This window comes from Acidobacteriota bacterium (assembly GCA_016208495.1).
Taxonomy (GTDB): domain Bacteria; phylum Acidobacteriota; class Blastocatellia; order Chloracidobacteriales; family Chloracidobacteriaceae; genus JACQXX01.
The window spans coordinates 57,672-107,828 of the sequence record JACQXX010000118.1 but is presented as its reverse complement, the minus strand read 5'-3'; the positions used below and the strand labels follow the sequence as shown (position 1 = coordinate 107,828).

The following is a 50,157-nucleotide window of genomic DNA, read 5'->3' as shown; positions in this document are numbered from 1 at the left end:
TTGTATCCTCGGATGGCTTCCAATGCCACCTTCGCTTTGAATTCCGCACTATGAATTTTTCGCGTCGTACTCATCTGTTCCTCCTTTTCCCCTCAGCGGAATTAACTTATTTCCCTGTCCGATTTTCGGGGAGCATTATACGTTGCACTCGCATTTGGTTATGCCACCTCGGACAGAATTTACCTGTCCATCATTACCTGAGGAAAAAATGAGACTACACGTTATTCTGTTGAACCTGATGTTTCTGGTGCCACTTTCCTGTTCTATCAGCGCCCAACAAATCCCAAAGGGCATCAACTACAAACCCGCACATGACTCCGTAAATGCGGAAGCAAAAGCCGAGCTTGAAAAAGCCTTGAAATCCCCTCAAGCAGTTCTAAAAACTTTTATTGGCCCGGCATTCTGCTGTGGCCCGATGCTTTGGAAATCATTTACATCTCAGGCCAATCAAACGTTGCAAGACGCCAAACCGATTGTAGTGATGATTCCAGCAGAAAAACCCCTGATTGCACAAGCCAAAGCTATCCGCACTGAGCAAGAACAGGCATCATTTTGGAAAACCCTCTGGGCAACTTATCCTGAACTCAAAGATGGGATTGTGCGCAAGGCCAAAGCTGATGAACTTAGTTATTATTGGGCCACCATTTCATTTGATATCGAAGAGCCTTTCTTTGTGGTTGAAACCGCGAAAAACCAGTTTGTAGTTCATTTCCAACTAGAGAACGGCAAACCCCGTTTGTTTTGGATTGATGTCGTGGGGGATTTTCGAGACCTCAAGCGCTAACTGTCTGGTCAAGGTTCTCTGGAAAATGAACCCACGCCTTGTGAGGAAATATGATTATTTTTGGAGCCGGGAAAAAATCCATTGATTGTAACATTTCTCATACCCTTTATTGCCCAACATGTCTTGCCTTTAAAGACTTTGATTTGCTGGCAGACTATGAATATTTTCACCTCTATTTTATTTTCAGGATTGCACTTACCAAGAAGTATTCTTTGGTATGCCGAAGGTGCAATAATGGTTGGGTACACGATGCTCAAAGTGTTGAATCTAAATTGGGCAGATCCCCTATTCCATTTATGGATCAATATGGTTTATTGATCTTAATTGGGGGAGCGTTTGGGGCTATTACAATTTCAATGCTTATCATTTCGATTCTGTGACTTTAGCCGTTAACACCAACCAGGAAAGCTATGCCCAAACTTGAAGTAGTTGTTGAAGGTACCTACGAACTCGATGAATTTCCTAATCCCCCCGGATTTTGTGGGGTATGCTCAAAATGAAGCAAAAAGTCCGAAAAATAGCCTGTTTTGAGCTGTATTATTTGTCACCCACAAAAATGTAGGTTAGCTAAGTCCTTTGTTTTCGATATAGGGTTTGCCAACCCACAAAATCCGGGGGGATTAGTGAATTTCCCTGGCCTCAAACCAAATGCCTGTGGCCAGATAATATGCGGGTTCATCCGGCAATGTCGGATGAGGATATTGGATTTGTCATAGCCTGCTTGCTCCGAAGCCGAGAACCATATCAGAAAACTGATGCCAAACAGGCTTTTCAAGAAATCATTGATGCAGACGGGTTGATACTGTGTGGAGGACTCCGGGCGGTTGATGATGAAAATGGCCGGGTGATCAATCCGGGTTGTTGTTGTGGGCTTGAAGGCTGGTGGGAATGGCTGAGATTTGTCACGGAGGGCGGCGATGGGCCGTGGCTTGGTCACGACCCTAACCCTGGCGTCGAGCAAACCCCCTCGGGATATCGTGTCTGGTCAGGGTTACCAGAAGGGCTCCGCGAACTTGAAGTGCTGCCGGATGATGTCAAGCAGTATTTTATTGATTTTCAGGGCGATGAACTCAACCTTCAAGTTGGGCAGATTCATCGCGATTTGATCGGTTTTTTGGAGGCTGTCAGAGCCTGGGCTTTCAAAATTGATCCGGAACTGACGGAAGCACTGGTTCAAAAGATTGATGAACAATTCTCGATTACCAATCCTTACCGTAACCTTCCCTACGATTATTGGTCTGTTCCAAACTGGTCGCGCGAAGGTCAGTAGAAACAAGGTACGGGGACTCCCAAACCACAAATGCAGGATCAGGCAAGAATCAGGCAGGTTCTGGTTACCCCAGTTGGATTCAATTCCTTTAGATTATTGGCGTGCCAGGGACAAATCGCCCAGGCAATTTACACGAATTGGACCATTCCAACAGGAGAAAACCGATGACCACGACCGCAAATCAAAATGAACAACCCCAAATCAAACCCACCAGCAAAATTGCCCTTGTGACGGGTGGGAGCCGGGGATTGGGCCGCAATATCGCCCTCCACCTTGCCCGAAAAGGCAATGATGTGATTCTGACTTATCGCAGCCAGCAAGAAGAGGCCGCCGCCGTTGTTGCGGAAATCGAAGCCCTTGGACAAAAAGCAGTGGCGCTTCGGCTGGAAGTTGGTGATGTGAGCCAGTTTGAAGCATTCCACCAGGCGCTCGTTCAGGCATTAGAAACCAACTGGCAGCGCACGAGCTTTGACTTTCTGATCAACAATGCCGGGATTGATCGAAAATCCGCGATTGATCAAACCACTGAAGCCGCGTTCGATGAACTGATGAACGTTCACTTCAAAGGCGTCTACTTCCTGACTCAAACGTTGCTGCCAGTTCTGGCTAATGGAGGACGCATCATCTGCACTTCGACTGGACTGACCCGGTTTGCAATTCCCGGTTATGCCGCCTATGCCTCAATGAAAGGTGCGATTGAGGTGTTTATCAAGTATCTGGCCAAAGAATTAGGCCCGCGCGGCATTGCCGTGAATGTGGTCGCACCCGGCGCCATTGAAACTGATTTTACCCGGAGCGCCTTTGAACACGCGGGAGTCAAGGATTTTCTGGCTTCGCAGACTGCCCTGGGCCGGGTGGGTGTCCCAGACGACATTGGCGGCGTCGTTGCCTTCCTCTGTTCAGAAGAAGGCCGCTGGGTGAATGCACAGCGACTGGAAGCTTCCGGCGGGATGTTTCTGTAATCATTCTGGTCGGAACCCCAAAGTTTGACCGGAAAGTGATGAGATGAAACGTCAAACAATTTGTGCGAACGGTGGAATCATCCGGGTAAAGATGGAATAATACGAGTTCAAAGTCAGTATTTCATCGGAGGCAGGAACTTAAAAGTCAATTTTTTCAACAATTTAAGTATCTGCACCACACAGATTCAATGGCAACTGAAGCCTTAAAACTTCCAGTGCCTTTGAAAGAGTACACTGAGGAACTCATGACACAACAATCAACGGAGCTTGTCGCACTCGTTGGCGCGACTGGAGCAATTGGAAAAAGTGTGGCTGCGGCCCTGGATCAGCAAGGCCGCCCATACCGGGTGATTGGCCGGTCGCAACGGGGAATAGAAGAAGTCTTCCGGGATCATCCCCTGGCCGAAGTTGCGACCTGGGATCCTGAAAATGAAGCCTCAATCCGCGAAGCGTTCAAAGGTGTGACCGCACTTGTCTACGCGGTTGGAGTTCCTTACACGGATTTTCACCTCCACCCGATCTTGATGCGCCGCGTGATGGAAGCAGCCATTGCAGAAAAAGTTGATCGCCTGCTGCTCATCGGTACGCTCTATGTTTTTGGTGAACCCCAAATGGAGCGCATCGCCGAAGATCACCCCCGAGAACCGCATACATTCAAAGGCCATAAGCGCAAAGAACAGGAAGACATTGTCCTGCAGGCGCATACCACCGGCCAGATAAAAACCTCGGTTTTGCGCCTTCCGGATTTTTACGGCCCCGGCGTTGAACGAAGCTTGCTCACCGATTTGTTTATGGCAGTAAAACAAAACCGAAAAGCCAAACTGATTGGTCCAGTTGATCTTCCGCACGAGTTCGTTTTTGTCCCGGATGTCGGCCCGGTCGTCGTTAAACTCCTGGATACACCCGCCGCCTTTGGTCGAGCGTGGAATCTAGGCGGCGCAGGTGTCACAACTCAACTTGAACTGGCGCAAATGGCATATGGAGGACGCCCCCGGTATATCGTTGCTGGTAAAACGATGCTCAAGTTGATGGGACTCTTTGATCCTTTTATGCGTGAACTGGTGGAGATGAACTACCTGATGACCCACCCGTTGATCGTGAATGATTCCGCGCTCCAGCAACTGCTGGGTGGAATTACCAAAACCCCGTATAACGAAGGAGTGCAGAAATCACTGGCAGCCGTACGTTGAAGTTTTTTGGGAACTGCCCTGGAAACAGGCCCAAATTCTTCAACCCTCAGCCCGTTGGACACAATTACGCCTGGGCAGCCAGCGGTGAACCCAGAAGATCGTCAAGTCGGTCATATCCGGCAGTCAGGCCGTCTTCCATTCCTGACTTGAGCGCGCCATCGCGGGCGATTTGAGATGAATAGAGCACCGTATTCATGGTGATTGTTTTGCCGTTTTGTTCGGTAAGTACCAGCGTCCCCAGGGTTTCGCCACCAGTCCAGTCCTGGTCAAACTGTTCGGTGTTGACAATGCGTTCCGGCACCACAATTTCCCGGAATTCACCACCCATCCCCATTTCGGTTCCGTCAGTTTGACGCCAGACATAGCGAAATTTGCCACCAACCTTGAGGTCAATTTCACAAACGGCAAAGGTCCAGCCATCGGGCCCGGTCATCCAGCGTTTGAGCAATTCGGGTTTGGTAAAACAATCGAAAACCAGGTGCCGTGGAGCGTCAAACGCGCGGGTTATCACAATTTCACGGTCACTGGGTGTTGTAATTTGAAGTGTATTTTTCACGGGTCGTCTCCTTGTTTCTGTTTGTTTGTCACGGTTGAATTTTTTTCAATTCATCGAGCAGGGCGTCAAGCCGCTCATAATTGGCTTCCCATATCTGGCGGTACTCTTCGAGCCAGGTCATGGCTTCACTGAGTGCTTCAGGTTCGATCCGACAGGGACGCCGTTGGGCATCCCGGCCTCGGGAAATCAGGCCAGCTTTTTCCAACACCTTGAGATGCTTGGAGATAGCCGGCTGGGTCATGGCAAACGGCTCCGCCAGTTCCATCACAGTTGCCTCCCCTTGCGCCAGACGAGCCAGGATTGCCCGCCGCGTCGGATCAGCCAGTGCCGCAAATGTGGTGTCAAGCGAATGTGTCATCATAAGCATAGCCAGATGGTTAAATAACCTACAGGTAATATACGCTAGTAATATTCAATTCGTCAAGGGTATTTTTTTTAGGGTTCGGAGTTCGGGGTTTTTGCAAGAATGTCTCTTTGTTCCCCATGTCTCCGCATAAGCGCCAGGATAAGGATTTCAGGCCCGCAGGGTCGTTGTGTAATAGCCGTGGTGCGAAGCCCACGGTGTCTGGCCAGGACGGGATCCAGCCCTACCAGAACGGCGTTTAATGCCAACGGAAAGGACACGGCTATTCTTATCCTGGCGCTTATGCCATGTCTCCGTGCCCCATTAATCCACACCAGCCTGTCCTTTCCATTCGGGAGTGGTCGCGCTCACGAATTCAACCAGGTTTGTGCCTCTTCTTGGGTCGGAACAAATCGAATCATGGTGTGGGACCGGTGTTCGTAGGCCAGTTCGCTGAATCGCTCGCCATAGACTTCCGGTTCTGGGACAACCAGCGCCAGCCGCAACCGGTAGTTGGTAAACTTCTGAAACAACTCGCCTGCCAGCCCGCTTCGGAGGTCGAAAAATTCAGGGGCTAAATCAGCCTCGGTGAGAATAAGCCCAGCGGAACCAAAACTGGCACTCAGCGCGTCGGAAATATCACCGAACGTTCGGATGGCAATACCTGAGTCGGATGCGACTATGATTTTGTGATTTTCATTCATTGTTTTTACCATCAACCATAATCCGAGCGTAAATTTCACGAACCACGAGGGTTATCGGCACCAGACGTAATGTAACCTGACCCTTGACATCATTGGTTTCGGTCATTCGCCAGGCGCCATCGGCTTCTCGAACGTGGTGTTCGATATGAATTCGATCCTGAGCTACCAGCAAATATTCGACGAAGCTGGAAATCGCTCGATACTGTTCAAATTTCCCGCCCCGATCATAGTCCTGAGTTATTGGAGATAAGACTTCGATCAGGAGTTGTGGGTTTTCAAGCGTGTCGCCGTACGGCCCTACAAATCGAGGTTCTTCGCACACGACGACCACATCTGGATAAAAATAGGGGCCTTCAGAACGCACCCGGACTTTTAAATCTGTCGAGAAGACCAGACACGGTCCTTCTCTGAGGGCAACGCCCAGTTCGCGAACCAGATTGGAGACAATCAAAACATGTTGGGGGCTGGCGCCAGCCATGGCAAAAATCTCGCCGTTCACAAACTCACTTTTGTAAGCGGCAGCCCGCTCCAGGTTGAGATATTCTTCAGGGGTGTATGTGGGTTGGCGTTGGGTTGACATAAGAAAATGAGCCTGATTTGCCCATCCAAAATCCATAGAAGATTATGTAAACAGATCATCAACCGCCATGCTCCATCCAGGTACAGCGGGTTCGGCTTCAGCGAGTTCACCATGCCGATAAACAGTTGGTGTTTCTGGCTCGCTTGCCCGATAGACTTTGACAACGTCTTCACTGAGCAAATCCACATCCCATACCACGAGTGTTCCAGCGGCAAAATAGTCGGCACGTTTCTCAGCCATCAGTTTCTCCGCAGTTGGGCCATAGTCATTTTCACTTCTGACTTCAGCCGCAAAAACCGGAGCGCCTTCAAGAAACCGCATGCTCTCGATATTTCCAACATACCACGCTGCATCTGGACTGAAGGATTCCCGATTGGGGAGACTGACGACAAATCCCACGTTATCACCAAAGGCATATCCTGGGCTGCCGGGTCGTTCGTTCCGGCGCAAACTCGAAGCAATGTTAAAGCTGGCGCGGCCTGGTCTTGCTCCAGTTGGACTCATCAGAATAATTTCTCCATTCACAATTTCGGCTTTCGCGTTTTCAGCGACTTTATAGAGATCATCAATCGTAGCTCTTGCTTTTGTAGTCATACCATTACCTCACAAGCTGTCATTCCTGATGGCTGAAGCCTCATCAGGTTCAAGCCGGACTACGGATCCGCTAAAATTCTGACGCCCTGGACCAGGCTTTCGGACCCGCAAGCTCCGCACGTCATATTCCGGCTTTAGTTCATCATTCATTTCTGTGTCAACCTTGTTCATATTCTTTTCTCTCCGTTGGAGTCAGGTCCCTTGAATTGATGATTCGGATGATAACACCTCCAAGAAAAAAATGGGTATCCTTCCTCAACCAACCGGTTGAAAAGGACACCCAATCAAGGATGCGGACTCCGTGGTAAAAGTCAATTTATTTCATTAGACAACAATACTTTACCATCGTTACTGCTTTTCATTCTTCATTCTCAATTCTCAATTCTTCATTCTGCATTTTCTCTCACTGTTGCCAGCCGCCGCCGAGGGCTTTGTAGAGCTGAACCAGGGCCAGTAATTCGTCTCGTCGAGTTTGTGCCAGGCTGAGTTCCGCGTTGAACAGGTCACGGTCAGCGTCTAAAGCGTTGAGTTGGGTATCCACGCCGCCTCGATACCGTAAATAGGCCAGCCGGGAACGGTCGCGGAGCGTCGTGACCAGCAATTCCCGTTGTTCACGGATTTCCCGTACTTTGCGTTGCTGGACCAGGGCATCCGATACTTCCCGAAACGCGGTTTGGATGGTTCGTTCATATTCGATGACCGCCCGTTGACGTTGCGCTTCTGAAAGTTTGACATTTGATTTGATGCGGCCTCCGGCAAACAATGGCTGGGTCAACTGCGGAATAAAGTTCCAGGTTCGGCTTGGACCGCTCAACAAGGTATCAAGCTGGTTGCTTTGGCCTCCGATGCTGCCGGTTAAACTGATTCGCGGGAAATAGGCGGCTTTGGCAACGCCGATGATGGCGTTGGCGGCAATCAAATTCTGTTCAGCGGCGCGGATGTCCGGACGCCGTTCAAGCAGCGAAGACGGCAATCCCGACGGCACAACTGGTGGCGCTTCCTGTGCGATCAGGCTGCGGCCTCGTTTGACTTCGGCGGGCGGTTTGCCAATCAGAAGACTGATTCGGTTTTCGGTTTGTTCGATTTGCCGCTCCAGATCCGCAATCGCCTGGGTCGTCGTGTAGACCAGTTGCTCGGCCTGACGCACATCAAGCATGGTCGCCACGCCGCCCTGTTCACGCAACTTGATCAAACGCAATGAATCTTGCCGTGAAAGCAGCGTCCGTCTGGCAATTTCGAGTTCGGTATCCAGTTCCAGAAGCACAAAATACGAGGAACTGACGTCTCCGACCAAAGTTGTAATGACAGCTTTTCGATTCTCTTCCGCCGCAAGCAGACTGGCCCGGGCGGCTTCGGTCGAACGTCGCAACCGTCCCCAAATATCCAGTTCAAATGACAGCAGGTTGACGGCGACGCTGCCGAACGTTCGTTCCCGGCTCACTCCGCTGGGAAATGGAATACCGCCGTTTCGGGAATTGTTCTGGGTCGTCAGATTGGCGCCAACCGCAAGGTTCGGAATCTGATCGGCCCGTGTGATCCCAAGATTGGCCCGTGCGGCATCCACCCGCGCCACGGCATCCCGAAGGTCGTAATTTTCAACCAGCGCCGTCCGAATCAGCCCTTGCAACTGATCGTCTTTAAACACTTCGAACCATTTGAGATCGGCCAGCGAAGTCGCATCATTGGCCGTCGCCGGCATGGTGTCTCCTCGAAAAACTGGAGGCGAAACCACTTCAGGTCGAATGTATTTTGGGCCCAGCGTACATCCAGACAGCAGGCTGGTCACAAGCAAGGCGAGCACGAATCGGTTTTTCACAACGTTGATCCTTTCCTGGTGTCTCATACCATTGAGGGTTCAGGGTTCAGGGTTCAGGGTTCAGTGAAATGCAATATTCTCAATAGGTTAGCCTTATCACAATCCAGGGGCTTCGTTGCAAAACGGTCTCAATCTCCAGTTTCAGGAGCAGGTTCCAGCGGAAGGCTTTCCACTTCGGGTTCTTTATGGTTTCCAGTCAATCGCTCCACAACATAAAAAGCCACTGGAATGAAAAAGATGGCAATGATAGTGGCGGCGAGCATTCCGACGATAACCACCGTGCCGAGGATTCTCCGGCCAGCCGCACCCGAACCAGTCGCCGCCCACAACGGGAAACATCCTAAAATGAAGGCAAACGACGTCATCAAAATGGGTCGCAGTCGGAGGCGAGCGCCTTCGAGGGCGGCATCAACCAAATCACGGCCTTTTTCCAGTTCAAGTTTGGCGAATTCCACAATCAGAATGGCGTTTTTGGCAGCCAGCCCGATGAGCACAATCAGCCCGATTTGGGCATACACACCCAGATCATAGCCGCGTAGCAGCAACCCTCCGAAGGCGCCCAAAACCGCAATCGGCACGGTCAGCAGCACCGAAAACGGCAGCGACCAGCTTTCATACAGCGCCGCCAGAATCAGGAACACAAAGACAAGTGACAGTCCAAAGGCAACACCCGCGGCTCCCGAAGCCTTCTTTTCCTGGTATGAAAGGTCGGCCCATTCATAGCCCATTTCCGGTGGCAGGGTTTCTTTGGCGACTTCTTCAAGCGCCGCCAGTGCCTGACCAGAACTGTATCCCGGTGCGGCTCCGCCCAGGATTTGCGCCGAACGGTAGAGATTGAACCGGTTGGTAAATTCCGGGCCACTCATTCGACGGATGGTGACCAGCGCCGAAAGCGGGACCATCTGCCCCTCTTTATTGCGGACATAATAATTGCGGATGTCCTTGTCCGTTTGGCGTTCTTCGCCTTCGGCCTGAAGAAATACCCGCCATTGACGACCAAACCGGTTAAACTGGTTCAGGTACAGGCCGCCCAAATAGGCTTGCAGGGTTTGATAGACCTCCGCCACGGCGACGCCCTGTTTTAAGGCTTTGTCACGGTCCACATCGGCGTACATTTGCGGCACCGATGCCGTAAATAATGAAACAACTCCGACCAGTTCCGGACGTTTGCGACAGGCGGCAATAAATTTTTGCACGTTTTGATCCAGAGATTCGACCGAACCACTGCTCCGATCCTGAAGCCATAATGAAAACCCGCCGCCGTTCCCAAGTCCCGGAATCGAAGGTGGCATAAAGGCAAAGGCCACGGCTTCGGGCACCTGGGTGGCAAGCGCGACATTTGTTTGATTGACCAGCGACCGGGCATCGAGTCCTTTTTCAGTTCGCTCGTGCCAGGGGGTAAACCCAACGAAAAAGAATCCCTGGTAACTGGCCGAAGTTCGGGTCAACAGGCTAAACCCGCCAATGGTGCTGTAATACTGGACGCCCTTTGTTTTGCTTAAAATTCCTTCGATTTTTTTCAACACGGCGTCGGTGCGTTCCAGCGAAGCCGCCGGAGGAAGCTGGACGTTGAGCAAGGCGTATCCGTAATCTTCCTCGGGCAAAAATCCGGTTGGCAGTCGCCGTCCAATCAGACCATCCGCCACGGCAAACGCCCCAAGCACCAGCATGGCAATCACGGCTTTGCGAATCAGTGCCTGACTCCAGCCAACATAGCGGTTGGTGGCCCTGGTAAACCAGTGGTTAAACCCCCTGAAAAATCGTGCCAGAACGCTGTTCGATTCGGTTCTCGGCCTGAGCAGCATCGCCGCCAGAGCTGGAGAAAGCGTCAGGGCGTTAAAGGCTGAAATCAGCACTGAAATGGCAATGGTCACGGCAAATTGATTGTTCAGCCGGCCCTGGATTCCACCCATAAATGCCACCGGCAGAAACACCGACGACAAAATCAGTGCAATCCCAATCACCGGGCCCGAGACTTCTTTCATCGCCTGGATGGTGGCCTCGCGGGGCGAAAGTCCATGTTCGATGTGGTGTTCGACGGCTTCAACCACCACAATGGCGTCATCCACCACCAGGCCAATGGCCAGCACAAACGCAAAGAGCGACAGTGTGTTGATTGAAAACCCGAGCAACGGAAAAAAGGCAAATGTCCCGATCAGCGACACCGGTACGGCTATCATCGGAATGACCGTGGCCCGCCAGTTTTGCAGGAACAAAAAGACCACGATAATAACCAGAACCATGGCTTCGAAAAGTGTTTTGATAATCTCGCGGATACCTTCGGTGACCGGCAGCGTGGTATCGAGCGCCACTGCGTAATCGAGCCCGGCGGGAAAGCGGGTTTTCAAGTCTTCTATCGTCTTTTTGACGCCGTCCGCCACCTCCAGCGCGTTGGAACCGGGCGACTGAAAGACCGCAATGATGGCGCTTGGCTGGCCGTTGGTTCGGGTGCGCTGTTGATAGTTGAGCGCCCCAAGTTCAATCCTGGCTACATCTTTCAAGCGCACGACCGAGCCGTCCGGATTGGCGCGAACGACAATCTGGCCGAATTCCTCGGGGGTTTGGAGGCGTCCCTGGGCGCGCACGGTGTAGGTTTTTTCCACACCTTCAGGTGCCGGTTGGCCGCCAAGCTGACCCGAAGGATTGACATTACTTTGTTGCCGAACGGCATTGGTCAAATCGGGAACTGACAATCCAAGATTGGAAAGCACGTCGGGTTTGACCCAGATTCGCATGGCGTAATCGCTGGCGCCGAACAGCCTCACCTCCCCAACACCCGGTATCCGATACAAGACGTCATTGATGTTGATGTTGGCGTAGTTGGCCAGAAAGAGCGAATCGTAGGACCCGTTCGGTGAAAAGAGCGAAATAATGAGCATCGGCAATCCCGTTGACTTACGGGTGGTAATGCCGTACTGGACAACGTCAGACGGAAGATTCGGCTGAGCCTGGGCAATCCGATTCTGAACATTGACCTGGTCAATGTTCACGTCGGTCTCGACGTCGAACGTGACGGTTAATTGCTCCGTGCCGTCGTTGGCGTTGGTGGACTGCATATAGAGCATGTTGTCCACACCATTCATTTGCTGTTCCAGCGGCGTTGAGATTGATTGCTCAATGGTCAGAGCGTCAGCCCCCGTGTAATTCGTCGAAACAATGATCTGCGGCGGTACAATCTCGGGCAATTGCGCCAGCGGAAGTCGCTGCATGGCAATCAGACCGCCAATTACAATCAGAATGGAAATCACCATTGCCACGATTGGGCGGCGAATAAAAAAGTCGGAAATCATGCGGAACTCCTCTCTTGTACCATTTTGCAATGCAACCCTTGTGTTACGGAGAAGCTAAACCACTGAAAAAATTGTATTTCCCTGAACCCTGAACCCTAAACCCTGAACCCTAAATGGTATTAAGTACCTTGTCATAAGTTTCCTGAGATATTGGATTGGGTAAGTGTTTGATTCTTTTCGTGTAGTTCGTGTGTTTCGTGGTTAAAATATCTGGAAATTTTCGGTAAGGTACTTATTGCCCTGTGGTTGATGTGGATGATGCGACGACAAACGGCCTGGGATTGACGACCACGTCGGGACGGATTTTCTGGGTACCTTCAACCACAACCAGTTCACCGGGTTGCAGACCATCTTCAACAATCCATTGAGAGCCGATTCGTTCCCCAACTTTGACTGGGCGGATGCTCACCCGATTGTCCTTGCCGACGACCGCAACCTGGTACTTGCCTTGTAATTCAGTCACGGCGCGCTGAGGTACCAGCAAAGCCCCTGGTTTCATTTCCGTCATGGCGCGAACGCGTCCATATTGACCGGGGCGCAGCACATTGTCTGCATTCGGAAATAATCCGGCCAGTCGAATCGTCCCGGTTTGGGTGTTGACCTGACGGTCAGCCACATAAAACTTGCCGGGTTTTGGATACACGCTGCCATCAGCCAAAATCAGTTCCAGTTTGAGTTCCTGCTCCTTGGCCTGACGTTCGGTCTGGTTTGGCGTGTTTCGAACGTGGTTCAGGTACTCCTGCTCAGTGACCGTAAAATAGACTTTAATCGGATCCAGGGTGGAAACCGTCGTCAAGTTGCTGGCACCGGCATTGACCAGATTCCCAACCTGCGCCTGGGCAATTCCGGCCACGCCATCAACCGGCGAAGTGATTTTGGTGAAGCTCAAATTGAGTTCGGCTGAAGCCACCGCGGCTTTGGCGGCTTCAATCATGGCCTGAGTGGCGACGATGGTGGCTTTGGCCGTTTCCACCCCTGATTCGGCGGCGGCAACCTGTGCTTTGGCAGCCAGGTTGGCCTGAACCGCGTGGTCAAGTTCCTGGTCGGTAACGGCTTTCTCCTTTGCCAGCGGGGTAAACCGGTCTACGTCGAGCTGGGCTCGCACCTGGTTGGCCTCGGCTGACGCCAGTTGGGCTTTTGACTGCAACAGCGCGCCGTTGGCCTGCGCAAATTGGGCCTCAGCTTCGGCCTGCCGGGCTTTGGCCTGGTCGAGCGCCACCTGGAACGGTCGGGGGTCAATCTCAAACAAACACTGACCTTTTTTGACAAAGGATCCTTCGGCATAGTGCTGGATAAGAAGATACCCGCTCACCTGGGCCCTGATTTCGGCATTGACCATTCCGTCGAGCGTGCCGATCCATTCGTTATAAATCGGAATATCTTCTTGCACCACCGTTACCACTTCAACTTCGGGAACAGGCATCGCCATCGTGGGGGACTTCTGGTTTGAATACCGCGAGGCCACCAGCACCACCAGGCATACAATTCCGATGGAGGTGCCAACGACAAGTTTATGTTTCAATTGTAGTTTCATTACATTCTCCATTCTTGTTTTCGGCGTGCCTGAGATTGGGTGGTGAGAGTTCAGGAACATGCCCGTTCGCGGGCAATCCATTCGCGGATAAAGGGTGGACAATTCCGCAACCGGACCCCGTTTGCTTCCCAACTGGCCAGAACTTTGATGGCGTCACGATCCACGAGTTTGACCTCAATCAAATCAAGGATAAATCCGGCGGTAACTTCGAGGTCAAAAAGGGATTGTAATGCTTCAATGTATTCGGGGCTGATTCGCCCGCTCAAGGTGAAAACGACCCAATCGGCCTCGGTTGATCTTTGGATTCTCAGTGTCATGGTCGTTCTCACCTATTCTCTGTTCCTGGTTTTCCTTGTTCCCAGGTCTCCGTGTCTCCTTGTCATTCTGTCTTCGGGTCCAGAGTCACCACCTCAGCGAAGACCGCCGGTGATGTAGATGGTTTCGCCAGTCATCCAGGATGAATCCGACGAAGCCAGGAAAACAGCCGCCGGAGCAATATCTTGTGGCTGGCCGATACGACCGAGCGGGGTAATTGAGACAAACTGTTTCAGGTGTTCGAGCGCGCCTGCGGTTTGTACACCTTCGGTTTCAACCAGCGCGGGATTGATCGAATTGACCCGAATGTTTCGTGGCGCCAATTCCTTGCTCAGCGACCGGGTAATGGCATCCACCGCGGCTTTGGTGGCGCTATACACCGCGGCATTGGCCGGAGACCACGTGCTTACGATGGAACTGATATTGACGATGCTGCCACCGGCTGGTGAAAAATGTTTGACGGCTTCCTGGGTTGTCAGCAACAGTCCGAGGACATTCAAATCAAACTGGCGGTGAAAGTGGTCTTCGGTAATGGCTTCAAGTGGCCACATCTCATAGATTCCAGCGTTGTTGATCAAAATATCGAGTGTTCCAAAGGTTTCATTCGTTTCAGCAAATAAATGTTCAATATCGCTCTTTTTCGCAACATTCGCCTGCACGGCAATGGCTTTTCCGCCACGCGAAACGATCTCATTGACAACGCGTTCGGCGCCTTCCTTACTGGAAGCATAATTGACCACAACCGCCGTGCCTTCGTCGGCCAGATGAATGGCGATAGCGGCGCCGATTCCTTTTGAAGCGCCCGTGACAACCGCAACTTTACCGGCCAGTTTTTTACTATTCGTACTCATGATGTTCTCCTGAAGAAAATTTGGTTTCAATTGGCATTTCGTGAATTTCAAACTACGCCATACCTGTGGGCAATTTGGGTGCCAATCGTAAACCATTGAAAACAGGAAAATTCACGAACTCAAAAATTACGAACCCTCGATAATTCGCGAAATCTCGTGAAAAATGTTCGTGATTTTTGATTTGCCGGAACGGTTGCAATGAAAACCAAAACTCACCACAGAGGACACAGAGGAACACAGAGGCAAAGTGATCTTGGTGTTCCTCTGTGTCCTCTGTGGTAAAAAATGTTAAAAATTACTCCACTTTGAACCGATGCTTGTTGATTTTTAAGGTTTTGATCTTTGATTCCAGCGTTGAGGCGGGGAGGCCCAGCTTTGCCGCGGCACCGGTCGGTCCAGAAACCCGACCTTTGCTTTCCGCCAGCGCGGCTTCGATCAGTTCCTTCTCTTGTGTCACCAGCGTTTTGGCCAGTACCTGACTGGCGGGCTGAACTGGAACCGATGCTCGCGACAGCCAGCTTTCATCAACGGAAAACATGTCGGTTTCACAGAGGATAATTGACCGTTCGATCACGTTTTGAAGTTCCCGAATATTCCCCGGCCAGGGATAGGATTGAAATAATTCCAGGGTTTTTCGGTTGACGCCACGGATCTTTTTCGCGGCTTTGCTGGCATACCGATCAATAAAATACTCAACCAGCAGGGGGATGTCTTCTGTGCGGTGGCGAAGCGACGGCATCTCAATCGGAAAGACATTGAGCCGGTACAGCAGGTCGCTTCGAAACGAGCCGGCACCGATGGCCGCCTGTAAATCACGATTTGTGGCGGCAATGATCCGAACATCCACCCGAATTGGACGACTTCCTCCAACCCGCTCGACTTCGCGTTCCTGCAATACCCGCAGGAGGGAAATTTGGGTTTCCAGTGGAATTTCACCAATTTCATCGAGGAAAATGGTCCCGCCGTCAGCCAGCTCAAACCGACCCAGTCGTCGCTGGATGGCACCGGTGAAGGCGCCTTTTTCATGACCGAACAATTCCGAAGCAATCAGTGATGGCGGAATGGCCGCGCAGTTGACACTGACAAACGCCCGCGACGACCGGGCTGACCGTTTATGGATGGCACGGGCAACCAGTTCCTTTCCAGTTCCGGTTTCACCGTTGATGAGTACCGTGGAATCAGTCGGGGCAACCTTGGAAATGCGGGCCAGGACCTCTTGCAGTGCTGGAGACGCACCTACAATTTCTTCATACATCGAGGTTTTATCAATTTCTTCGCGGAGCGCGATATTTTCGTTGCGAATCTGCTCTTCGGCTTTCTTTCGGTCATCAATGTCGGTTCCAGTGGCATACCAACGCACAATGTGTCCGTGCTGATCCAGAAGCGGAATAAACCGGGTCAAAAACCACCGATACTGACCATCTTTGCGCCGCGCCCGCTGTTCGACTTCAAAGGGAATGCCGCGCAAAAATTTCTGAGTGCGCTCTCCGCGCAACCGGTCTTCATCATCAGGATGGAACACACGACTTCGAAAATCAGAAGACTGAATGTCATCCAGTGTCAGCCCCGTGTATTCGAGCACCAGCTTGTTTCCATAGAGCAGGCTCCCATCCGGCGCAAGCACAAAAATGAGTTGGGGAATAACCTCGACGATTTGCCGTTGTTCGCGCTCCCGTTCTCTCAAATCGGCTTCGGCCTGCCGGGCGGCAGTCACATCCATCACCGCGCCGACAAATTCGCGCGTGCCGGTTCCATCCAGTCGCGCATGGACCACAATGTGAACGTGTTTGAGGGTGCCATCAGGCATCAATAAGCGGTGCTCCAGGTCAAAATCCAGTCCATTCTTTGAAGCCTGGGCAAAGGTCTGCCGGACAAGGCTGACGTCTTCCGGGTGAATTCGCTCCAGAACCAGGTTCACCCCTGGCTTGAGCGTCGGATCATATTCAAAAATGCGGTATGTCTCTTCGGACCAGAAAATTTCTCCAGTGCCTGCCTTCCAGCCAAAACTACCCGTCAGGCTAAGGCGTTGGGCTTCGGCCAGATAGACTTTTACCCGTTGCAGATCACAATAGAGGTAGGCGTTTTCCAATGAAATTGCCGCTCGTGACGCCAGCAGTTTTAACATTGAAATTCGATCAGGCGTGAACACGTGCGAAGCACCGTTGTGTTCAAGGTACAGCACCCCGGTGAGTGAGGTATGCTTCACCAACGGCAAACAGAGCACTGAACGCGACCGATGACGGCTTAAATAAGAATCCTCGGAAAATGAATGAACCGTGGTGGCATCATCAAGCAGCACGGAATCCAGTGTCCGGGTCACATAGCGCAGAATTGACTCGGGAAGTGCCGCTGACGTGACCTCCCTTTTGCTCAGATTGACCACAACCTTGCCATCGGTGGTTGTAGCCTCGGCCTCGATATGGAGTTCATTATTTCGCTGCAGGATCAGGATGCCACGTTCCGCACCGGCATGTTCGACCGAAATCACCATGAGCTTTTCGATCAATTTCTCAAGAATGATTTCATCCGAAACCGTCTGGGACACTTTGAAAAGCGTGGCCAGGTCCAGTTGTTCGATTGGTGAAACAATCGTGGTGGCCGCCGGGCGTACCATCAGGTCTTCCCGCAAGTGAGGATATGCCTGATCAAGTTGCTCGACTTTCCCATCAGCCCTCCATCGGAGATAACAATACCGCGCGTTGCGCAAATGAACCCCGGCACTGGTCTCTAAACCACGAGCACTGTAAAAGGCGGCGGCAAGCTCATTGGCCAGTCCTTCAATCTGAACAAAACCCTGGGTCCGTGCTCCGGTGATGGCGGCTTCATAGAGGTGCATGGCGTCGAGGTCGCGGCCTTCGACGCGCGCAATTTCAGCCGCCACGAGGTTAGTCCGGCACTCAAATGTTTCCGGGCAGTTCTTGGCCCACAAGACCAGTTGTTTATGGTGCGTACCCAGAGCCTCCCGGTGACTGGCCTGCTCGTCACCCGTGGTCCGATCATATCCGGCAGCCCTCACCAGTGCGCCAAAGAAATGAAATTCGCTGTTCTCAAAGAAGGTTGGGGTTGTCCCCCGGAGTTTGTGGGCTTTGAGCGCGGCGCTCACGGCTGACTCATAGTCTTTGGCAAAGAACCGGGCCTGCATTTTGCGAAACCAGTACCAGTAGGCTGGAAGTGCCAGTCGCGGATCCTGTTCCAGGTCTTGTTCAAACTCGATTTCATCCGTGAACGAACGAAAATCCGGAGGCAGACCACGGAGCGAACGGATCACTGTGAGCAACCCCATAAAGACCCGAACCGTGCCACCAAAGCGTGTTTTTCGAGCAAATTGAAGACCGGTTTCGGCTTCCTGGTGGACTTCATCAAGCGGGTCGCCCATGGCCAGCCGATTGGCAACCACATGGCTGAAGCAATACCCGGCGAAGGTCACGTCACCCACTTCCAGCGCCGCGTCAAATCCGCGCCGCAACATGGCCCGACTCAGGTGAAGTGGTTGACTCCAGGGGAGAATATGATTCCCGAAAAGAATAAACACTCGCGCCTGATAGCGAACCAGATTTCGGCGTTCCACCAGATCAACCCCAAGCTGACCAAACTGGAGTCCGGCCTGGTAATCACCCACATAGGCGCCAAGAATTGCCCCCAACCAACAATAAGCCAGACAGGAGGCATCGCTGTTGCCATGTTCCAGGCTCAGGTTGGCCATTCGACCAGCAACCAGACCTGGAAGATACCGGTCACTGAAAACGGCTGGCGCCAGAATATCGGTCAAAACATCCATCGTCGCCCGACAGGTTGGGTCACTGAGTGAGGGCAAATCGAGCAGGGCGGCAACCGGTCGGGTGCCAATTTGACGCCACATTCGCTCAAATTCCAGTTTGACCTCTCCCGCCGTTGGGTGCGGATTCCACTCAATTCCAACATGTCGGAGATAGTCCAGCCCTACCTGAACGGCCCGGTTAATATCGCGAGTCGTGTAAAGTGACACACGAAGGCAGGTGACGGTGGCCAAATCCACCAGATTGCTGGTTCGTTGCGATAACTGGAACAGCCGGTCTTCAGCGGCAGTCATGGTACCGGTGAGAAATTCACATTCGGCCCGGTGGAGCGAAAGTCCAAATTTTAAGTCGGCGTACCGTTCCCAATCATCTTCAGTCAGCAATGCCTCCCCAGCCGTGAAATAGCTGAGGGCCGCGGTATAGGCAGTTGCCGACCGGGCACGCTTCCCAGCGAGAAAATTGAGTTCAGCCACCTGCCGCCGCTCTTCCGGCGATACAATGTGCGCGGCCCCACGGTTGAAATGATTCACAATTTCAAAGGAAATATCCGCTCGATTTTCCGGTGGAATCCGGGCGGCCAGCATCCGACCGATTCGTAAATGAATGACCGGCTGCACGCTCTCTGGAATGAGTAAATAGGCGGCTTCCTGAACGCGATCATGGATAAATTTGAACGTGCCATCGAATTGAAAAACCAGCCCGGCCTGGATGGCTTCGGCGAGGTTTTCTTCCACCTCCTGGATTGTCATTCCTAGAATTGACCCCATCAGGGCGGTTTCAGAACTACTCCCCAGGCAGGCCAGGTATATCAGCACTCGCTGGGTTGAATCCGGAAGGCGGCTGAGCTTCCCGGCCATCAATTCGCCCACGTTGTCGGCATATCCTTTGGCCTGAATTCCGGCCAGGTTCCAGGTCCATTCGTGCGTTTCCAGGTGAAATGAAATGAGCTGTTCTTCAGCGAGCGCGGTGACAAACTGAACCACGAAGAACGGATTCCCTCCGGTTTTCTCCTGAATGAGATCGGCCAGAGGTTGAACGCGCTCAGGGTCACAGGTGAAGGTTTCAGCCAGGAGCCGACATACGTCCCGGGCCCCAAGCGGCGCAAGAGTGATGTCCTGGATTCGGCCTCCAATCTTCCGAACGTTCTCCATCGTCCGCATCAGTGGGTGAATCGGGGTCACTTCGTTGTCTCGATAGGCACCAATCACCAGCAGGTACCGTGCTTCATCCTGGGTGACCACGTTTTGGAGAAAATCGAGCGTGGCCAAATCCAGCCAGTGCAAATCGTCCAGGAAAAGCACCAGCGGCTGATCCGGTTGGGCAAACACGCTGACAAACCGGCGGAAGACCATCTGAAAGCGGTTCTGGGAATCCTGGGGCGGCAATTCCGGCATGGGTGGTTGCGGGCCAATGATTCGTTCCAATTCGGGAAAAAGATTGATCATCAACTGACCGTTGAACCCAACAGCTTGAGAGATTCGGTTCCGCCACTTCTCCAGCTCAACCTCACCCTGTCCCAAAATTGCCTGGACCAGATTTCGCAGTGCCTGCGCGAGGGTTGCATAGGGAATACCGCGTTGAAACTGATCGAATTTTCCACAGGCAAACCGGGCCCGAGTGGAAACAAGGGCTTTATGCAATTCAGTCACAACCGAAGTTTTGCCCACACCCGAATAGCCCGAAACCAGTACCAGCTCGGTTTGACCAGTGGTCTTCACGCGATGAAACGCCGCCACCAGCGTTTCAATTTCGCGCTCGCGACCATAGAGTTTCTCGGGAATCAACAACCGGTCAGAAGCATCCTGTTCACCGAGCGGAAAGTGATCAACCCGCCCATTGGATTCCCAGGCGACAAGACACTTTCGGAGATCAGCTTCAACCCCGGCAGCGGTTTGATACCGATCCTCAGCCGCTTTGGCCAGGAGTTTCATCACAATCTGGGCCAGCGGCTCTGGGATTTCCGCTCTCCGGTGGCTGGGGTGGGGCGGCTTTTTGGCGATGTGGCAGTGGATCCATTCCATTGGATCTGAAGCCGTAAAGGGCAACGTCCCGGTGAGCAACTCATACAGCGTGACCCCAAACGCATAGAGGTCGCTCCGGGAATCCAGCGACCGGTTCATCCGCCCGGTTTGTTCCGGCGACATGTAGGCCAGCGTTCCGGCAATCGTTTCTGGGGAATTGGGCGATTGGTGCTCACGCGGCTGGCGCGAAGCGATTCCAAACCCGGTGAGCCGCACCTCTCCGGTTGCATTATTGACCAGAATGTTGGCTGGGTTGACATCCTTATGAATCAGCCCACGCTTATGGACACCCTGGAGCGCCCGTGCTAAACCAATGGCTGTCTGCAAAAAGTGGGTGAACTCCAGTGGTTTTTCCAGCATTCGGGTCAAAACATCGCCACCTGGATCATCAAACCGAAGCACCAGTTGCCCCTGATGGCGAGTCAATGCCCGAGGTCGAACCGCCCAGGCGGGATCAAGCTCCTCCCGCAATCCATATTCATGTTCCAGGTGCTTGAGGCTGTCGAGTGATGGATGTTCCAAAACAGTTGTCAGCACCAGCGTCGAACGTGCAGAAGCACCGGGCTCCACTCGACGTGTTAAAACGAATTCCCGATCTTCACGCAGCGTTGCAACGACCTGTTCTGGCAACTCAGTCATGTTTTTTGTCCCCAGCCGCCTTTTTGACTTTCCAGACGGGTCTGCATGTGTGATTTGGAGAAGGTGAGGTTTTTGAGGTATATGTCGTGGCGCGGCAAATGCACCACAACGCGGCCTATCGTACCTGAAACCAGCAAAGCCCGGCGAGTGATTCATCCGCCAGCCCCTAGCAGACATGAAAAGGAGCGCGTGAAGAAGACAATTTGGAGCGGAGCGTTAGAGAAATAATATCAGTCAGTAGTCAGTAGTCCGCTAAGGGAGCGTTAAAAAATAAGTTCCTGAGGGTGCGGATGTTCTGCCACATCCAGGTTTTGGCTTTGCACCGCGAAGCGTTGCAGTTCGGATAGCCGGTCGGTTGGCCGCTTTGGGCCTACCACCGGATCCACAGGCCATCCCCCTTGGTTCTCCCCGCGTCGCCCGCGCCCCTACGGGGCGCGGGCGACGCGGGGAGAACTGGAGAGAACCAACCTGTTCCCGGTGGTAGCTCACAAAGCCTCGCAACCACCGGCTATCCGAACGGCAGCCTTCCAGGAGGCTCAATCCAAATACCTATCCCCCCAAACGAAAACGGGAAGTTGATTTTTAACGCTCCCTAAGTTTATTTGACTGAGTCATTTGACTATTTTCTAATACGGGAGTTTCATTGCAAAATGAAATAAGTAAACCGCCACGACAACCTGAAGGCCGTTTTTTCAATCTCACCCGGCCAGACAACTCATTTTCCTGACAACTTGCGGATTCTCTGGTTCAACCCTAATATTCAAGTTCTCTTCAACGCCTGAAAAGTGAATCATTCAGAAGGATTTAGCCCCAACTGACTCAATGCTGTCGGATGGAGCTTCCTTTCTTCCTCCATCATTTTCAAACTGTGCGAGCATTTGAGAAGGAGCCACCTATGTTTTGTTCAAGGTGTGGGTATGAAAATAAGGAATCGGTCAGATATTGCACCCGGTGTGGTTCAAATCTTGAAGTTTTGACCCGTCACACCCCCCTGTCTGACGAGCCCACCATGCTGGTTGGAGTTGGGCAAGTGAGCTGGCTCCTGGCCTGTGGCGCCCTGCTTGGGGTTTCGATTTTTTTCCTGGTATTTCTGATCTTTGATTTCATCCGCGACCGGTTTCATCCGGGAAGGCCGGAACAACTCGTCTTGTTACTGTTGACCTGTCTTGGACTGGCAGTCGGGATGGTTGGAACGGCCTGCTATCTGGCGACCAAATTGATTTTGTCTTTCGCCAAAGCGGGGCAGGCTTCGTTATTGAAGTCACCACCCATCAATCCGCCCGAGATCGAAGCTCCCCGCCAGACCACCGGCCTTGACGAACCAGCCTGGTTTACTGGGAAAACGCCTCCGCGAAGTGTGGTCGAGCCAGTCACCAATCGCACTCAGGGGTAAGATAAATCCTCTCTGGTCATATTCTCTTGAAGCTTTCCGCTGCGGAGACCACACCATGCATCTCGTTCGCGTATGGAAGCCCGATCTTTTGATTGTTCTCATCCTTTTCGGGGCGCTCGTTTCCTTTTCTTCTCAAACTCAAGCCGGTCAACAATCATTTGATAGCAAACAAAATCAATCTGTTCAAAAGGTTACATTAAAATTCTTGAGACTTGAAAAAGTTCAGGACTCATACAACGAACAGATTATTGCCTTCTTTAAACTTGCAAACCTGACCAGTCACCCATTCCGGTATGAAACGGAGGCAGCCCAGCCAGTTTTCCCAGTTCATGAAAGGCTCTATCGTTCCTGGTTTGGTTGGAAAAATCACTTGCTTTATATTGACGACTCAGGCTGGGGGCAACATGAACTCCAACCAGGAGAATCAATTGAAGTCCAGGTCAGGCTTGAACTTCATGACTATAACCGGGCACTCAGGGTTGCCATTTATGGTCATCACAACAATCAGGTTGTTCGGGTTGTCAGTCAGACCTTTGAGTATCGGCAGCAAAAATGACTCGACTTAATGGTGGCAGCACGTATGAGGAATCCGTTTGAATCAATTTTGAAATTGCCTGGTGTGCTTGATGGAACGCAACTTCTGACAATGCGTGTCACATCACAGGTTTTCCCAGCTCGGGCCTACCGTTTAACCCGCCAGCCACGAACGACCGATCCTGATCTGAAAAACACGGAAGGGTATGTTCAGGGGTTTCGATTTACTGAAACCTGGGCGCTTCAACCATCCGTGGCACAATCACTGTGGAAAACAATTTTTCATTTGAGGCTCTATGGGAATCGCAACACCTTCGGAATGCGCTGTTTCAGTCCAGGCACGGCCATCGAGTTTGGGCAGGGAGCTGGTTCAGTTCAGGTTGTGATTTGCCTTGGGTGTCACTGGGTTTATTTTCACAAAGGTAACTGGCGATTTGCACTGGCTTTAACTCCTCGGGGTGTTACCGAATTGAGAGATGCTTTATCCAATCGTTTACTCCAGCCACTTGAGGTGAAAGCCACGCAATTTTCACAAACCAATGCGTGAACTCTATAAAAGGCGGTATGAGGATGGTTTTTCGGGAAGCAACACACGCTGACATTCCGGCGATGTCAAAAATTCGCTTACTGGTGAAAGAAAATGTCCTTTCCAACCCAGGCCGGATTACTCGACAAATGTATGAAGCCTACCTCGGTCCGCTCGGAAAAGGCTGGGTGTGCGAGATTGAAGGAACGGTGGTCGGGTTTTCCTACGCTGCCCGCGAAGACCATTCCATCTGGGCGCTGTTTATTCATCCGGAGCATGAAGGCAAAGGCATTGGGAAGCACCTTCTCAAATTTGCGACTGACTGGCTCTTTGAACGTGGCGCACCTCAGGTGATTTTAAGCACTGAAGTGAATACCCGAGCCGACCGGTTTTATGCCGCCCAGGGATGGCAAAGGGGCGAAATCAAAGGCCAATTCCCCGAAGTGATCTACACGCTCAAACGCCCAGCGTAGGGAACAAGGGAACAAGGGGACAAGGAGACAAGGAGACAAGGGGATCAGATTCGGGGTTTTCGCCGCATAGCGATGGGTTCATCAAGGCAGGTCGTTTACGGCCTGCTGTCGTCAGTCCAAACGGATCAGGTCCTGCCTTCAGCGCAATCAGTGGCTGTCAACAAGCAGATTGAAACCTGGACCACTCCACGATACAGTGGCGCTCCATTTCGCAATTTCCAAATACCTTCCAACCCAATTTTTCTTCCTGGTTATACCAATTTGCAATGGAAGCCTCGTATTAGAAAACAGTCAAGTAGTTCAATCAAATAAGCTTAGTGAACTACGGACTACTGACTACTGACTACAAACTGGTATTATTCCAGAACCCTTTTGAGGAGAATCTGATGCGACTGGCCCACCAACCTGATGCCGTGGCTGATCTTCGAACACCAACTCCCACCGAACCGCTTCGAGTACTTATGAGTGGCTGTATGATGGGACTTCCCTGCGGCGTTGACGGCTCCGACAATGGGATGGGTGGCGTACTGACCGACCTGGTTGCCTTGCCAACCGTGAAGGTGTTGTCATTTTGCCCCGAAGACCACGCACTTGGCACACCGCGAACCCTGCCGGATATTCACGGTGGCGATGGCAACGACGTGCTCGATGGAAAAGCTCGGGTGCTGGATGAACACGGAAAGGACCTGACCGAAGGCATGGTGATCGGAGCACAGGCGATGCTCAGCTTTGCCCAGGCAAATCAGATTGAACTGGCAATTTTGACGGATATGAGCGCCGCCTGCGGAAGTCAGGTGATTTCAGATGGCTGCCGATTGGAGATAGACCGCAAGTACCAGATCGGGGTTGGTGTTTCGACGGCACTGCTTTTGAGAAATGGCTTTCCGGTGGTCAGTCAGCGGGATTTTCGAACCCTTGGAAAAATTCGAATGATGCTGGAACCTGGTTTTTCACCTGACCCGGAGGCTCTGGATCATCACGAAAAAGAATGGTACCGAACCTATTTTCGGAGTGCGACGGCTTGACGTCGCTTTCATAAACAGCGGCCTGACACTGCCGGACTTGAAAAAAGTTTGACGTCAAGCCGCCGAAAATGAAAGCGGTATCAAGCCGCCGCACTCCAGCCTTTGCGCAAGAGGCTGATTTGCGCCGTGTGATAAATTTTATGCCGGGCGGTGGACCGCAACAGTTGTCGGATTGAATATTCGTCACCCACGACTTTTTCATTTAACCCGGCGTCCGTCAGACGAGAAACTTCATTGAGGAACCGGGCCTGAATGTCGTTCAATCGAGCAATGGCATTTTGCCAGGCGGCATCACTGGTATCTGGAACTGGTGGGAAATCACCTTCTTCAGGCTCAGCCGTTGGATGACCTTCCAACCGACGAACAGTTACATTTTCCCAGGCGGCAATATGCAGCACCAGTTCCCAAATGCTGTGGGCATCGGGAATTGGTTTATACGCTGCCTGAGCGGCGGAAATATTTTCGAGTGCTTCGCGAAGCGCCGGGCCGTGACCGGCATCTCCATCGTGAATTCGTGTTAATTCATCTAACAATTGTTTTACTTCTGACATGGTAGCAATCCTCCAAAAAAGCTGGTTGAGACTTCGTAGTGTTGAACTTTCGGCTCAAATTCGAGCAGGTATTGCTCGTCTTCCGGGTAGTATTTCGCAAACTCGTACTCATCACCGGCAAACCGCTGGATTGATTCATAGGAATCCCACAACGACAGCGTGAGAAAATGGGCTTCGGCACCCTCGATTTGACGAAAAACAAAGACTCCTAAATTCCCTGGGGTCTGACGGTAGTCGGGAACTCCGGTCTGGTTGATATAGTCAAGATAGATGTTTGCCTGCCCGGCCAACGTCCGACCGTGCCAGATTCGCGCAATCATAGTGCTCCCTTTCCTGGTCTGTTGATTTCTGATCTGAAGTGAACGATAACTCTTTTCGGAGTGCGCCGACTGGCCGTGAATTTGAACGCTGCGACCTGTCACCACACTCCACATTGCTTTATACCAGTTTGTAGTCAGTAGATCGTAGTCAGTAGTTCACTAACTTCAATTGATTGAATTACTTGACTTTTTTCTAATACGATTTATTCATTCCAAGATGGTATTACTTCATTTGACGTATCGCCTGTAACCGGTTAACTTGCTTTTGATAGTTACAAGATAGAGTATTTAATGTAACCTGTCAAATCATTTTTGACAGTTACACGTAAATTTTTTTGCCTATGAATCTGAGAGAACGCCCAATTGCTTCAATCACTCTGATTGCTGGTCGTCTGTGCCTGGACTTTGTCAACACGGTCGGTGGTCGCCAAAGCATCTCACCACCCGACCCACTGGCAGCCATGGTATATCAGGTGACCGATGATAAATTTGCCGACTATCTTGATTTGCTGGCCTGGAGTCTGCTGACGGGAATCCTGACCGAGCCGGAAGCCGCTCAACTGGCACATCTAGCCGAACAGCACCCGGTAGAAGCCGCCAGCGTGAAGGAGCGGGCGATTGTGCTTCGGGAAGTGATTTACCGCCTCAGTCTGGCAATCATTCATCAAACCGAACCACAGCCCAACGACCTGGAATGTCTCAACCAGGAAGTAGCCAGAGGATACAGCCATCTGAAAATCACTCATCACCCCCCTCATACTTTTGCCTGGGGTTGGAATGGCGATGTCACGGCGCTTGATCAAATGCTGTGGCGGATTGCGGATTCCGCTGCTGAACTCTTCACCGGAGGCGAACTCACTCGGATTCGTCAATGTGGCGGCGAAGGCTGTGGCTGGTTGTTTGAAGATACCAGCCGAAACAGTCGCCGCCAGTGGTGCGATATGCAGACCTGTGGCAACCTGGCCAAAGTCCGGCGGTTTCGCTCGCGGAAACGCACCTCCTAAAAAAGTTGATCGGAGCTTTACCCTTGAATTGACCTTCAACGGTAAAAGCTCCGATTTACTATTTTCATGTGAAATGACTCAACAAGGTGCAAACATTACGCTGGTTTGTTCTGGGTCAAGTCCCAACCCTTGGAAATATTCCCCATTGCCTGACCGGTTGTCTGGTTGGTTGGAATGTAGTTCCATTCAATCTTACCGTAGCTTAATTGAATATTTTCGGTTGGAATGGATTCACCATCACCACCACCACCAACACCATTGACGGTGTAATTGGTGATCAACACATCTTGCAACGTGTAGCGCATAAAGGTCTGTTTGCTCGTTCCGCCAGCCCGGCAGATTTCAATTGTGGCTTTAGCATAGTGCTGCCCACTGGCACAGGCAAATGCTAAATGAGGGGTTGCCTTATCCAACGCTTTGGTAATGTTGAACTCACTGAAATTTGCACGTTCGGCTGATTTTGACCCGTGTGAGCTGGATGAGAATGCTGCAGTCTGGCTCAGTCCCTTGCTATAAGAAAGGATTTCAATCCACTCTTTGTGCTTTTCATCCCGGCTTTCGCCCTGAATTCCATCGATTTTAAGAAATGCATCAAACGACATGACAATAAATCTCCTTAAAGTTTGGTTAAGTTGGTAAGTTTAGTTTGGGTTATAGTCTTTGGTGCCTGATTCTTAAGTTCTTTGTTCCTGGTTCTTAGTCCTTTGTTAAAAGTCCTAATTCCCAGGCACCAACAAGTACCAGGCACCGGTTATCAGCGTTGATTGGCTGGGGCCGGGAGTTCCGAAACCAACCGTAAAGAAATTGCGATTTCATCAAGCTGGAAATGAGGCCGCAGATAGCTGACTGCTTTGTAACACCCAGGCTTGCCTTTGACTTCGGCTACTTCGACTCGTGCTTCGCGCAACGGCAACTTGGCTTTCTGTTCCTGAGTTGCACTGTCATCAATCAACACATAGTTCATAATCCAGCGGTTGAGATAATCCTCAACGTTCTTGCGTTCCATAAATGAACCGATCTTGTCACGCATAATCGCTTTCAGGTAATGCGCAAACCGGCTCACAGCAAAGATATACTGCAATTGGGACGACAGCCGGGCGTTGGCATTGGCAAAGTCGGTGTCGTATTTTTTGGGCTTGTTGGACGAATTTGTACCAAAAAACGCCGCATAATCGGTGTTCTTGCAATGGACCAGCGGAATAAAGCCCAGGTCGCTGAATTCTTTTTCACGACGGTCGGTAATGGCAATTTCGGTTGGGCACTTCATGGCCACTTCGCCTTCGTCCGTCATAAAGGTATGGGTTGGCAACCCCTGAACCAATCCGCCGCCTTCAACGCCGCGGATGGCCACCGTCCAACCGTGGTGGGCAAACGCTTCGGTCACTCGCACGCCCAAAGCATAGGCGGCATTGCCCCACAAATATTTCTTGTGATCGCGACCCGTCACGTCTTCTTCAAACCTGAAGGTCTCGGTCTCAGCCGTTTCCGTGCCATACGGCAACCGCAACAGGTTATGCGGCAGGCACAGGCCAACATAGCGTGAATCTTCCGAGTCCCGGAAGGAACGCCATTTGACATACTCAATCCGGTCGAAAATCTTGGCCAGGTCGCGAACCTCACCCAGTTGGGTAAAGCTTTCCCACCCGAAGAGCTTGGGTGAAGCCGCCGAAATAAATGGAGCGTGCGCCGCTGCTGCGACCCCTGACATTTTTTCCAGCAGGGCCATATCCTGGGGATGGTTGGTAAACTCAAAATCCCCAATCAAACACCCATATGGAGCGCCGCCAAAGGTACCGTACTCTTCTTCATAGATCTTTTTAAAGATCGCCGACTGGTCAAACTCAATCGCGTTGGTGACGTCCTTGAGCAGTTCTTTCTTTGAAACGTTCAGCACCCGGATTTTTAACTGAGTGCTCGTTTCAGTTTCAAACACCAGGTATTGCAGGCCGCGCCAGGACGCTTCCATTTTCTGAAATTCCTGGTGGTGCAAAATTTCATTGACTTGCCCGGTCAACAGCAAATCAATTTCCGCAATCCGCTGCATAATGGCTGATTCCAGGTCCTTGGAAATAACCAGTTCGCCATCGAGAACTTGCTGGACAAATTCGGTGACCAGGTCTTTGGCCATCGCTTCCTGGGTTTCGTCCTGGGCCATCCGGCCTTCGGTAATCAACTGGTCCAGGAGCGACTGATCTGAAAAATCCACGGCTGGAGCCGTAGCCGGCGCAAATGAGTGAAGCTGGCTATTCATTGGAGCTGCCCTCCTCCTCAATCGAAGCTTCTTCAGTCGGGGCGGCCAATCCCAAGACGCGGCCAAGCTGGCGCTGTTTTTCCGTGTTTTGAACCACGTCGGTCAGCAATTCTTCAAGCTTCATATTGCCGTCCATCTTTGACAGCAAGTCTGACAATTTCCGCCGGGCTTCGATCAGTTTCCGGAGCGCGGGCACCTGCTGAACCAGTTCATCAGGATGGAAATCATCCATGGTTTTAAATTCAAGTTCGACAGCCAGTTGGGTGTCATTGTTGGCAAGTTTGTTATCAACCCGCATGGCGATTTTCGGCTTCATTTTAGCCATCACCTGGTTGAAGTTATCCCGATCAATTTCGACAAATTTACGATCTTTCACACGGGGCATTTCCGCCAGCGATTTGCCGGAAAAATCGCCCATCACACCGACCACAAAGGGAAGTTCTTTCATTTCGATGGCGTCGCCGATTTCCACATCATAGGTAATTTGAACCCGTGGTGGTCTGACGCGATCAAGTTTATGCTGCATACTTTCTTTTTTAGGCATGTCTGTTGTCCTCGCTCTCCGAGCTGAAGTCTTCAATTTCAATTTGTCCAGGAGTAGTGCAAGGTGTGTGCCAGACCTTGGAAATTTTAACAGCAATAAGTAGAAATATTTTTAAATCATTGATAAAAAATACTTTACTAGCTCTTACCGCTTCTTATGCAAACCAAAACCAGCCAGAAACCCGTGAACCAGGCTCTTTAAAAAATCAAATTAAACTATATATCTGGCAAATAAATTGTAAATTATTTAATTAAACCAACTAATTTAAATTAAACTCCCTGGCCAGGGCTCAAGGATTCAAGAACACAACTCCACGAGTTTCACAAGACAGCCCGTTTCACAAGCCTGGGCAGATTGACGACTCGCTACTCGCTATTTGCTCTCTTCAGCTATAATGCCGCATCCTTTGACCTGCAGGTTCTCATACCAATTTACAATGAAATTCTTGTACGAACATACAGTCAAGTGATTCAGTCAAATAAACTTGGCGAACTACTGACTACTGACTACTGACTGGTATCATCACATGTTTTCCTTTAAGCATTCGCGCTGGCTTCTGATTTTCTTGATTTGGACAGTCGTCGGATTGTTTTTCACCTCGCAAGGCTATTTATTTCACACGGTTGCGAGTATCGAGCAATTTAATCTCGGTAAATGGCTCTTTCGTGAATTTACCTATTGTTATTTGTTTGCGCTGGCAACACCCGGTATCTGGTGGCTGGCAGATCGGATTTCGATTGACCGACAGAATTACGGTCGCGGGTTGCTCTTTCATATTCCGATGAGCCTGGTGACCTCGATGGCTATTAAAGGTGTGCACCAGATGTTACTGGTATTGCTGGTTGATGACCCGCGGATGGTCGGCAATAACCCGTTGCTCAATATTGCCTCGGCATCGTTTTCATTCCTGACGCTTTTAAAATTCACCTATTACACACTCGACACCGGCGCGTTGATTTACTGGGTGATTTTGTCGCTCAACCACACGTCGCGATATATCCAGCGCTACCAAAACGAGGAAGCCCGGTCAGCTCGACTGGAGCAACAACTCACTCAGGCGCAGTTGGAAGCGCTCAAAATGCAGTTGCAGCCGCATTTTCTGTTTAACACGCTGCATTCGGTTTCTGAGCTACTCCATGAAGACGTCGAGGCAGCCGATGAGATGATTGCCAATCTGGGGACTTTTTTGCGCATGACGCTCGAAAACTCTGGGACCCACGAAGTTTCACTCCAGCAGGAGCTCGATTTTCTGAAGTGTTATTTGGAAATTGAACAGGTGCGGTTCCGCGACCGATTGACAGTCCATTTTGAAATTGAGCCTGACACGCTCCAGGCCAGCGTGCCGAATCTGATTTTTCAGCCAATTGTTGAAAATGCGGTGCGGTATGCCGTCGCCCCACGTCCGGCAGGAGTAATTTCGATTCGGGCTCAGCGGAACGATGGCTGGCTGAAACTTGAAGTCGAAGACGATGGACCGGGGTTGCCGCTCAATGAACGCTCGGAAACCTCAATCACCGAGGGGCTTGGGCTTACCAACACCCGCAGCCGCCTCTTCCAACTCTATGGGGCAAAGGCCCGGTTTCAACTGGGCAATGGTCAACCTCAGGGAACACGCGTGACGCTTGAAATTCCGTTTCGGTCCACCAGTCCAGCACCAGTGGCAGCCGAATTCAATAGGGTGGTCGTTCAATGATCAAAACCATAATCGTTGATGATGAACAACTGGCTCGGAATCGCATTCGGCGGATGCTCAAAACGGATCCATCACTGGTGGTTGTCGGTGAATTCGCCAGTGGCGAAGAAGCACTCCCGGTGATCAAAGCACAACCACCCGATTTGTTGTTTCTGGACGTGCAAATGCCAGGAATGGATGGGTTTGGATTACTTTCAGCACTGGGTGAAGAGCAACTTCCGGTCGTGGTATTTGTTACGGCATTTGACCACTATGCGCTCAAAGCCTTTGAAGCCTTTGCACTTGATTACCTGCTTAAACCCTTTGATCGCAAGCGATTTGAGAAAACCGTCCACCGCGCCAAACAGGTTATCGAACAACAGCGACTCAGCCGAACCAGTCAGAACCTGGCGGCGTTGCTCGACAGCCTGAAACCACAGGTGACCTACCTGGAACGACTGGCCGTCAGACAGGGCGATGGGATCCGATTCATTAAAGTCGAAGCAATTGACTGGATCGAAGCCGAAGGAAACTATGTAAAACTCCATCTAGGCCACGAATCACACCTGGTGCGCGAACCACTCAGCCACCTTGAATCCCGACTCGATCCAAAGCGTTTTGTGCGCATTCACCGGTCAACGCTGGTCAATATTGATCGAGTGGTTGAAATTCATCCTTTATTTCATGGAAATTGCTGCATTGTGCTCCAGGATGGAACGCAATTGACGATGACGCGCAACTATCGCGAGAACTTTCCACAGTTGCCTGACCGATTGACCTGAAGCGGGTTCACGGTTTCATTACACCCCAGATAAAATTGACCTGTGCCTTTTTACATTCAAGCCCATCGCTCAACTGGCATATATATTGCTGAAACTCCAGGAATCAAAAGAATTTAATTTTTCTGGAGGGAGCAAGCATGGCTTCAATTCGATTTGCAGTGGGACATGGGCGTTTGAACTTTATTGATGACGTCCTTGAGGTACAACGACTGTTGTTTAATTTGGACTCAATCAACTTTGAATTACAAACTGGCAACCGATACATTACTGGTTCTTGTTAGGAAAAGTGTATTTTTATGAAGCAAACCCATTTGAATGGATTGATTATGGCGAGCGTGCTTTTGCTGACTTCTTGCCAGTCACCAACGCCACCTCCGCCGCTTCCCCCTTTGATCAGAACTCTGCCGGTCTCAACCACACCCGAAACCACCGAATCGTTTAAACCGGAAACCAGCGAATGGTCCGATGCCAATATGCAACCAAAATTATGGCCGATTCGCCACGTGTGGGATGAAGCCCACATGCCGGTTGAGGAAGTGAGAAAAGCGGTTCGCCGGGCTTTTCGAGGATATTTTCGATTCCTGGAAGAACAAATTACCCAACCCGAGGTTTCTTATTATCTGGTTGGAGATTTCAATGGTGATGGCACCAGGGATTTAGCTGTCAGCGTTGTCTTTCCCGCAATTGATCTCACTCAGAATGGTCAGAAAATTCCCTGTGTCCAGTTCTCCCATGGTGATAACCGGCCAGTTCCGTTCACGGCACTCAATCTTGGAGGTCATGGAATCGAAGAGCCGATGAACGATTTTCGGGGTTATTATTTGACCAGTCCGAATCAAAATGCTCCATTTTTGGCCATCATCCACGGGCGGCCTGATGGAAATTGGGAAAAGGTTTCGCCCAAAAATAAGTTTATCTTTCTAACTTTCGCGACTGACCTTGAGTTTCAGTTGCGGCTCCATCATGGCCCTTTGCAATCCAAAGAGAGTCGAAAAATCGCCTATCCCAAAGGAGATGCGATTGCAATCTATGACCAGCATTATGATGACAGTGTTGAATTGGGATATGACTGGGATGGACTGTATTGGGATGGTCGAACCTATCATTGGGTCCAGTACCTCAAAGGAAATTTCCCAAAAAACCCTAACTTATAAGTACCTTGTCATAAATTTCCTGAGATATTTGATTTGGTAAGTGTTTGATTCTTTTCGTGTATTTCGTGTATTTCGTGGTTCAAAATGTCTGGAAATTTTCGGTAAGGTACTTACCAGTTTGTAGTCAGTAGTTCGTAGTTCGCTAAGCCTATTTGATTGAATTACTTGACTGTTTTCTCAGGCGAGGATTCCATTCCAAAATGGGATTAAAACGGTTCCTCTGGCTCTCGTTGCCGTTCGGGTCGTGGCAGGCGATCAGCGTCTTTGTCTTTTAATCGGGTGTAGGTGGCTGGGATTTTAAACAGTGATTTCTCTGGTTCTTCAAGCCTTAAATTGGTCACCTGGTAGGTAAATTCTCCAACTCTGGGATCTATGTGACGGCTCGAAATAACAATCTGGAGAACCGGGGAGAACCATTTTTCAGAGACAATTTCGATTGGGCGGTCATTTCCAATCTGGCCCACTGGAATGGTGATGACAGACCGGGTTCCTTCGACTTCAACACCTTCAAGGGTCTTTTTGCCCAGGGGTTCGGTTTTTTCTTCCACGTTCCCATCTCGCGGCGGGGGCGGCATGCGCTCGGCAACCTGTTTGATCTTCCAGGCGGTTCCAGTTGACGGATCAAGCATCATGTTTTTTTCGGCCACGGGATCATAAATAAAAATCATGGGTTCAGCCGGTTCATCAGGGCCAAAAGGTCCCAGCGGAGGCAAAGCCTGTTCCCGACGAATGCGCCCCTGAGTATCCCGAAACACTTTGGCGGTTGATTCATTGGTCAGTTTGGTTCCATCCCGTAGCGTCTGGATATTGCGGGTCACAATCTGAGCCGAGTACGGTGCTCCAGTCACAACTTTGCCGTCAAAGCGCATTTCAGCGAAATACCTGCCCATCCCCCGACCTGGACGCGGTTTATCTCGATGACGCTGATCATCGCCACGGTTTGGGCGGTCTCGGTCACCTCGACCAGGGCCGTCTCCAAATGGTGGATGTGGGCGACCACCACCTCTCCCTGGACGGCCCTGTCCTTCAACCTGACTGGGAAAAGCCAGCATGATGATTATTCCCAGGGCCGCCAATTGTGCCAAAAACCAGTATCTCTGTTTCATCTCTCAAATCCTTTTTGTGCTGAACCAAATAACTACTCCGGCAAAATTCGAATGGACCGTGGCACACCATCATCGCTCATCACAACTTGAGCTTTGACGTAGTCGCCTGAATTTTCAACGTTGGTTGACAACCCCATTGAAATCAAGGTGGAACGGGGGATGTACATTTGAACGATTTGCCCACTCTCCATCGCCGTTGAGTCAGCCACATACGTCAACGGAATAAATTCATTTGAAAGATCATCAAGCGTGTCTGCCCTGCTTTGGGTTCGGGTCGGTTTAGACCTTGACGTCAGTGAGGTTCGGCGCTGTTTTTGCTCTGGGTTGGGCGTTGCCTTGGGCTCAACCATGGAGGGCTCATGGCTTGATTCAACCGGTCTCACTTCAGTTGGGAAGTTGTTTGAGTTTGATGGTGATGACACTTTTGGAATCTCGTTGACAACCATCTGGTCTACCGGCGCGAGTTGGACCAGAACCCAGACCAACCCGGTGCCCGTCAGCAAAATGACCAGACTGGCAGCCAGCACAAACCATTCACTTCGGTTCAAAAGCTGGCGGTGCTGTGGTTTTTGGATTTGACTTGGAAATCGGTTCCGAAAAGCGGCCTGGAGTTCGGGATTGAGTTTCGCCGGGGCTTTCGCTCGTTCGGTTTTAGCCGCCACTGCCCGCAACCCGGTGGTCAATTGTTGCTCCTGTTCAAGGCGTAAACCACACTGTGGGCAGGTTTCGGCATGGGCCAGAGCCGCCTGTTTGAGACGCACTTCCATCAAACAACCACTCACGACATCCAGCACAACCGCTTCAAATTCATAACAATTCATAGACACTTCCCCACATTGGCCCGCCAGTACAACCTTTACAAGCCAAAGCTTGAACTCTGAACAGCAAGTGACGACAGTTTTTGTTGCAAGAGCGACCGGGCCCGATTGAGTCTTGATCGCACGGTGCCAACCGGACAATCAAGAATGCGAGCGGCCTCTTCATAACTGAGTTCTTCCATATTACATAACACAACCACTTCCCGGTAATGGGGCGGCAGTCCAAGCACCGCCTGTTGAATTTGTTCGATCATCTCGGAATGCGTCAGATCCGCCAGCGGATTGCGGTGATTGATCCAGTACTCTTCAGGAACATCCTCACCCACATCAGTTGGGGTTTCCAATGAAACATAGGTTCGATCCTGGGCAAGTCGGTGCAAGACCCGGTATCGGGCGATGCCGAGCAAATATCCCTGAACGGTTCCCCGTGACGGATCAAATTTTCCACCGGATTGAATCAAGGTCAGAAAAACTTCCTGAGCAACATCTTCGGCGATGGCTTCAGATCCGCTCATCCGCAACGCAAACCGATACACGTCCTGGTGGCGTCGCTCATAGAGCCGGGCAAAGGATTGTTCATCGCCCGCCATCATCCGGCAAAGCAACGTGTCATCCGTTTCGACTGGTTCAGGTCGGCGCCAAAAAATTCCCATGGGTTCTTGTTCGAATCGGCGGCAGGCTGGGAAGCGTCAAGATATTGCCGGTATTTGGCAAACCCCTCAAAAGAAAGGAGTGCTGTGCAAGGCACACAGGCACTGCACAGCACTGAGAGGCAAAACCTGCCGGCAAGGACGGATTATTTTTGAAGTCGCCGGTCTGATCGAGCATGGCCCCGGTGGGAATTTCCGAAAATCCCGGTGGCGGTGAACTGCCCCTGATCATTGGTGATGCCAATCACATTGATGTGGGTTCCGGCCTGTAAATCCGCCAGGCCAACGCGGCGATTCTTTTGGGTAATGACCGCCTTTTCACTCACCAGAACCGTTTGTTCAATGCCATCCTGGTTGATAAAGGTGACTGAATTCGCCGAAACCTGAGTCACTTCGCCAAAAAATACGCCATTATTTTGAGTGGCCAGGCGTGAAGCTTCTTTCGCGTCACCACCCATAATTCGAACCGCCACAAACTGTCCGCTTTCATTTTTCCGGCCAGCGGCTGAAACCCGGTCGCCAGCCTGAAAGTCACTCAAGGTGGCTTCGACCCGGTTGCGCAGAATGATGGTTTCTGTCGTGGTGTAAATGGTGACCTCGGTGCCGTCTTTGACTTTCAAAGTCAGGGTTCCAGCCTGGGAATTAGCCGAAACAAAATCACCCTTCGGCCCACGGTCTCCTCCTTGACCACCCTGAGGGGGTTCGGTGCTGGCATTGATCACCACCGCCAGGACCTGGCCTTGGTCATTGGGTCTCCCCTTGACTGATAAATAATCATTGACTTGCAGGTCTGCCAATGTTGCTGCCGCATCATTGCGACGATATTGGGTATTTTCGTCAACTAAAACGGTGACTGATTTATCATCCCGAACGGTAATCGTAAGTTGTGATCCAGCAATCGCGGTCAATTGACCAACCAGTCCTCTTCCAGGCCGGCCACCACCAGACCGTTGGGCAAAACCGCTGAGCGATAACCCACACGTTACCAGGCAAATAACTGCAATCGACAAAACGGGTTTCAATAAGGCTTTTTTCATTTTGGGAACTCCTGCACTATCGAGTTGAGATAATCTGTCTCGTGGTTCACAACAAACTCGGTGGGGTATCTGGTGATGAGATCAGATCAAAGGACAAATTCAATCGAATTCACTGCGTCTCTGTTGTAAGTGTTTCAGTCCGTATGGTGAAAAGTCGGCTTGAAAGTTCCACAAAAAATTGAAAATTTCGGAGTCATGCCATTTTGCCCTGAAGCGCTCGTCTTAGTACAAGTCCCCATAAAAGGGGGATGAAATTCGACCACTCGCTGGGAGAACCATTGGTTTTCGCCCGGATGGGCGGTGGAAAATAGCCGGTGGCAAGTGTCGCTTTGGACACGCGGCCACCGGACAGAGCCGCCATCACGGGGTCGCGCCCGGATGGGCGCTGGAACAGGAGTCGTGAGCCAGCAGCCGAAAATTCGACGAAAACCGGGACCCGAACCAGCTTCCAGCGCCCATCCGGGCGCGAACCAATGTGGGCTGAAGCTCCAGTGGTGTGCCCAAAGCGGCAAACCACCGGCTATTGTCCGGTGCCCATCCGGGCGAAAGCCAATTCGGAATCACCGAAATTCCATCCCCTATTTATGAGGACTTGTACTTAGTTAACTACTGACTACAAACTGGAATCAGTGGTTCACGCCAAGCTGGTTGCCAAAAAAGAACTGGGATCACTTTGTTCAAAGTGATCCCAGTTTGAATTTGTATCGGTTGTTAACGAGTCTGGAATTAGCGAATCTTACTCGGTGACCGGAAGTTCCCGATCAATGGCCCCGACCCACCGAGTGGATTGCCGACCAGTTCATACGACAACGGATCAGTCGGTGTCAGACTTCCTTGAATTCGATTATTGGCGGTATCTCCCACGATCAAGGCACTTTCAGTCGCAAGTCCACCCAGCACCACGCCCTGACAGACGGTTATCCCTTCGGGCAACCGGACTTTGCCGAATGTCGAGCCAACGTTGAGCACCAACACGGCTGGTCCGGGAACGCCGCCGATAAAGGCAATCACCCGATTGTTGCCGGTATCGGCCACATACAGGTTGCCTTCATTATCAACCGCAACTCCTTCGGGTGACCTCACCTGTCCAGGATTGACGCTTGATCCGGTCGTTGCCACCAACCCAGGAGTTGGGGCGACATCCGCGGTTGTAAAGCTTTGAATCCGGTTGTTTCCAAAATCCGCCACATACAGCGTCCGGTTGGCATCCACCGCCAGGCCGCGTGGCGTGCTGACTTTGCCCAGCGTTGAACCGGCGGTCGCAAAGATCACAGCCGCGCCTGGAACTCCGCCATCAAATCGCATCAATCGGTTGTTTCCGGTGTCGGCGACATACAGGTTTCCAGCCAGATCCAGCGCCAGCCCTTGCGGTGTTCTCACCTGGCTTGATCCGGAGCCCATTGTCGCAAAGGTGTGCCATGTTGCCCCGCTATCGGTTGTAAACTGGATGCGATTGTTTCCGGTGTCCGCCACATAAATCCTTGATCCATCTGCATTTGCCGTGATTGCCTCTGGTCGTCTGAACTGGCCGATGCTTGAACCGACTGCTCCGAGCGTGCCCGGGACCAGTTGCCACGTCGCGCCGTCAAAGACCTGGGTTCGGTCATTGGCGGTATCGGCCACATACACCCGGTCAAGCTCCACACCCTGCACCGTCACCATGAAAGTACAGGTCGCCGTGTTGTTTGAGGCATCCGTCGCGGTGACGGTCACCGGCGTTGTTCCAATTGGAAACACTGATCCCGAGGGCGGAATCGCCTCGATTGAAGCAATTGAACAATTGTCGCTGGCCGATGGGTTGAAGGTCACCACGGCGCCCGCGGTTGATGTCGCGCCGGTTACGATATCTCCCGGACAGGTCACCACTGGCAGTTCGGTATCATTGACCGTCACGGTAAATGAGCAGGTTGGTCCTGCCGTCGAAGTCACATTCACCGTCGTTGACCCAACGCCAAAGAATGAGCCCGAAGCCGGAATTGCCGTCACCGTCCCGCACGAGCCGGTCGTCAGTGGCGCCGCAAACGTCACCACTGCCCCACACTCACCGGCGGTGTTGCTGGTCACGATGTTTGACGGGCAGGTCAGCATACAACTTGGGATGGCCATAATCGTGGTCGTGTCGGTGGCACTATTAGGGCTAAAATTTATATAATTTGTGACTTGCGCGCCGATTGTCGCCGTGTTTGAAATCGTTCCAGTTGCTGCGGCACCAACAATCGCGGTTACGGTATAGGTTACCGAACTTCCCGGCGGAAACGTCATCTTGGTGTTGTTGATATTCCCGGTTCCGGTTAGGGAATTGCCCAGAGCACCTCCCGTGGCCACCGAGGTCCAGGTGGCCGAAGCAATTTGGGCTGGCAGCGTATCGGTAATAATAACGGCATTTCGTGAACAGAATCCCACCTCATTTGAAACAACAATGGTGTAGGTCAGCGTTCCGCCTGGGGCAACAGTGGTCACATTATCCGTTTTGGTGATGCGCAAATTCGGAAGTGTGAGTAGCCCTGATCCAGTGATACTTAAATCATAGGATCCTTGCCGGTTGGGATTGCTGCCCGAAGCTGCATAAAACGAATCCACAACCAGGTAATAAGGTTTCTTCGAAAGCCCAGTGACGGAAATGGTTTCTGCTCCACCTGGCCCGTTCGCGTCAGCGCCCGCAACACACCCAGATGCAATCACCCCGCCAGTGCCGCCTGGGCAGGTATCAACCAGGTAAATCGACACATCCCAGGCGGGTCCGGTCGGAGTACAGGTAATCGTTAAGCTGGTAAGACTATCCACCCCCATAACATACACTTTATCTGGGCCGGCCACCTGGGAAAAGCTCCCATTACAAGCCATTGGGATGGTGGTAATCGTGTCATTGGCACCCACCGTGGTGTCGCTATCGGTAAAGGGCAGGCTGCAAATCACTCTCCCCGGACAGTCATCCGTGCCGGCCTCGGTCGTAAATTGTCCATTTGGGCGGTTTGCATCACCAGTGTGATGTGACTCCCATTCCACCACTCCAGGAATGGGTTCCTGGCCAGGTTTGTATTTCCGCACCTTTCCCGGCGGTGACTCCTGATATTCCTGCGTGACGGCCCGAGTTTTGGAGGCGCCTTGCCCTCCAGCTTCAGAGCTGGCTGAAATATTTTTAAGCGTCGGCGTAACACCAACCGCCAAAAACACCAGAATCAAGGGCAACAGGAAAACCTTTTGCAGGCGTGTTCCCCACTGATTCAATCTCCTTCCAGCTTGGATTTTCTGTCGTGAGATAGGTAAGCCTGCGTGCAGGTTTTCGGGTTTCATATCGTTCATCCTCCAATAAATTTCGGACTAACTCGTTTTCATGGATTGATATACCGGCATTTCAGGTAAGTCGGGGCCGGCGTTGACCTTTTGCAATTCCCCGGCGTGAGAACTCAATAAACGGATAGAAGCAGACCCTCTTTTCGGATCGCATCTCGCTTTGGCTTCAGACAAAACCAATTCCTCTCATCCCACCATCCTGTGATTGAATCGGTTCTTTCAAACTTCGGCTTCGGGGACAATGTTGGATCGAGGATTGGTAGTCTGTACTTTGGTGCACACACAGAGCTATTTACCTGCTTCTTCACGTGCTTAATTGAAACGAGCGCAAGAAGAGTCAACTGATGAGAGGCATTGAGTTTGCAGCTTTATACAATCCTGATTATCTTCAGACACCTCTCTGTGGCGAGGATCCAAGAAAAGGGGATTTTTTTAAAGGAGGGCTTGAAAGCTGTTGACCGTGCAACTTGAAGGGAAAAAGCAGGAATTTCTTTGAAAATCTGAAGCAGGATGTGCTTGAAAAATACCTGAACTTGCTGGACTAACACAAGGATAAATTGGTTTTATCCCAATTGGGAATCAGGAGTCACGAATCAGAAACTTATTAAACCTATTCATTACCCCTGATCCTTAAATGGACGATGTATTTCATTGTTCAAAAGTCATCTTTATTGTAATACCATTTTGGGATGAATACATCGTATTATGGGAAAGCTAAGCCATTGAGAAAATTGGATTTCCCTGACCCCTGACCCCGATACCCTGACTCCAAATTGGTATAAGTGTTTGGTTTTTTTCGTGGTTTTCGTGTATTTCGTGGTTAAAAATGTCTTTGAATTTTCAGTCGGGTACTTCTCAATTTCACCAGATATAGCTTTTCAGATAAATATTTCCTCGGCCTTTATTTCGCTGGAGTCTCAGAAATCATTGAAGAATTTGGATTTATTTTCTGTGTATTCCGTGTATTCCGTGGTTTCTTCTTTTGAAGATCTATAGCACCTGGTTGATTGCCCAGGTCCTCACGCCAGGGGGTTGCCTTTTCTGGTATAGTTCCCGACTTCCACACGCTCTCATTCCAATTCATCTGATACCCCAATCCACCATGTTTACAGACACGCTCGAAGGCTATCAACTTTCGCTCCAACAAAAACGCCTGTGGCGGTTCCAACCCGACCAGTCAATCTTTCGCACGGCAGCGGCGATTCTGATCAACACCAATCTCAATCTGGAAAAGCTGAGACAGGCACTCACTCAGATTGTCCAGCGTCACGAGATTCTGCGGACGGTTTTCCGCCAGTTGCCCGGAATGAAACTGCCGGTTCAGGTAGTGCTCGATCAACCAGCCATCGAGTTTCGCTTTCTGGATGCCGACCCTGGCATGTTTCAAAACCAGGGCGAACTGATTGAAGCTCTTTTCCAAACTGAATTGCTGCGCGGGTTTGATCTTGAACAAGGGCCGGTGCTGCAAGTGGCATTCCTGGCGCTCCAGCCCGGAAAATCCGTGTTGTTTGTCGCGCTTCCAGCCCTCTGCGCTGATGCACAGACGATGGGAAACTTCGTCAACGAACTGGAGATCCTCGCCACAACCGACAGCGCCCGGTCAGACCTGGATCCAGAACCAGTCCAGTTTGTGCAGTTTTCAGAATGGCAACATACCCTGCTGGAATCAGACGAAGCCGCTGACGGCAAAGCCTTTTGGGACAACCTTGACCGAACTTCCATTACCACCCGGTTGCCATTTGAACTTCCAGGCGCGCTTCCTTTTGAAGTCGAATCACTCAAGATCCCCATAAGCAGCCGGTTGCGGCGGGAGCTTCGGTCACTGGCCGAAGATCACAACCTGGAATTTCAGGATATTTTGCTGGCAGCCTGGCAGGTTTTTCTTGCCCGAATGACCGGCACCACCAGTCTCACTATCGGCGTGATGAACGATGGACGCACAGTTGACGGGCTGGCTGATACCTTTGGCTTGCTGGCGCGACCAGTGCCGGTCTGTTCCGAACTCATTGAAAATACAAACTTTGTCAGCGCAGTCAAACACACTCTTGATGCCGTTTCAGAAACGACTGAATGGCAGGAATACTTTGATTTTGAAGTCCTGTTCCCTGCCTCCACCCAGGCACGAATTCATTTTCAGTTTGAATTCCTTGATTTTCGGCCCGAAACCCCAACCACCACTGAGCAATTCACGCTCTATCGTCTGCAATCAATCTCGGACCCGTTTTGCCTGAAACTGGTCGGCATTCATTACCCAGACAACTTTTCGCTCGAAATCCAGTTTGACCGGGCTCAGATTGAACCTCGCTATGCCGCCCACCTGGCCCGCTGCTTTGAAACGTTGCTCACCAGTCTGGTCCAGACTCCGGAAACAGAGGTTGGAAAACTCAATCTGTTGAGCGACGAAGATCGCCATTTTCTGCTGGTTCAACTCAATCAAACAGCGCGTGAATACCCAACTATCAGTTGCCTTCACGAACTGTTTGAAGCTCAGGTTCGACGCATTCCGGATGAACCCGCCCTGGTGTTTCAGGATCCAAACCAGGCGGAATCCGAAGAAGAATTCAATGATTTTGATGAGTTCGATGACTTTGATGACTTTGGCGAAGAAGATGAAACAGCTTCACATCTTCAAATCCTGACCTTTCGCGAAGTGAACGTCCGGGCTGATCGTCTGGCGCGGCACCTGCAATCGTTTGGTATCGGCCCGGAAAAGCTGGTTGGAATCTGCAGCACCCATCGTCCGGAAACTATCATTGGAATGCTGGGGATTTTAAAAGCCGGGGCGGCGTTTGTACCGTTTGACCCGACCTATCCCAAAGAACGACTTGCTTTTCTGCTCAAAGATTCCAACGTGCGCGTGCTGCTCACCGAAACCAGATTCAAAGACCGACTGCCTGACTTTGATGGAACAGTTGTCTATCTGGATGAGCCATTCAATCCGCAACGCCGCATTCTGCAACCGTCGGGTGTAACGCCAGAGAACCTGGCCTATATGATTTACACCTCAGGCTCAACCGGACAGCCCAAAGGCGTGATGATTGAACACCGTAGCGTCGTCAATTACCTGCACTGGTGTCTGGAAAACTATCCGACCAATTTCCCGCATGGGGCGCCGTTGCATTCCCCCATCGGCTTTGACCTGACCATTACCAGCCTGTTTGCTCCGCTTCTGGCTGGGCGAAGCGTCTGGATTACAACCGAAGATGTCGGCGTTTCCGCGCTCATCACAGTCATAACCGATGCCAAAGGGTTTGGGTTTGTGAAACTCACTCCAACTCATCTGGAAATGCTCAATCAGGAGCTGGCAACCGTTCCAATTTCCAAAAAAATCGGGGCTCTTATCATTGGTGGCGAAGCACTTTCCGGAGAAACCCTGACCTTCTGGCAAACACACTCACCAACCACGCGGTTGATCAACGAATATGGCCCAACTGAGGCCACTGTTGGCTGCTGCGTCTACGAAGTTCCACCTGGTCGGACCATTTCCGGTTCTGTTCCCATCGGCAGACCAATTGCCAATATGCAGATGTTTGTCCTGGATGCCCAGGGCGAGCCGGTTCCATTTGGCGTTCCCGGTGAAATTTTCATTGGCGGCATTGGACTGGCACGCGGCTATCTCGGGTTCAGGGTTCCGGGTTCAGATCAGGGTTCAGGGTTCAGGGTTCAGGGTTCAGGGTTCAAGATTCCTGAATTAGAAGGACCTGATCAAGCCGATAGCAAAGAATCTCAGGATTTATCAGATCTCTTAAAAGGGAGCCCCCAAACCCGGAACCCGGAACCCCGAACCCTGGCTTTGGACATCCAAACCCGGAACCCGGAACCCGGAACCCTGGCTTTGTATCGAACCGGGGATTTGGGACGCATCCGACCTGATGGCACGATTGAATTCCTGGGCCGCATTGACGATCAGATCAAAATTCGTGGGTATCGCATTGAACCTGGTGAAATTGAATCTGTCTTGCGTCAACACACTGCTGTTCGCGAAGCGGTCGTGATTGCCCGCGAAGATACCCCCGGCAACAAACGGCTTGTGGCGTATGTGATTGCCCAGGAAGCAACTCATGCTGATTTTGATCTGGTACGAACCGGGCTCCAGCAATTTCTTGCCGAACACCTGCCCGAACATATGCTGCCGACGGCGCTTGTGTTTTTAAGTGACTTCCCGGTTTCGCCGAATGGAAAAATTGACCGCCGGGCGTTACCAGCCCCAGAACGCATCGAGACCACCAATCAGGCCGTTTTTGCCGCCCCCGAAACCGCAACCCAGCAAACATTAGCCGAAGTCTGGACGCAACTCCTTGGAGTAGAACAGGTTGGTGTTAACGACAATTTTTTTAGCCTGGGTGGGCATTCCCTGCTTGGAACGCAATTGATGTCGCGGATTCGCAAGGTGTTTGGCGTTGAGATTTCGCTCCGAAAACTCTTTGAATTCCCGACCCTGGCAGGATTGGCTGGGTTGATTGACCAGACCCAGACGACAACTGATCAAGCAACGCGGCTTCAACCTGAACTTCCTCCGATTGAACGGGTTTCACGCGACCTGCCGTTGCCGCTGTCATTTGCCCAACACCGGCTCTGGTTTTTGGATCAGCTTGAACCCGGCAGCGCGGCTTACAACGTTCCAGCAGCTATCCGTTTGCAACGACCACTCAACTCAACCGCGCTGGAGCAGGCATTTTCCGAGCTTCTGCACCGCCACGAAGTGCTGCGGACTGTGTATCAATCGGTCAATGGCACGCCGGTCCAAAAAGTGCTCACATCAGCGTCCGACTTTGAATTGCGAAAAATTGAAGTCCCGGCTGAATTTTCAACCCGTTCAGAATCCCACCAAAAAGCCCAATTAACGCAACAACTTGCCGCCGAGGCCAGCCAGCCGTTTGATCTCGCCACAGGACCGCTGGTGCGGGCACTGCTTGTGAAACTGGCTGAAAATGACCACATCTTGATGGTCACCATGCACCACATTGTATGCGACGGATGGTCCATCCAGATTCTGGTGCGCGAACTGATCACGCTCTATCTGGCTTTTTCTGAACACAAGCCTTCGCCGCTGGTGCCGCTGCCGGTTCAATATGCCGATTTTGCCCACTGGCAACAGGAATGGTTTACTGGCGAGGTGATGCAGCGTCAGGTTGACTACTGGAAAACACAACTTGCCGATTGCAGCCCGCTCCAGTTGCCGACCGATTTTCCACGTCCGCCCATCCAGACCCATCGCGGGTCGAAGACAACGTTTCATTTTTCGCCCGAGCTTTCAGAACAACTCAGAAGGCTGAGCCAGTCAGAGGGTGCCACGCTCTTTATGACTCTGCTGGCCGGGTTTCAAACGCTCCTGTATCGGTACAGCGGGCAGGATGACATCTGCGTCGGGTCACCAACTGCGGGCCGGAGCCGAATCGAACTGGAGCCGCTGGTTGGGTTTTTCGTCAACACGCTGGTTCTGAGAACCAGTTTTGCGACCCCGGATGGTCAATCTTCGCTGTCATTTCGCGACATTGTGCAGCGGGTCAAAGACACGGCGCTGGATGCGTTTGCCAATCAGGATGTGCCGTTTGAACAAATCGTGGAAGCCGTCCAACCCGAACGCGATTTGAGCCGGTCACCATTGTTTCAGGTCATGTTTGACCTCCAGCCAGCGCGTACTTTTGAACGATCCCTCAAAGAATCGGGCATTTCGCCGATTGAAACGAGCAGTCAGACGGCCAAATTTGATCTAACGCTGGGAATGATTGATACCGGCGACACCATCCAGGGCCAGTTTGAATTCAACACCGATCTGTTTCGGGCTGAAACTATCGAGCGAATCGTCGCTCACTTCAACCGACTGCTTGAAATGATTGTCACCAACCCTGGCCAACCCGTAGGTGCGCTCTCATTTCTGACTGAATCAGAACAAATCCAGCTTGATCAATGGGTTGGCACAACCGAAAACTTCCCGCTTGATCAGTGTATCCACCAGCTCTTTGCTGCCCAGGTTGAACAAACACCAGAGGCAATTGCCCTGGTTCAAATTGCGGAGGATGACCCAACTCAAATCGAAGCAACCGTCACCTACCAGGAACTCAATGACCGCGCCGACGCTCTGGCCAGCAGACTGCAAGCGCTTGGAATCCAACCAGATACGCTGGTTGGACTGTGCCTCGAACCGTCAATTGAAATGATTGTCGGAATGCTCGGCATTTTAAAATCCGGCGGTGCCTACGTGCCACTTGATCCAACCTATCCTGGCGAACGACTGGCGTTTATGATCGAGGACGCCGGGCTTTCCGTGATTGTTACCGACACCCGGTCAGATCAGGTGATACGGGAGGCTGACCAAATAACCCGACTCAACCTGAACGACTTAAAGGACATAAGGGACACAAAGGACATAAAATCCCAGCCCGATTTTGAACCCCCCAGCCCCCAGCCCCCAGCCCCCAGCCCCTGGTCTTTGGCTTACGCCATTTACACCTCCGGCTCAACCGGAACGCCAAAAGGCGTGATGATCGAACACTGCTCGCTGGTCAATCTGGCGTGTGTGGCGGCCAGAGCCTTTAAACTGACGCCTGACGATGCGGTTGTACAATTTGCCTCAATCAGTTTCGACACGGCTGCCGAAGAAATCTTCCCGGCGTTAATTTCCGGTGCCAGAATTGTCGTCAAACGCAACATTCGACGGCTTTCGTTTGTAGATTTCCATCGGGTTTGTAATACCGCTAGTGTGACAATTTTTGATCCGCCGACAGCGTACTGGCACGAGTGGACACGTGAACTCACCCGTACAAACACGGCGCTTCCAGAAACGCTGCGGCTGGTTGTGGTTGGTGGCGAACGGGCCCTCCCCGAAGTCTTTGCCGACTGGCAAAAACTGGCCGGAAACACTATCCGCTGGATCAACACCTATGGCCCAACCGAAGCCACCGTATCAGCCACGCTCTATGAACCGGCGGCAGACCCGAATTTTGAGACCAACCAGGCGCGACTTCCGATTGGGCGACCGCTTCCCAATGTGCAGGCGCTGGTTTTGGACTGCCACCAGCAACCGGTTCCACCAGGCTTTCCAGGTGAGTTGTGCCTTGGCGGCATAGGGATTGCACGCGGTTATGTAGGGGACAGGGGACAGGGGACAGGGGACAGTTCAAAACCGGTTTCATCTGCTTTCATCTATCCCCCATCCTCCATCCTCCATCCCCGCTACCGCACGGGGGATCTCGTCCGCTGGCTGCCGGATGGCAACATGGAATATCTTGGGCGGATTGATTCACAAGTGAAAATTCGAGGCTTCCGGGTTGAGCCGGGCGAAATCGAAGCCACACTCAATCGTCATCAACTCATTGCTGAATCAGTGGTTATGGTCCGCGAAGATGGGCAGGGCAACAAACATCTGGTTGCCTATGTCACGGCGAAACCTGAAGCTGAATCAGCAACAATCCGTCAAATATTGGCCGAATATTTAGAAACAACGGTGCCAGCATTTATGGTGCCGTCGGCCATTATGGTTCTCGAAGTATTTCCACTGACGCCGAATGGAAAAATTGACCGGAAGCGCCTGCCCCAATGTGATGTGACCGGGGGGTCATCTAATACCGTCACTCCACTTTCGACGCCCACCGAGGAACTGCTGGCAGGTTTATACGCCCAGGTTCTCAAGCTTGAACCTGTTGGTGGAGACAGTCATTTCTTTGCACTGGGCGGGCATTCATTAACGGCCACGCAACTCATTTCACGGGTGAGAGATGCGTTTGGGGTCGAAGTTCCGCTCCGACAGCTTTTTGAATTTCCAACCCTGTCCGGGTTTGCGGCGGTGATTGATGCGGCACTGGTTCGGAAAGCCAGCGGAACTGAATCCGCTTCTCTGGCAACGCTGGTTTCAATTCCGCGAGACCAGTGGTTGCCGCTTTCGTTTGCTCAGGAACGGCTCTGGTTTTTGCACGAATTTGAACCGACCAGCACTGCCTACAACCTGCCAGCGGCGTTTCGAATCACCGGCCCGCTCAATATCACGGCCCTCGAACAGGCAGTGATCGAACTGACCAGCCGTCACGAAGTCCTGCGCACAACGTTCCACACCGTTGATGGTAAACCTGTCCAGAACATTCATTCGAGAATTGCTGAAAATTTCATTACAAAGAAGCGAATTCTTGGCAACACTGAATACCAGAAATCAAAAGTAACGACCGAATTTGTAGCTGAAGCCCGTGCCCCGTTTGATCTTTCCCGAGGGCCATTGCTGCGGATCAAGATCTTTCAACTCGCCGAAACTGACCACGTGTTGATGGTGACATTGCACCACATTGTTTCTGATGGCTGGTCAACCGGAATCATGGTGCGCGAACTGGCTGCACTCTATCGCGCTTTTTCAAATGGGTTGCCGTCACCGCTCTCTGAACTTCCAGTTCAATATGCCGACTTTGCCGCCTGGCAGCGGGCGTGGCTGCAGGGTGAACGACTTGACCGGCAAATTGCCTATTGGCGCACCCAGTTGAGCGATGTGCCTCCGGTGATTGAACTTCCAACGGATCGGCCCCGTCCGGCAGTGCAATCGTTCAAAGGTGGAAATGTTGCCTTTTCGTTGCCCACAGACCTCAGTGAACAACTGAAAACCATCAGTCAGCAGCACGGCGTGACGCTGTATATGACGCTGCTGGCGGCATTTCAGGCGTTGCTGCATCGCTATTCACAGCAGGAAACCGTTGTGGTGGGGACACCGATTGCCGGGCGGACTCGCAAGGAACTCGAACCCCTGATTGGCTTTTTCGTCAACACGCTGGTGATGCGCGCTGATTTTTCGCCAACCGTGACGTTCCGCGAATTGCTCCGACAGGTTCGGGAAACCGCGCTCACCGCCTATGCTCATCAGGATGTTCCGTTTGAAAAACTGGTCGAAGCGCTGCACCCGGTGCGTGATTTGAGTTACACACCGATTTTCCAGGTGATGTTTGTGCTTCAAAACGCGCCGCAGGAAATGCAGTTGAGCACCGAACTCGGGATTACGCCGATTGGTCAAGCTGAAGGCGCACAGTTTGGCGGCCCGGTGAAATTTGATTTGACACTTGGGCTGCGTGACACAGGCCGCGAACTGGTTGGAAATATTGAATATAACGCGGCTTTGTTTGATGAAAGCACTATCAGGCGAATGCTCGATCATTTCCGGAATCTGCTTTCAGCCGTTACAAACAATCCTGAACAAACGCTGGCGACACTTCCAATTTTGACCGAAGCTGAGCAAACGCGGCTGCTGTCGGGAAATCCTGATTTTCAGGCGTTTCCTGTCACAGAGTGCCTCCATCATCGGTTTGAAGCACAGGTTGCACGAACACCAGATGCCACTGCTGTTGTATTTGGCGAAGCCCAATTGACCTATCGCGAACTCAACGAGCGAGCCGACGAACTGGCACATCAACTACACCAGTCTGGCGTCGGTCCGGAAACGCTGGTTGCCTTGTGTGTTGAACGGTCACTGGAAATGGTGGTGGGAATTCTGGGGATTTTGAAATCCGGTGCCGCTTACGTTCCAATTGACCCAACGTATCCCCAGGAACGGATTGCCTTTATTCTCGATGACGCCCAGTCGCCGGTTGTCGTCACACAATCACATCTGGTTGACCGGATTGGGTATTCTGACCGGGGGCTGTCGCACCCCGGCTATCACACAACGACCCTTCGGGCCTCAGAACCAATTTCAGCGGAGGGTTCCCCATCCCCCATCCCCCATCCCCCATCCCCCGTCGAGGACCGGGGGCTGTCGCACCCCGGCTATCACACACCGACCCTTCGGGCCTCAGAACCAATTTCAGCGGAGGGTTCCCCATCCCC

37 protein-coding genes (1 of these 37 cut by a window edge) are annotated in these 50,157 nt (G+C 51.6%); 15 read left to right on the top strand and 22 right to left on the bottom strand.

Annotated elements, in window-relative coordinates; all coding sequences use genetic code 11:
* The first annotated feature begins 208 nt into the window (after window positions 1-208).
* The 5 genes from HY774_25060 (at window position 209) to HY774_25040 (ending at window position 4,206) form a co-directional block, all read left to right on the top strand.
* Window positions 209-784, top strand: coding sequence for a hypothetical protein (locus HY774_25060; protein MBI4751766.1), 576 nt, complete (start codon window positions 209-211; stop codon window positions 782-784).
* 50 nt (window positions 785-834) lie between these two features.
* Window positions 835-1,164, top strand: a complete 330-nt coding sequence (locus tag HY774_25055; GenBank protein MBI4751765.1) for a zinc-ribbon domain-containing protein — start codon at window positions 835-837, stop codon at window positions 1,162-1,164.
* A gap of 287 nt (window positions 1,165-1,451) precedes the next feature.
* Window positions 1,452-2,054: a hypothetical protein gene (locus tag HY774_25050; protein MBI4751764.1), complete on the top strand. Its 603-nt coding sequence runs from the start codon at window positions 1,452-1,454 to the stop codon at window positions 2,052-2,054.
* A gap of 164 nt (window positions 2,055-2,218) precedes the next feature.
* Complete coding sequence (locus tag HY774_25045; protein MBI4751763.1) at window positions 2,219-3,016, top strand: SDR family oxidoreductase; 798 nt, start codon at window positions 2,219-2,221, stop codon at window positions 3,014-3,016.
* A gap of 245 nt (window positions 3,017-3,261) precedes the next feature.
* Window positions 3,262-4,206 carry an NAD-dependent epimerase/dehydratase family protein gene (locus HY774_25040; GenBank protein MBI4751762.1) on the top strand — a complete coding sequence of 315 codons (945 nt, stop codon included), beginning with the start codon at window positions 3,262-3,264 and terminating at the stop codon, window positions 4,204-4,206.
* A gap of 64 nt (window positions 4,207-4,270) precedes the next feature.
* On the opposite strand, the gene HY774_25035 is transcribed toward HY774_25040, so the two are convergent.
* The 11 genes from HY774_25035 to HY774_24985 all read right to left on the bottom strand — a co-directional run bounded on the left by HY774_25035 (window position 4,271) and on the right by HY774_24985 (window position 21,225).
* Window positions 4,271-4,762, bottom strand: coding sequence for an SRPBCC family protein (locus tag HY774_25035; protein ID MBI4751761.1), 492 nt, complete (start codon window positions 4,760-4,762; stop codon window positions 4,271-4,273).
* 28 nt (window positions 4,763-4,790) lie between these two features.
* The gene (locus HY774_25030; protein MBI4751760.1) at window positions 4,791-5,120 is read right to left on the bottom strand and encodes a winged helix-turn-helix transcriptional regulator; all 330 of its coding nucleotides are present in this window, start codon (window positions 5,118-5,120) and stop codon (window positions 4,791-4,793) included.
* Between the two features lie 353 nt (window positions 5,121-5,473).
* Window positions 5,474-5,809: a DUF4180 domain-containing protein gene (locus tag HY774_25025; protein MBI4751759.1), complete on the bottom strand. Its 336-nt coding sequence runs from the start codon at window positions 5,807-5,809 to the stop codon at window positions 5,474-5,476.
* Window positions 5,802-6,389 (bottom strand): Uma2 family endonuclease, encoded by a 588-nt coding sequence (locus HY774_25020; protein ID MBI4751758.1) that lies wholly within the window; start codon window positions 6,387-6,389, stop codon window positions 5,802-5,804. The genes HY774_25025 and HY774_25020 overlap by 8 nt, the downstream gene beginning before the upstream one ends.
* Window positions 6,390-6,431: 42 nt before the next feature.
* The gene (locus tag HY774_25015) at window positions 6,432-6,983 is read right to left on the bottom strand and encodes a Uma2 family endonuclease (protein ID MBI4751757.1); all 552 of its coding nucleotides are present in this window, start codon (window positions 6,981-6,983) and stop codon (window positions 6,432-6,434) included.
* 403 nt (window positions 6,984-7,386) lie between these two features.
* Window positions 7,387-8,826: an efflux transporter outer membrane subunit gene (locus HY774_25010; protein MBI4751756.1), complete on the bottom strand. Its 1,440-nt coding sequence runs from the start codon at window positions 8,824-8,826 to the stop codon at window positions 7,387-7,389.
* Between the two features lie 101 nt (window positions 8,827-8,927).
* Window positions 8,928-12,086: a multidrug efflux RND transporter permease subunit gene (locus tag HY774_25005; protein ID MBI4751755.1), complete on the bottom strand. Its 3,159-nt coding sequence runs from the start codon at window positions 12,084-12,086 to the stop codon at window positions 8,928-8,930.
* A gap of 235 nt (window positions 12,087-12,321) precedes the next feature.
* A complete protein-coding gene (locus HY774_25000) occupies window positions 12,322-13,635 on the bottom strand; it encodes an efflux RND transporter periplasmic adaptor subunit (GenBank protein ID MBI4751754.1) in 1,314 nt (437 codons plus the stop codon).
* A gap of 38 nt (window positions 13,636-13,673) precedes the next feature.
* Window positions 13,674-13,940, bottom strand: a complete 267-nt coding sequence (locus HY774_24995; protein MBI4751753.1) for a hypothetical protein — start codon at window positions 13,938-13,940, stop codon at window positions 13,674-13,676.
* Between the two features lie 93 nt (window positions 13,941-14,033).
* Entirely contained in the window at window positions 14,034-14,789 is a 756-nt protein-coding gene (locus tag HY774_24990) for a glucose 1-dehydrogenase (protein MBI4751752.1), read from the bottom strand.
* Window positions 14,790-15,084: 295 nt separating this feature from the next.
* Window positions 15,085-21,225, bottom strand: coding sequence for a sigma 54-interacting transcriptional regulator (locus HY774_24985; protein ID MBI4751751.1), 6,141 nt, complete (start codon window positions 21,223-21,225; stop codon window positions 15,085-15,087).
* An 895-nt stretch (window positions 21,226-22,120) separates the two neighbouring features.
* On the opposite strand from HY774_24985, the gene HY774_24980 reads away from it, so the two are divergent.
* From HY774_24980 to HY774_24960, 5 genes are all read left to right on the top strand, one after another.
* Window positions 22,121-22,618, top strand: coding sequence for a zinc ribbon domain-containing protein (locus HY774_24980; GenBank protein ID MBI4751750.1), 498 nt, complete (start codon window positions 22,121-22,123; stop codon window positions 22,616-22,618).
* Between the two features lie 55 nt (window positions 22,619-22,673).
* Window positions 22,674-23,174, top strand: a complete 501-nt coding sequence (locus HY774_24975) for a hypothetical protein (GenBank protein ID MBI4751749.1) — start codon at window positions 22,674-22,676, stop codon at window positions 23,172-23,174.
* 24 nt (window positions 23,175-23,198) lie between these two features.
* Window positions 23,199-23,699: a hypothetical protein gene (locus HY774_24970; protein MBI4751748.1), complete on the top strand. Its 501-nt coding sequence runs from the start codon at window positions 23,199-23,201 to the stop codon at window positions 23,697-23,699.
* 62 nt (window positions 23,700-23,761) lie between these two features.
* Window positions 23,762-24,151 (top strand): GNAT family N-acetyltransferase, encoded by a 390-nt coding sequence (locus HY774_24965; protein MBI4751747.1) that lies wholly within the window; start codon window positions 23,762-23,764, stop codon window positions 24,149-24,151.
* Between the two features lie 386 nt (window positions 24,152-24,537).
* On the top strand, window positions 24,538-25,176 hold the full coding sequence (locus HY774_24960) for a DUF523 domain-containing protein (GenBank protein MBI4751746.1): 639 nt from the start codon (window positions 24,538-24,540) through the stop codon (window positions 25,174-25,176).
* A gap of 80 nt (window positions 25,177-25,256) precedes the next feature.
* On the opposite strand, the gene HY774_24955 is transcribed toward HY774_24960, so the two are convergent.
* On the bottom strand, window positions 25,257-25,727 hold the full coding sequence (locus tag HY774_24955; GenBank protein ID MBI4751745.1) for a DinB family protein: 471 nt from the start codon (window positions 25,725-25,727) through the stop codon (window positions 25,257-25,259).
* Window positions 25,715-26,047, bottom strand: a complete 333-nt coding sequence (locus tag HY774_24950; protein MBI4751744.1) for an antibiotic biosynthesis monooxygenase — start codon at window positions 26,045-26,047, stop codon at window positions 25,715-25,717. Before HY774_24950 ends, HY774_24955 begins: the two co-directional genes overlap by 13 nt.
* A 341-nt stretch (window positions 26,048-26,388) precedes the next feature.
* Here HY774_24950 and HY774_24945 point away from each other — a divergent pair, with 341 nt between their 5' ends.
* A complete protein-coding gene (locus HY774_24945) occupies window positions 26,389-27,051 on the top strand; it encodes a CGNR zinc finger domain-containing protein (GenBank protein MBI4751743.1) in 663 nt (220 codons plus the stop codon).
* A gap of 95 nt (window positions 27,052-27,146) precedes the next feature.
* Here HY774_24945 and HY774_24940 read toward each other — a convergent pair whose 3' ends face one another.
* The 3 genes from HY774_24940 to tssB all read right to left on the bottom strand — a co-directional run bounded on the left by HY774_24940 (window position 27,147) and on the right by tssB (window position 29,846).
* A complete protein-coding gene (locus tag HY774_24940; protein ID MBI4751742.1) occupies window positions 27,147-27,653 on the bottom strand; it encodes a type VI secretion system tube protein Hcp in 507 nt (168 codons plus the stop codon).
* A 152-nt stretch (window positions 27,654-27,805) separates the two neighbouring features.
* Window positions 27,806-29,302, bottom strand: coding sequence for a type VI secretion system contractile sheath large subunit (gene tssC, locus HY774_24935; GenBank protein MBI4751741.1), 1,497 nt, complete (start codon window positions 29,300-29,302; stop codon window positions 27,806-27,808).
* Window positions 29,295-29,846 (bottom strand): type VI secretion system contractile sheath small subunit, encoded by a 552-nt coding sequence (gene tssB / locus HY774_24930; protein ID MBI4751740.1) that lies wholly within the window; start codon window positions 29,844-29,846, stop codon window positions 29,295-29,297. The genes tssC and tssB overlap by 8 nt, the downstream gene beginning before the upstream one ends.
* A gap of 526 nt (window positions 29,847-30,372) precedes the next feature.
* Here tssB and HY774_24925 point away from each other — a divergent pair.
* The 3 genes from HY774_24925 (at window position 30,373) to HY774_24915 (ending at window position 33,454) form a co-directional block, all read left to right on the top strand.
* Window positions 30,373-31,539, top strand: coding sequence for a histidine kinase (locus HY774_24925; GenBank protein ID MBI4751739.1), 1,167 nt, complete (start codon window positions 30,373-30,375; stop codon window positions 31,537-31,539).
* Complete coding sequence (locus tag HY774_24920; protein ID MBI4751738.1) at window positions 31,536-32,300, top strand: response regulator transcription factor; 765 nt, start codon at window positions 31,536-31,538, stop codon at window positions 32,298-32,300. The genes HY774_24925 and HY774_24920 overlap by 4 nt, the downstream gene beginning before the upstream one ends.
* Window positions 32,301-32,596: 296 nt before the next feature.
* A complete protein-coding gene (locus HY774_24915; protein MBI4751737.1) occupies window positions 32,597-33,454 on the top strand; it encodes an FG-GAP repeat protein in 858 nt (285 codons plus the stop codon).
* Between the two features lie 206 nt (window positions 33,455-33,660).
* Here the strand turns inward: HY774_24915 and HY774_24910 are convergent, their stop codons facing one another.
* The 6 genes from HY774_24910 to HY774_24885 form a co-directional block, all read right to left on the bottom strand.
* On the bottom strand, window positions 33,661-34,506 hold the full coding sequence (locus tag HY774_24910; protein ID MBI4751736.1) for a hypothetical protein: 846 nt from the start codon (window positions 34,504-34,506) through the stop codon (window positions 33,661-33,663).
* 86 nt (window positions 34,507-34,592) lie between these two features.
* A complete protein-coding gene (locus HY774_24905; GenBank protein ID MBI4751735.1) occupies window positions 34,593-35,381 on the bottom strand; it encodes a hypothetical protein in 789 nt (262 codons plus the stop codon).
* A 35-nt stretch (window positions 35,382-35,416) separates the two neighbouring features.
* Complete coding sequence (locus tag HY774_24900) at window positions 35,417-36,031, bottom strand: RNA polymerase sigma factor (GenBank protein ID MBI4751734.1); 615 nt, start codon at window positions 36,029-36,031, stop codon at window positions 35,417-35,419.
* Window positions 36,032-36,174: 143 nt separating this feature from the next.
* Entirely contained in the window at window positions 36,175-37,065 is an 891-nt protein-coding gene (locus HY774_24895; protein ID MBI4751733.1) for a hypothetical protein, read from the bottom strand.
* Window positions 37,066-37,258: 193 nt separating this feature from the next.
* Window positions 37,259-37,582 (bottom strand): hypothetical protein, encoded by a 324-nt coding sequence (locus HY774_24890; GenBank protein MBI4751732.1) that lies wholly within the window; start codon window positions 37,580-37,582, stop codon window positions 37,259-37,261.
* Window positions 37,583-37,791: 209 nt separating this feature from the next.
* Window positions 37,792-40,359 (bottom strand): HYR domain-containing protein, encoded by a 2,568-nt coding sequence (locus HY774_24885; protein ID MBI4751731.1) that lies wholly within the window; start codon window positions 40,357-40,359, stop codon window positions 37,792-37,794.
* 1,102 nt (window positions 40,360-41,461) lie between these two features.
* On the opposite strand from HY774_24885, the gene HY774_24880 reads away from it, so the two are divergent.
* Window positions 41,462-50,157 carry the start of a non-ribosomal peptide synthase/polyketide synthase gene (locus HY774_24880; GenBank protein MBI4751730.1) on the top strand. Its footprint extends 9,796 nt past the window's final position, so the window shows 8,696 of its 18,492 coding nt (coding positions 1-8,696); it begins with the start codon at window positions 41,462-41,464; its stop codon lies beyond the right edge, outside the window.

Coding starts and splice junctions, on each gene's coding strand:
- HY774_25060 (MBI4751766.1), top strand. CDS start 209: ATGAGACTACACGTTATTCTGTTGAACCTGATGTTTCTGGTGCCACTT.
- HY774_25055 (MBI4751765.1), top strand. CDS start 835: ATGATTATTTTTGGAGCCGGGAAAAAATCCATTGATTGTAACATTTCT.
- HY774_25050 (MBI4751764.1), top strand. CDS start 1,452: ATGCGGGTTCATCCGGCAATGTCGGATGAGGATATTGGATTTGTCATA.
- HY774_25045 (MBI4751763.1), top strand. CDS start 2,219: ATGACCACGACCGCAAATCAAAATGAACAACCCCAAATCAAACCCACC.
- HY774_25040 (MBI4751762.1), top strand. CDS start 3,262: ATGACACAACAATCAACGGAGCTTGTCGCACTCGTTGGCGCGACTGGA.
- HY774_25030 (MBI4751760.1), bottom strand. CDS start 5,120: ATGACACATTCGCTTGACACCACATTTGCGGCACTGGCTGATCCGACG.
- HY774_25025 (MBI4751759.1), bottom strand. CDS start 5,809: ATGAATGAAAATCACAAAATCATAGTCGCATCCGACTCAGGTATTGCC.
- HY774_25020 (MBI4751758.1), bottom strand. CDS start 6,389: ATGTCAACCCAACGCCAACCCACATACACCCCTGAAGAATATCTCAAC.
- HY774_25015 (MBI4751757.1), bottom strand. CDS start 6,983: ATGACTACAAAAGCAAGAGCTACGATTGATGATCTCTATAAAGTCGCT.
- HY774_25010 (MBI4751756.1), bottom strand. CDS start 8,826: ATGAGACACCAGGAAAGGATCAACGTTGTGAAAAACCGATTCGTGCTC.
- HY774_25000 (MBI4751754.1), bottom strand. CDS start 13,635: ATGGAGAATGTAATGAAACTACAATTGAAACATAAACTTGTCGTTGGC.
- HY774_24995 (MBI4751753.1), bottom strand. CDS start 13,940: ATGACACTGAGAATCCAAAGATCAACCGAGGCCGATTGGGTCGTTTTC.
- HY774_24990 (MBI4751752.1), bottom strand. CDS start 14,789: ATGAGTACGAATAGTAAAAAACTGGCCGGTAAAGTTGCGGTTGTCACG.
- HY774_24985 (MBI4751751.1), bottom strand. CDS start 21,225: ATGACTGAGTTGCCAGAACAGGTCGTTGCAACGCTGCGTGAAGATCGG.
- HY774_24980 (MBI4751750.1), top strand. CDS start 22,121: ATGTTTTGTTCAAGGTGTGGGTATGAAAATAAGGAATCGGTCAGATAT.
- HY774_24975 (MBI4751749.1), top strand. CDS start 22,674: ATGCATCTCGTTCGCGTATGGAAGCCCGATCTTTTGATTGTTCTCATC.
- HY774_24970 (MBI4751748.1), top strand. CDS start 23,199: ATGAGGAATCCGTTTGAATCAATTTTGAAATTGCCTGGTGTGCTTGAT.
- HY774_24965 (MBI4751747.1), top strand. CDS start 23,762: ATGTCAAAAATTCGCTTACTGGTGAAAGAAAATGTCCTTTCCAACCCA.
- HY774_24960 (MBI4751746.1), top strand. CDS start 24,538: ATGCGACTGGCCCACCAACCTGATGCCGTGGCTGATCTTCGAACACCA.
- HY774_24955 (MBI4751745.1), bottom strand. CDS start 25,727: ATGTCAGAAGTAAAACAATTGTTAGATGAATTAACACGAATTCACGAT.
- HY774_24950 (MBI4751744.1), bottom strand. CDS start 26,047: ATGATTGCGCGAATCTGGCACGGTCGGACGTTGGCCGGGCAGGCAAAC.
- HY774_24945 (MBI4751743.1), top strand. CDS start 26,389: ATGAATCTGAGAGAACGCCCAATTGCTTCAATCACTCTGATTGCTGGT.
- HY774_24940 (MBI4751742.1), bottom strand. CDS start 27,653: ATGTCGTTTGATGCATTTCTTAAAATCGATGGAATTCAGGGCGAAAGC.
- tssC (MBI4751741.1), bottom strand. CDS start 29,302: ATGAATAGCCAGCTTCACTCATTTGCGCCGGCTACGGCTCCAGCCGTG.
- tssB (MBI4751740.1), bottom strand. CDS start 29,846: ATGCCTAAAAAAGAAAGTATGCAGCATAAACTTGATCGCGTCAGACCA.
- HY774_24925 (MBI4751739.1), top strand. CDS start 30,373: ATGTTTTCCTTTAAGCATTCGCGCTGGCTTCTGATTTTCTTGATTTGG.
- HY774_24920 (MBI4751738.1), top strand. CDS start 31,536: ATGATCAAAACCATAATCGTTGATGATGAACAACTGGCTCGGAATCGC.
- HY774_24915 (MBI4751737.1), top strand. CDS start 32,597: ATGAAGCAAACCCATTTGAATGGATTGATTATGGCGAGCGTGCTTTTG.
- HY774_24910 (MBI4751736.1), bottom strand. CDS start 34,506: ATGCTGGCTTTTCCCAGTCAGGTTGAAGGACAGGGCCGTCCAGGGAGA.
- HY774_24905 (MBI4751735.1), bottom strand. CDS start 35,381: ATGAATTGTTATGAATTTGAAGCGGTTGTGCTGGATGTCGTGAGTGGT.
- HY774_24900 (MBI4751734.1), bottom strand. CDS start 36,031: ATGGGAATTTTTTGGCGCCGACCTGAACCAGTCGAAACGGATGACACG.
- HY774_24895 (MBI4751733.1), bottom strand. CDS start 37,065: ATGAAAAAAGCCTTATTGAAACCCGTTTTGTCGATTGCAGTTATTTGC.
- HY774_24885 (MBI4751731.1), bottom strand. CDS start 40,359: ATGAAACCCGAAAACCTGCACGCAGGCTTACCTATCTCACGACAGAAA.